Origin of the sequence: Pseudomonas sp. Pseusp3 (assembly GCF_047304225.1) — a bacterium.
Taxonomy (GTDB): Bacteria; Pseudomonadota; Gammaproteobacteria; order Pseudomonadales; family Pseudomonadaceae; genus Aquipseudomonas; species Aquipseudomonas fluorescens_CD.
In genome coordinates this window covers 1-41118 of sequence record NZ_JBGLYV010000058.1, presented here as the reverse complement: position 1 = coordinate 41118, position 41118 = coordinate 1, and the positions used below count along the sequence as shown (strand labels likewise).

At 60.6% G+C, this 41118-nt stretch carries 15 protein-coding genes and 2 pseudogenes; 9 read left to right on the top strand and 8 right to left on the bottom strand.

The genetic code is table 11. The annotated features are described in order from the left end of the window. A partial coding sequence (locus ACCD00_RS19595) for a hypothetical protein (protein ID WP_413427026.1) occupies positions 1-298 on the bottom strand: 298 nt, incomplete at its 3' end. A 144-nt stretch (positions 299-442) separates the two neighbouring features. Here ACCD00_RS19595 and tig point away from each other — a divergent pair. The 7 genes from tig (at position 443) to ACCD00_RS19560 (ending at position 10014) form a co-directional block, all read left to right on the top strand. After that, positions 443-1753 carry a trigger factor gene (tig, locus tag ACCD00_RS19590; protein ID WP_413427024.1) on the top strand — a complete coding sequence of 437 codons (1311 nt, stop codon included), beginning with the start codon at positions 443-445 and terminating at the stop codon, positions 1751-1753. 93 nt (positions 1754-1846) lie between these two features. Beyond that, positions 1847-2482 (top strand): ATP-dependent Clp endopeptidase proteolytic subunit ClpP, encoded by a 636-nt coding sequence (clpP, locus tag ACCD00_RS19585; protein WP_008019823.1) that lies wholly within the window; start codon positions 1847-1849, stop codon positions 2480-2482. Positions 2483-2593: 111 nt separating this feature from the next. Beyond that, entirely contained in the window at positions 2594-3877 is a 1284-nt protein-coding gene (gene clpX / locus ACCD00_RS19580) for an ATP-dependent Clp protease ATP-binding subunit ClpX (protein WP_008019824.1), read from the top strand. A gap of 161 nt (positions 3878-4038) precedes the next feature. After that, positions 4039-6435 (top strand): endopeptidase La, encoded by a 2397-nt coding sequence (lon, locus tag ACCD00_RS19575; RefSeq protein WP_413427021.1) that lies wholly within the window; start codon positions 4039-4041, stop codon positions 6433-6435. A 149-nt stretch (positions 6436-6584) separates the two neighbouring features. Further along, entirely contained in the window at positions 6585-6857 is a 273-nt protein-coding gene (locus tag ACCD00_RS19570) for an HU family DNA-binding protein (RefSeq protein WP_002552737.1), read from the top strand. Positions 6858-7090: 233 nt separating this feature from the next. Next, positions 7091-8962: a SurA N-terminal domain-containing protein gene (locus tag ACCD00_RS19565; RefSeq protein ID WP_413427019.1), complete on the top strand. Its 1872-nt coding sequence runs from the start codon at positions 7091-7093 to the stop codon at positions 8960-8962. Between the two features lie 203 nt (positions 8963-9165). Continuing rightward, the gene (locus tag ACCD00_RS19560; RefSeq protein ID WP_413427017.1) at positions 9166-10014 is read left to right on the top strand and encodes a DUF2242 domain-containing protein; all 849 of its coding nucleotides are present in this window, start codon (positions 9166-9168) and stop codon (positions 10012-10014) included. A 343-nt stretch (positions 10015-10357) separates the two neighbouring features. Here the strand turns inward: ACCD00_RS19560 and ACCD00_RS19555 are convergent, their stop codons facing one another. The 5 genes from ACCD00_RS19555 to ACCD00_RS19535 all read right to left on the bottom strand — a co-directional run bounded on the left by ACCD00_RS19555 (position 10358) and on the right by ACCD00_RS19535 (position 17192). Continuing rightward, positions 10358-11398 carry an AraC family transcriptional regulator gene (locus ACCD00_RS19555; protein WP_413427015.1) on the bottom strand — a complete coding sequence of 347 codons (1041 nt, stop codon included), beginning with the start codon at positions 11396-11398 and terminating at the stop codon, positions 10358-10360. A gap of 3 nt (positions 11399-11401) precedes the next feature. After that, the gene (locus ACCD00_RS19550; RefSeq protein ID WP_413427013.1) at positions 11402-12532 is read right to left on the bottom strand and encodes a nitrilase-related carbon-nitrogen hydrolase; all 1131 of its coding nucleotides are present in this window, start codon (positions 12530-12532) and stop codon (positions 11402-11404) included. Positions 12533-12778: 246 nt separating this feature from the next. Continuing rightward, a complete protein-coding gene (locus ACCD00_RS19545) occupies positions 12779-14107 on the bottom strand; it encodes a TolC family outer membrane protein (RefSeq protein ID WP_413427011.1) in 1329 nt (442 codons plus the stop codon). A 1-nt stretch (position 14108) separates the two neighbouring features. Then, positions 14109-15449, bottom strand: a complete 1341-nt coding sequence (locus tag ACCD00_RS19540; protein ID WP_413427009.1) for an HlyD family type I secretion periplasmic adaptor subunit — start codon at positions 15447-15449, stop codon at positions 14109-14111. A gap of 6 nt (positions 15450-15455) precedes the next feature. After that, the gene (locus tag ACCD00_RS19535) at positions 15456-17192 is read right to left on the bottom strand and encodes a type I secretion system permease/ATPase (protein ID WP_413427007.1); all 1737 of its coding nucleotides are present in this window, start codon (positions 17190-17192) and stop codon (positions 15456-15458) included. Positions 17193-17866: 674 nt separating this feature from the next. On the opposite strand from ACCD00_RS19535, the gene ACCD00_RS19530 reads away from it, so the two are divergent. Then, positions 17867-28417 carry a peroxidase family protein gene (locus tag ACCD00_RS19530; protein ID WP_413427005.1) on the top strand — a complete coding sequence of 3517 codons (10551 nt, stop codon included), beginning with the start codon at positions 17867-17869 and terminating at the stop codon, positions 28415-28417. A 291-nt stretch (positions 28418-28708) separates the two neighbouring features. On the opposite strand, the pseudogene ACCD00_RS19525 reads toward ACCD00_RS19530, so the two are convergent. Both ACCD00_RS19525 and ACCD00_RS19520 read right to left on the bottom strand, forming a co-directional pair. After that, positions 28709-29070: pseudogene (locus ACCD00_RS19525) on the bottom strand (DDE-type integrase/transposase/recombinase); the annotation flags it as partial. Further along, positions 29053-29711, bottom strand: a pseudogene (locus ACCD00_RS19520) (type I secretion system permease/ATPase); the annotation flags it as partial. The pseudogenes ACCD00_RS19520 and ACCD00_RS19525, both read right to left, overlap by 18 nt. Before the next feature lie 674 nt (positions 29712-30385). On the opposite strand from ACCD00_RS19520, the gene ACCD00_RS19515 reads away from it, so the two are divergent. Further along, positions 30386-41074 carry a peroxidase family protein gene (locus ACCD00_RS19515; RefSeq protein ID WP_413427003.1) on the top strand — a complete coding sequence of 3563 codons (10689 nt, stop codon included), beginning with the start codon at positions 30386-30388 and terminating at the stop codon, positions 41072-41074. The last annotated feature ends 44 nt before the right edge of the window (positions 41075-41118 follow it).

Here is a 41118-nt window from a genome sequence, read left to right as displayed (position 1 = left end):
AGAGCACGGGATTGTGACTCCCGTTGTCGTGGGTTCGATCCCCATCGTCCACCCCATATTTCGAAAGGCGCCAGATTGAAAAGTCTGGCGCCTTTTTTGTTTCAGCGGCCGCAGGTTCAGGGTCGCAGGGGCAGGGCGTTTCGTCGTATTTATGTTTCTCGATGATGCTGTCCTGCCCGCCGGCCTTGCTTGCGAGATCGGCTGTCAGGGGGATGACTGGCGACCTCTTCAATATATGAAAAGGTCGGCGCAGAGCCCTGGCGTGATTGGCTGTATTTGCCATCGGGGCGAGGTGCATTCGTGCATTCGCACCTATAAATTGCCTGCTGCTTTTTTACCCGTTTTCAGTAGGGTGACTTCTTGAGTTTGACCCACTAGAATGCATGCCCTTGATTCTGGGGTCGGAAACGGCCGGCTAACGTCTGTGCAACGAGGAATATCCATGCAAGTTTCTGTTGAAAATACTACTGCTCTTGAGCGCCGCATGAGCGTCACCGTGCCGGCTGAGCGCATCGAGAGCCAGGTCAACAAGCGTCTGCAGCAGACCGCCCAAAAGGCCAAGATTGCTGGCTTCCGTCCAGGCAAGGTGCCAATGAGCGAAATCAAGCGCCGTTTCGGTGCCGATGCTCGTCAGGAAGCCGTAGGCGACGTGATCCAGTCTTCCTTCTACGAAGCTGTGGTTGAGCAGAAGCTGAACCCGGCTGGTCAGCCTTCGATCGAGCCAAAGTCCCTGGAAGCTGGCAAGGACCTGGAATACGTAGCTGTATTCGAAGTGTTCCCTGAGTTCACCGTTGCCGGTTTCGAAGGTATCACCGTCGAGCGCCTGAGCGCTGACGTGGCTGATGCCGATCTGGACAAGATGCTGGAAATCCTGCGCAAGCAGAACACCCGTTTCGAAGTGGCCGATCGTGCTGCCCAGAACGAAGACCAGCTGAACATCGATTTCGTCGGCAAGGTCGACGGTGAAGTGTTCGCTGGCGGTTCCGCCAAGGGTACTCAGCTGGTTCTGGGTTCCGGTCGCATGATCCCTGGCTTCGAAGACGGTCTGGTTGGTGCTAAAGCTGGTGAAGAGCGCGTTCTGAACCTGACCTTCCCAGAGGACTATCAGAATCTGGACCTGGCTGGCAAAACCGCCGAGTTCACCGTGACTGTAAACTCCGTTTCCGAGCCAAAACTGCCAGAACTGACCGAAGAGTTCTTCGCTCAATTCGGCATCAAGGAAACCGGTCTGGAAGGTTTCCGTACCGAAGTTCGCAAGAACATGGAGCGTGAACTGCGTCAGGCGATCAAATCCAAGGTCAAGAATCAGGTAATGGACGGTCTGCTGGCCACCAACCCGATTGAAGTGCCAAAGGCTCTGCTGTCCAACGAAGTTGACCGTCTGCGCGTGCAGGCTGTTCAGCAGTTCGGCGGCAACATCAAGCCAGACCAACTGCCGGCCGAGCTGTTCGAAGAGCAAGCCAAGCGTCGCGTAGTGCTGGGCCTGATCGTGGCAGAAGTGGTCAAGCAATTCGGCCTCAAGCCAGATGAAGCCCGCGTTCGCGAGATGATTCAGGAAATGGCTTCGGCCTACCAGGAGCCTGAGCAAGTTGTGTCCTGGTACTACAAAAACGACCAGCAACTGAACGAAGTTCGTTCGGTTGTGCTGGAAGAGCAAGTTGTGGATACTGTTCTGCAGAAAGCTAGCGTGACCGACAAATCGGTCTCTTACGAAGAAGCGGTCAAGCCGGTAGAAGCTCCACAAGCCGACTGATCACTTTTGCGGTAAGAAGCAAACACCATAAGCCAGCCTTCGTGCTGGCTTATGCGTATTCAAGACATAACTATTTGGGAGTGACTGCAGAGCATGTTCCGTAATTCGTATATTCAGCAGAACTCTGATATCCAGGCCGCAGGCGGCCTGGTCCCGATGGTTGTCGAGCAGTCCGCTCGTGGCGAGCGCGCCTACGACATCTACTCGCGCCTCCTCAAGGAGCGAGTGATCTTTCTGGTTGGCCCGGTAGAGGACTACATGGCCAACCTGATCTGTGCGCAACTGCTGTTCCTTGAAGCGGAAAACCCGGACAAGGACATCCATCTCTATATCAACTCCCCGGGCGGTTCGGTGACGGCGGGCATGTCGATCTACGACACCATGCAGTTCATCAAACCCAACGTGTCGACCACCTGCATCGGTCAGGCGTGCAGCATGGGCGCGTTTCTGCTGACGGCCGGTGCCCCTGGCAAGCGTTACTGCTTGCCGAACTCGCGTGTGATGATTCACCAGCCGCTGGGCGGTTTCCAGGGCCAGGCGTCGGATATCGAAATCCATGCCAAGGAAATCCTGTTTATCCGCGAGCGTCTCAACACGCTGATGGCCAAGCATAGCGGGCGCACCCTTGAAGAAATCGAGCGCGATACCAACCGCGATAATTTCATGAGTGCAGATGCTGCACGTGAGTACGGCTTGATCGACGAAGTGATCAGCCAGCGCCCTGTTTAAAATAAGCAGCTCAAAACAGGCTTGGTCGGCGGGTCCGACACCAGCGGGCTTGAAAAAGCCCGCAATAGCCTTCATCTTGTGTTGCAAGCCTATCGGATTTGGATCGAACGAATGACTGACACCCGCAACGGCGAGGACAACGGCAAGCTGCTCTATTGCTCCTTCTGTGGCAAAAGCCAGCATGAAGTACGCAAATTGATTGCCGGCCCCTCGGTCTTTATCTGCGACGAGTGCGTCGACCTGTGCAATGACATCATCCGCGAGGAGGTGCAGGAAGCACAGGCCGAAAGCAGCGCGCATAAATTGCCTTCGCCTAAAGAAATCAGCGGCATCCTCGATCAGTATGTGATTGGTCAGGAGCGAGCGAAAAAGGTTCTGGCCGTAGCGGTGTACAACCACTACAAACGCCTGAATCAGCGTGACAAAAAGAATGACGACGTCGAACTCGGCAAGAGCAACATCCTGCTGATCGGCCCGACAGGCTCGGGTAAAACCCTGCTTGCCGAAACACTGGCCCGCTTGCTGAACGTTCCGTTCACCATCGCTGACGCAACCACTCTCACCGAGGCGGGTTACGTGGGTGAAGATGTCGAGAACATCATTCAGAAGCTGCTGCAGAAATGCGATTACGACGTAGAAAAAGCCCAGATGGGCATTGTCTACATCGATGAAATCGACAAGATTTCGCGCAAGTCTGACAACCCGTCGATCACCCGGGACGTTTCCGGTGAAGGCGTGCAGCAGGCCCTGCTCAAGTTGATCGAAGGCACGGTCGCTTCGGTTCCGCCTCAAGGTGGTCGCAAGCATCCGCAGCAGGAATTCCTGCAGGTCGACACCCGTAACATCCTGTTCATCTGCGGCGGTGCATTTTCCGGTCTGGAAAAGGTTATTCAAAACCGTTCCACCAAGGGCGGCATCGGTTTCAGTGCCGAAGTGCGCAGCAAGGAAGAGGGCAAGAAAGTCGGTGAATCCCTGCGTGAAGTCGAGCCTGACGATCTGGTCAAGTTCGGTCTGATCCCGGAATTCGTCGGTCGTCTGCCGGTACTTGCCACGCTGGACGAGCTTGACGAGGCTGCGTTGATGCAGATCCTCACCGAGCCGAAAAATGCCCTGACCAAGCAGTATGCCAAGCTGTTCGAGATGGAAGGCGTTGATCTGGAGTTCCGTTCCGACGCTCTGAAATCGGTCGCCAAGCGTGCCCTGGAGCGTAAAACCGGTGCCCGTGGCCTGCGTTCGATTCTCGAAGGTGTATTGCTCGACACTATGTATGAAATCCCCTCGCAATCCGAGGTGAGCAAAGTAGTGATCGATGAAAGCGTGATAGAAGGCAAGTCCAAGCCACTGTATATCTATGAAAACAGTGAGCCGACCGCCAAGGCCGCGCCAGACGCTTAAGCGTCACGCAGCTCGAATAAAGAAGGGGCCTTCGGGCCCCTTTGCTTTTTGCGGGTTTTAACACTGTCTTTGTGCTTGTTTTTTTTCAAGGCAGCCCCCATCTTGGTTTCAAGCTTACTTCCATCTGTTTACGGCCTTATGGCCGCCGTAGAGGCGAAATCATGAAGACAACCATCGAATTGCCTCTCCTGCCATTGCGTGATGTCGTGGTTTATCCGCACATGGTTATCCCGCTGTTCGTGGGGCGCGAGAAATCCATCGAAGCCCTCGAGGCTGCGATGACGGGTGACAAGCAGATTCTTCTGCTGGCCCAGAGAAACCCGGCTGACGACGATCCCGGTGAAGATGCCCTGTATCGCGTAGGTACAATTGCTACCGTTCTGCAGCTGCTGAAGCTGCCTGACGGCACGGTCAAGGTTCTGGTCGAAGGTGAGCAGCGGGGCGCCGTTGAGCGCTTCAGCGAAGTGGACGGCCACTGCCGTGCCGAAATCTCCCTGATCGACGAAGTCGACGCGCCAGAGCGCGAGTCGGAAGTGTTCGTGCGCAGCCTGTTGTCGCAGTTCGAGCAATATGTGCAGTTGGGCAAGAAAGTCCCGGCTGAAGTCCTGTCGTCGCTCAACAGCATCGACGAGCCGGGCCGCCTGGTGGACACCATGGCCGCGCACATGGCCCTGAAGATCGAGCAGAAGCAGGAAATCCTCGAAATCATCGATTTGTCGGCCCGTGTCGAGCACGTTCTGGCGTTGCTGGATGCCGAGATCGATCTGCTGCAAGTCGAGAAACGCATTCGCGGCCGCGTCAAAAAACAAATGGAGCGCAGTCAGCGCGAGTACTACCTGAATGAGCAAATGAAGGCCATTCAGAAAGAGCTCGGCGACAGCGACGAAGGTCACAACGAAGTCGAAGAGCTGAAAAAGCGTATCGATGCCGCCGGCCTGCCGAAAGACGCGCTGGCCAAGGCGACGGCCGAGCTGAACAAGCTCAAGCAGATGTCGCCAATGTCCGCGGAAGCGACCGTGGTGCGTTCGTACATCGACTGGCTGGTGCAAGTGCCGTGGAAGGCCCAGAGCAAGGTGCGCCTGGACCTGGCGCGCGCCGAAGACATTCTGGATGCCGACCACTATGGCCTGGAAGAGGTCAAGGAGCGCATCCTCGAATACCTCGCCGTGCAAAAGCGCGTGAAGAAAATTCGTGGTCCGGTGCTGTGCCTGGTCGGTCCTCCAGGGGTGGGTAAAACGTCCCTGGCGGAGTCGATCGCTCACGCCACCAACCGCAAATTCGTACGCATGGCCCTCGGTGGCGTGCGGGACGAAGCGGAAATTCGTGGTCATCGCCGTACTTACATCGGTTCGATGCCAGGAAGATTGATTCAAAAGATGACAAAAGTGGGTGTCCGCAATCCGCTGTTCCTGCTCGATGAAATCGACAAGATGGGCAGCGACATGCGTGGCGATCCGGCATCGGCGTTGCTGGAAGTGCTCGATCCAGAGCAGAACCACAACTTCAACGATCACTATCTGGAAGTCGATTACGACCTGTCCGATGTGATGTTCCTGTGCACCTCGAACTCGATGAACATCCCGCCGGCGTTGCTGGACCGGATGGAAGTGATCCGTCTGCCGGGCTACACCGAAGACGAGAAGATCAACATCGCCGTCAAATACCTTTCGCCAAAGCAGATTGCTGCCAACGGCCTGAAGAAAGGCGAGCTGGAGTTTGACGCAGAAGCGATCCGCGACATTATTCGCTACTACACCCGTGAAGCCGGTGTGCGTGGGCTTGAGCGTCAGATTGCCAAGGTTTGCCGCAAGGCCGTCAAGGAGCATGCGCTGGAAAAACGCTTCTCGGTGAAGGTTACCGCAGACACGCTGGAGCATTTCCTGGGCGTGCGCAAATTCCGCTACGGCCTGGCCGAGCAGCAGGATCAGATCGGCCAGGTGACCGGGCTGGCGTGGACTCAGGTGGGTGGCGAACTGCTGACCATTGAAGCCGCCGTGGTGCCGGGCAAGGGCCAGTTGATCAAGACCGGTTCCCTGGGTGATGTGATGGTCGAGTCGATCACCGCTGCGTTGACCGTTGTTCGCAGCCGGGCGAAAAGCCTGGGCATTCCCCTGGACTTCCACGAGAAGCGCGACACGCACATCCATATGCCGGAGGGGGCGACTCCCAAGGACGGTCCTAGCGCCGGTGTGGGCATGTGTACGGCCCTGGTGTCGGCATTGACCGGCATTCCGGTACGCGCGGATGTCGCCATGACCGGCGAAATCACTTTGCGTGGCCAGGTACTGGCGATTGGCGGTTTGAAAGAAAAACTGCTGGCTGCCCATCGTGGCGGAATCAAGACCGTGATCATTCCTGAAGAGAATGTGCGCGATCTCAAAGAGATTCCGGACAATATCAAGCAGGATCTACAGATTAAACCGGTTAAATGGATTGACGAGGTCCTGCAAATTGCGCTGCAATACGCGCCGGAGCCCTTGCCGGATGTGGCTCCGGAGATAGTCGCGAAGGATGAGAAACGCGACGCAGATTCTAAGGAAAGAATTAGCACGCATTAGTACGTATTTGCCTGGGGGGCTTTCTTGACAGCTTTTTAGAGCCCTTGTTATAAAGCGGCTCTTAAGTGTCTGTAGGCCATTCAGCACTCGTTTTTGCTTTCACCAAAAAAACTTAGAATCATACTCAAATAGATATAAGGGGACTTAGAGTGAACAAGTCGGAACTGATTGATGCTATCGCTGCATCCGCTGATATCCCGAAAGCTGCTGCTGGCCGTGCGCTGGACGCTGTAATCGAATCCGTCACTGGCGCTCTCAAGGCTGGCGACTCTGTTGTTCTGGTTGGCTTCGGTACTTTCTCCGTAACTGATCGTCCAGCTCGCATTGGTCGTAACCCACAGACCGGTAAGACGCTGGAAATCGCAGCAGCCAAAAAACCAGGTTTCAAAGCCGGTAAAGCACTGAAAGAAGCTGTCAACTAAGTTCGATTCAGGTTTTTACCCATCCGGGTCGGGGTCATGCCTGACTTGGCAGCGGAGCGGCAGTCCTGACTGCAGGTCGCCGGTTCAAGATACCGAGGGTCGCCCGTTCGAGCCCTCGATCCGCTCCGCCAGTTACGAGAAGGCGCATCCTCGGATGCGCCTTTCTTCTATCCGGATTCTACCCACGCTCCACGGTTGCCTAATTTTGAAGTTCAACCGTTTCTGGGGGACGCATGCTGCAGAATATCAGGGACAATTCACAAGGCTGGATTGCCAAGACTATTATCGGGGTCATCGTTGTTCTGATGGCCTTGACCGGTTTCGATGCCATTTTCAAGGCCACGTCGCACAGCAATGATGCGGCCAAGGTCAACGGCGATGAAATCAGCCAGAACGAACTGAGCCAGGCGGTCGATATGCAACGCCGCCAGCTCATGCAACAGCTGGGCAAGGATTTCGATGCTTCCTTGCTGGATGAAAAAATGTTGCGCGAATCGGCTCTCAAGGGCCTGATCGATCGCAAGCTGCTGCTGCAAGGCGCAGAAAAATCGAAGTTCGCCTTTTCCGAAGCGGCGCTTGATCAGGTCATCCTGCAAACACCAGAGTTTCAGGTTGATGGCAAGTTCAGCTCCGAGCGTTTCGACCAGGTGATTCGCCAACTCGGCTACAGCCGTATGCAATTCCGCCAGATGCTGGCTCAGGAAATGCTGATCGGCCAGCTGCGTGCCGGCCTGGCAGGTAGCGGTTTCGTGACCGATGCACAGGTGCTGGCGTTTGCTCGTCTGGAAAAACAGACCCGCGACTTCGCCTCGCTGAACATCAAGGCCGACCCGGCGGCTGTGAAGCTGACCGACGAAGAGGTCAAGGCCTATTACGACGAACATGCCAAGGAATTCATGACGCCGGACCAGGTGGTCATCGATTACCTCGAGCTGAAGAAGGCTTCCTTCTTCGATCAGGTCAGCGTCAAGGACGAAGACCTGCAAGCGGCCTATCAGAAAGAAATCGCGAACCTGTCCGAGCAACGCCGGGCTGCGCACATTCTGATTGAAGTGAATGACAAGACCACCGAGGCGCAAGCCAAGGCGAAGATCGAAGAGGTTCAGGCCCGTCTGGCCAAGGGCGAGAAATTCGAGGCGCTGGCCAAGGAGTTCTCCCAGGATCCGGGTTCGGCGAACAACGGCGGTGACCTGGGTTATGCAGGTCCCGGCGTCTACGACCCGGCGTTCGAAAAGGCCCTGTATTCGTTGGCCAAGGACCAGGTCTCGGGGCCGGTTCGCACCGACTTCGGTTTCCACCTGATCAAGCTGTTGGGTGTGGAAGCCCCGGAAGTGCCAACGTTCGCCAGCCTGAAAGACAAGCTGACCCGTGGTCTGAAAACCCAGCAGGTCGAGCAGCGTTTCGTTGAGGCAAGCAAGCAACTGGAAGACGCCTCGTTCGAAGCGTCCGATCTGGCGCAGCCGGCGCAGGACCTGAAGCTGACCGTCCAGACTTCCAAGCCGTTCGGCCGTGAAGGCGGTGAGGGTATTGCGGCCAACCGTGCCGTGATCACTGCCGCGTTCAGCCCGGAAGTCCTGGATGAGGGGGCGAACAGCACTGCTATCGAGCTCGATCCGGAAACCGTGGTCGTGTTGCGTGCCAAGGAGCACTTGAAGCCTTCGCAATTGCCGCTGGAAAGCGTCTCTGCCGCGATCCGTGTGCAATTGGCCAAGGAGCACGCCAGCGCCGATGCCAAGACCAGGGCTGAAGCCCTGATTGCCAGCCTGCGCGATGGCAAGACCCCGCTGAATCAGGCGGTCGACGGTCAGGCCTGGAAAGTCACTGAAGCGGCGACTCGCGCTCAGGAAGGGGTCGACCCTGCTGTGCTGCAAGCGCTCTTCCGCATGGCGAAGCCTGCGACCAAGGACAAGCCGACCTTCACCAGCGTGACGCTGGCGGATGGCAGCCTGATGATCGTGCGTCTCAATGGCGTGAACGAAGCGGCGGCGCCGACCGAAGAAGAGAAAGCACAGTATCGTCGCTACCTTGCTTCGCGCATCGGCCAGCAAGACTTTGCGGCTTATCGCAAGCAGCTGGAAAGCCAGGCGGACATCAAGCGTTACTGATGCCTGAACAGGTTTAGCGCTGTACAGGAGACCCCGGCCGAAAGGCCGGGGTCTTTTTGTTTGGCCGTACGTCACTTGCCGCGGTGACTTTTGCGCAAAACCGGGGTCAATCAGCCTGTAACCGTTTTAAGACACAATCGATGCTCCGCTAAGCATCGATCTGTTGCACAATATGCCCCGAACCGTTTTCCTCAGGATGTTCAATGTTTAAATCACTTCCCATGCGGATTGTCGGGCTGGCAGCCATGCTTGCCGCTGCGGCCGGTTGTTCATCGAACAAAGGCGCCATCTACGAGCATGAGAACTTCGACGATTCCGGCACCTTTTCCCGAAACTATCCGGTCACCGATACCCAGAGCTGTGAAGCCGCCCGTCGTGCCTTGCTCAGCCAGGGCTACATCATCACCAGCAACGATCCGAAGCTGGTCAGCGGTCACAAGAGCTTCCAGCAGACCGGCGAGAACCACATGGAGATCAGCTTCAGTGTGGTGTGTGCCGATGATGGCAGCGAAGGGCATCACGCGACCGTATTCGCCAACGCCCTGCAGGATCGTTATGCGCTGAAGAAAACCAACAACTCCGCCAGTCTTGGTGTGGGTGTGTTGGGCTCGGTGTCGATGCCGATCGGCTCCTCCGATGACTCGATGGTCAAGGTCGCCAGCGAAACCGTATCGTCTGCCAAGTTCTACGAGCGTTTCTTCGCATTGGTCGAACTGTTCCTGCCGCCGGAAGCGAAAAAGGCTGCGCACATCACCGAAAAACCGAAAACAGACCTGGGCATGCCTGAAGCCAAGGCCGCACCGGCACCGCTCGCGCCTGCCCCGGCAGCCGCACCCGCTACGGAGCCTGCTGCAGTTGCTCCTGGACCGGCACCCGTTGAAGCAACGCCAGCGGCCTCCGAGCCGGTTGCACCGCCTCCTGAAGCGGCGCCAATCACACCGGCCAGTGTAGAGCCGGCACTGGCCCCGCAAATCGTCACGCCACCGGCGAACCCGAGCGACTTGCCACCGCCGAGCGAGCCCATTCCGGCGATGCCTGTCTCCGGCCAATGATGGTGGCACCACAGGATCGGGTCAGATGAACCGATCCTGTGGCCGCCTCAATGATTGACCCGCATCAAGCAAGTCCGATGTTCTGCGGGCTCCCGCGAAAAAACCAATGATAAATTCCTGACCAGCTGCTACGTTTTATTCAGTAGCGACAGAGTGTCGTGTCCGCGTCATTTTTCTTTCACGCAGGCACTTTATGCTCAAGGAATGGGTCATTTATTCAGACGTTTTTCAATACGGGTCGGGGGATTCAAAAATGGACGATTATCAAGAAGAGCTGCTCGAGTACCAGGCTTTCGAACTGGACCCACTGGAACCGGCGGAAGACGCTACCGAGTTGTAGGCGTCAGGCGGATTGGCGATGGCTGCGGCGAAATTCGCCGGGGGTCTGCCCGTTCCAGCGTTTGAATGCGCGTTGAAACGCTTCGGCTGAGGAAAAGCCCAGCAGGTAGGCGATTTCACCGAACGCCAGTTCGGTGTCGCGTATGTAGGTCATGGCCAGGTCGCGACGGGTTTCATTGAGGATTGCGCGAAATTGCGTGCCTTCCTCGGCAAGTTTGCGGCGCAAGGTCCATGTAGGCAGATTCAGGCGTGTCGCCACTTCTTCCAGGTCGGGCTCCCGGCCACCATTGAGCAACGGTCCCAGCAGCGCGATGATGCGTTCACGCAGGCTGCGGGTACGTGTCAATTGTTCCAGCTCGCGCTCGCACAGTTGCAGCAAATGCCGCCAGGTGCTCGGGCAATGCTCGGGGTTGCGCTGGGCGAGACTTGCCAGGCTCAGGCGCAGTTGATTGCGTTCGCCGCCAAACTGAATCGGACAGTCACCCAAAACGTCATAGGCCGCGCGGTAAACGGGTTCCTCGAATTCGATCTCGATACGTTCGGCGCGCAGCGGGGCGGGGCTGACGCTGGATAATTGCTGCAACCAGCCGGCGATGATCGAATCCACCACGAAGCGGTTGTAGGCGTTATAGGGGCTGATCGAATAGAAACGCAGCCATGCACCCTGGGCGTCTTCGTGAAAGCTTGATTGACCCCGATAATTGGAACCATACAAGGCTTCGAATCGAATCAGGCAGCGGGCGGCTTCACGTACTGTCGGCGCCTGGGCTGCGGTGACTCCTGCGAGGCCGATCTGGCTCAGGCGACTGAGTTGACCCATGCGCAAGCCAAGGGCCGGGTTGTCGGTCAGTTGAATGGCGCTGTGGCCCAGGCGCATGTAGCGAGGTATCGACAGCCGGGCACCGGCTTCGCTCAGACGCGCTGTATCGAGGCCGTATTGATCGAGCAATGGCTGCGGATCGACGCCATGACTGCGCACGGCATCGGCCAGGCTATGAACAAAGCCCACCGACAGATCGCCGAGGCGCATCGGCGGCGTTTTCATGGCTTACAACCAGAGGTTCAGCAAACGCGCACCATGGGCGTTGCCGTCGGCAAAGTGCTGGCCGTTACTGCTGAGGAAACTGTGGCCGGCGCTGCCCTGATCCCAGAACTGGCCCCGCAGGAACACACTGATGCCGGCGACAGCCTGACTGGCCGGTATCTGGGTCGTGAGGGTCAGGCGCTGCCAGGCCTGGCCTTCACTGACTTCTCCAGGCTTCAGGTTGACCGATGCAGGCGCAGGCGATCCCCTGTAGCCGCGCCACGGCTGGTCCCAGGTGCCACGGCCGGCGACAAAGGCCGGTACCGCAACCAGCTGTACGCTTTGGTCGTTGAGCTTGAGGTAGTTTTCCGGGTACCAGCTGTCGCGGCCGATCAATACGCCCAGCCTTCCTGCGGGGGTATCAACGACGTTGAGCGAGTGCTCGCCATTCGCCTTGATCCCGTTCTGTCCTGCGAAAAACGGGTGCATCTGGCGCTGTGGCTGGCCGATCGGCAGGCCTTCGTTGTTGAACACTACACTGCTGTTGTACAGCGCGCCGCGGCCGATTTTCAAGGTGCCGTCGATGATGCTCGGTTCGGGCAGCACAATGGAGCCCGCTACCAGCGTCACGTGGAATTCCCTGGCCAGCCCTCCGAACAATGCCTGGTAGTCCCTGGCCATCGCCTTGGCTTTCATGCGCAGGTGGGCATCGTCCAGACGGTTGCCACCCTCGGCACTGATCAACGCCTTGGCGAACTTGAGGGGATTGCTCACCGCCAGCCAGTTCATGGCCTCCTTGAGGGTGCTGGCCTGATACAACTCATCCTTCTCGCCGCTGACCATCAGCCAGGTACCGATATGTTCCGGCAACACGACGACAGTCTTGCCGTTCAACAAACCCTGGTCCCGGGCTGCCTGCAGATAGGCTGCGAGCTTGCGGTGCAAACGCTCGGGACTTTGATAATCGGTAGGAAACAGTTCGGGCTGAATGCCCAACAGATTGCCACGGTCCGCAGGCGTACCCCGGTCGACAGCCAGGTTGATCCGCAGGTCCGAAAGGTAATGACCCACCGGCCGGTCAGCGGCCCACATCGCGTAGGACGTGAGGGCAGCGAGCAACGCCATGGAGAATGTCAGGTACAAGAATTTGCGCATGGGGAAACAGTTTACAGCCTGGAGCCGGGCTTGGCTTTTCATTAGGGGCTGGATCGAGCATAAAGGGAATCAAGGGCTTGGTGGGCAAATTTCAACGTTGGCGGTTTTTTCGCTGGCGGCTGCCTTTCTGCGCCGGGATCCAGCAACGAACCAATGGGTCAAACGAGAGGTGCATTGACTGGGGGGAGGCCATAAGAGGGGAGGCCGGTCAGCCATCACTTTGCTTGACCGGCTGGCTGGTAAGCGTCATTTGGTGACCAGCAGTTCCGGGCCGAGGTAGTCGTTGATCTGGTTGATATCGTCGTCGCCCAGGCTGCCCACCGAGGAGGCCAGGCGCAGGCGTGACATCAAATAGCGTATCTTGGCTTCGAACAGATCGTGGCGCGCAACGAAGAGCAGCTCTTCGGCATTGAGGACGTCCGAGTTGGTGCTGGTGCCGCCCTCTTTGAAGCCTTTGCGTGACGATGCCAGTGAGCGTTCGTTGGACTCCACTGCCTTCTCCAGCGCGCGAATGCGTTTGGCGCCGCTCAGAATGCCCTGATACTCACGAGTGGTTTCGGTGATGACTTCCTGTCGCGCGGCGTCGAGTTCGTCCATGGCCTTGTCGCTATTGGCACTGGCCTGGCGTGTCAACGCGCTGACGCCGCCACCGCTGTACAGTGGGATATTGACTTCCAGCCCGATCGAGCCGTAGTGGTTGCGTTGATTCAACTCGGAGAGTGACTGGCTCTCACCCGCGGTGTAGCCGGCAATGAAATCCAGTGTTGGCCAGTGGCCAGCCCTGGCACGATTCACTTCTTCTGCTGCGAGGTCGCTGCTATAACGGCGCGCATGGATCAGCGGGCTATCGGTCTGGGCTTTGACCAACCAGTCCTGCAGGTTGCTCGGTAGCAGCGGTGGTGTATCGAAGCTCGGGCGCAAGGTGGTCAGTGACTCGGGGGGTTCGCCGATATATTCCTCAAGCTTGCGGCGCGCGTTGATCAGGTTGTCTTGTGCTTCGATCAGCTCGGCGTCAGCGAGGTCGCGGCGAGCGGCCGACTCGTCGATGTCGGTGACGGTGCCGGCCCCCAGCTCCATACGCCGCTTCGCCGAAGCGAGTTGCTCTTCGAAGGCGGTCAGCTTGGACTTGGCCAGGACGATGGTTTCGCTGGCCAGGAGCACATCGAAATAGCTTTCGGACAAGCGCACCGCGGCGTCCTGGGTCTTGGCATCGAACACCGCGTTGCTGTAGTCGGCACGCTGCTGACCCTGGCGGTACTCGGCCATCTTCTGTTTGTTGAACAGCGGTTGGCGCAGGCGCACGTTGGCGCCCTTGGAGTCGTAATGGAGATCTCTGTCGATGCCGCTCTGGCTTTGGGAGCCATTGACCTTGTTGTGGTAGCCCGAGGCATTGATCTGCGGTAGCAGGCCGGCCTTGCCGATGGCGCGGTTTTCCTCGCCGGCCTGCTTTTCATGCACGGAGGCTTGGTAGATAGGGCCCTGGAACTGCAACAGATCCCAGGCTTGCTTGAGGTCCATGGCGTTGGCCGGCAGGGCCAACCCCAGCAGGCAGAAGAGCAGGCAACGACGTTCCATCTCATTGTTCCTTGAATGAGCTGTCCACACGATCAAGCATTGGTTTAAGAAGATAGCTGATCATGTTGCGTTCGCCTGTCTTTATGGTGACGCTGGCGGGCATGCCGGGGCGAATGTGATTGCTGCCAAGTAGACCCATGCCATCGGGCGTGACCTCCACCTGAGCCAGATAGAACGGTTGCTTGCTTTCCTCGTCCATCAGGCGGTCGGCGGAGATGGTCTTCACGCGGCCGGGGATGTTTGGCGTCCTGGCATGGTTGAAGGCCGGGAAGGAAATGTCCACGGGCAGGCCGGGGACCATCTTGTCGATGGCCTGCACGGGAATCATCGCGTCGACCTGCAGCGGCTCGTTGACCGGAACGATTTCCATGATCTTGAAGCCCGGTTGAATGATCCCGCCGACAGTGGCAATGCTCAGGGCCTGGACCATGCCATCGATGGGCGAGCGAATCACCGTGTGGGTCACTTCATAGTCGAGCGCGCGCAAGCGGTCGGCCAGGGTGGTGTTTTCCTTGGCGGTTTCAGTCAGCTGTGATTCGACTTCCTTCAGGTAGTCGTGCTGGCGCTGCAGGATGCGCAGCTTGATTTCGGTGGTCTGGCTACGCACGCGGGCGATGTTGTTGAGGTTCTCGGCCTGACCGGCGGAGAGCTCGGCATTGCTGCGTTCCAGCTCAAGCAGGCGGTTGCGCGGCACATAGCCTTCGGCCGTCAGCACGCGGGTGCCTTGCAGTTCCTGGTTGAGGAAGCTGATCTGCGAGGCGCGGGCGCTATAGACCTGCTGCAGGCCCTTGAGCTGCACTGCCGACGCTGCCAGGTTCTCCTGCAGGATGCTGATTTCGCCAGCAAGACCGACGCGCCGGGTGTCCAGCAGGCGCTGTTGCAGGTCCATGGCGGCTTCCAGGCGGTGGTCACCTTTGAAACGCTGGAGCAAATCGGGGTCGAAGTTCACCACGTCGCGGCCGTCACGTTCCGCTTCCAGGCGGTTTTCCACGGTCTTGCTGACGATGTACTGGGCGCTGACTGCCCCCTGTTCAGAAGCGGCACGCAACGAGTCGAGGCGGACCACCTCCTGACCTTTTGTCACCAGATCGCCTTCGCGAACGAGAATGGCCTCCACGGTACCACCGCTGAGGTGCTGTACGGCCTTGCGATTGCTGGTGACTTTGACCGTGCCTGTGGCTACCACGCCGGCATCCAGAGGCGCCAGCCAGGACCACAGGAGGAATCCGCCGAAGCCGGCGAGCACCAGCCACACGCCCCACCGTGCGGGCTTACCGACATCCAGATCTACCACGCTCTTGGTATCGGCTTTGATCATCTCGGTGTGTTGGCTCATTTGCATGATCGGTCACTCCCGTGCTTTGACGGAGGCTAGCGGGGTCGACGCGCCTGCAGGCATCACACTGGCCTTGCGCAGCGCTGCGAATACTTCATCGCGCGTACCGAGCATCTGCACGCCGCCGTCGCGCAGCATCAGCACCTTATCGACGGCGCAGAGTACGTTGGGACGGTGGGAAATCAGAATGACGGTGGCGCCACGGTCCTTCAGTTCGGCCAGCGCATCGACCAGGGCCTTTTCGCCGACGTCGTCAAGGTTGGCGTTCGGCTCATCCAGCACGATCAGATTGGGCTCGCCATACAACGCGCGGGCCAAGGCGATGCGCTGCTTCTGGCCACCGGAAAGCGGGCTGCCATCGGTGCCCAGACGGGTGTCATAACCCTGAGGAAAACGCAGGATCATCTCGTGCACGCCAGTGGTCTTGGCGGCGCGGATGACCGCTTCGCTGTCCACTTCGCCAAAGCGCGCAATATTGTCGGCGATGTTGCCCTCGAACAGCTCCACGTCCTGTGGCAGGTAGCCGAGCCATGGACCAAGTTCGCCCTTGTTCCAGGTGAATATGTCCGCGCCGTCCAGGCGCACTTTGCCGGCCTGCGCTGGCCAGACGCCAACCAGCAGGCGGGCGAGGGTGGATTTGCCCGAGGCGGACGGACCGATGATGCCAAGGCTTTCGCCGGGGACAAGGCTGAAGCCCACCCCACGCAGAATCGTGTTGTTGGTACCGGGGGCACCGGCATACACATTCTCCACCGCCAGCATGCCCTGCGGCCGCTGCAGCGACATGCTCGGTGGCCGGCGCGGATAGTCGTGCAGCATCTCGTTGAGCCGGCCCCAGGCCGAGCGGCAGCCGAGCAGTTGCTTCCACGACGCGATGACCTGTTCCACCGGGCCCAGTGCGCGGCCGGTGAGGATCGAGCAGGCAATCATCATCCCCGGGGTGATCTTGCCTTCGATTGCCAGCAGCGCGCCGGCGCCGAGGATCAGCGACTGCAACGTGATCCGCACGAAGCGTCCGGTGCTGCTGATCAGGGCGGCGCGGTCGGAGGCCATGGTCTGCATTTCCAGAATGCGCAGATGGCTCAGGTACCAACGCTTGCTGATCGACGGCAGCATGCCCATGGCCTCGATGACTTCGGCATTGCGCAGGTTGTTGTTGGCGTATTGGGCGGAGGAGAGGGCGGCCTGGTTGGCTTCGGCCAGCGGCTTCTGCGTCGCCTTCTCGGTGAGCCAGGCCAGGGCCACCAGAATCAGCGAGCCGATCAGTGTGAGCAGTCCGAGCAGTGGGTGGATCAGGTAGGCGACCAACAGGTAGATCGGCGTCCACGGTGCATCGAAGAAAGCGAAGAGGGAATTGCCGGTGACGAACTGACGAACCTGGGCGAGATCTTGCAACGCCTGGGCCGGATTACCTCCGGCGCGGCTCAGGTTGCGCTCGAATGCAGCAGTGAAAATGCGCCGGTTGAGCTCCATGTCCAGGCAGTTGCCGACCCTGATCAGCACGCGGGTGCGGACCATTTCCAGCGTGGACATCAGCAGGAACAGTCCAACCACCAGGACCGTCAACATCGCCAGCGTCGTGACGTTGCGACTGACCAGGGCTCGATCATAGACCTGCAGCATATAAATAGCTGGCGTCAACATCATGACGTTTATGACGCCGCTGAACCCTGCCAGCGAGTAAAAACTGCGGCGCATGCGAAAGAGCGCGTCGGCCAGTTCGGAACGGATGCTCGACTGCTTGGGCATGTTGGTCCTCCCACTTCGAAATGCCGGTCGCCCTTGTGGCGCAACAGCTAACGGTAAATGTAGTTCCTCAAACAGCTTATGCACACGCAGGCTGGTCGCTCTGTGGATGGCGAGTCTTCCGAAATCGCTGCGTTGCTCCCTTATGCAGCAGCGTAGGTGGCGGTGAAACAATTCGAAATAACATTTCGCTCTATACCTGCGCTCAACCGCCTATATGTCGTTTAAAAACAGCTAGTTGTAAGACTAAAGGACCAGTCGTCTGTTTTAGCGACGTAATATTGACAAAGAATTGCCATGGGACTTTAGTCTTAGTTATCGGGGGGGCCACCCGCCTGAAGCTTGCCATCGCTTTGGCAACGCAAGGCGCGGTGATTCTCCTGAGAGGAGCAGAATCATGTCGCTCATTTCGTGCTTTTTCAGAGGGACAGGGCTGTCCAGGACGTTCGCCTTCACTTCCAGATTCCATGGCCCGCCCATGGCTCGTATCCGCTCTGCCTGATCGACCGGCGAGCAATTCTCTACGCGAATTTCATGCGCGTATCCCGGGTCCGGGGTAACGCCAGATCTCTCGCCAAAAAACATGACTTACAAACTGCGTAAGCCAGCACTTGACTGGGCGCGGGAGGATTTTCTCGTCCCGTGCCTTTGTGCAGACAGATCGAGGGCAATCCAAAATGGCCAATTTCAACAAGTCGGACCTGGAGTTCATTCTCCAGCAGATTTTCATCGCGGAAGCGGATACTGCTGGCCAGTCGCTCGCCAGCCTGATACCGAACCCGGAATTTGCTTTCGGTCTGCGTACAGTCGACGGGACGTTTAACAACCTGAGACTCGGTCAGAGCGAGTTCGGCGCAGCCGACAACATTTTCCCGCGCATGACCACTCCAGTCTTCCGCCCGGCTGAGGCGGGCACCTCTTACACCCAGACCAGCGGCCTGGTGATCGACTCGCAGCCACGCACCATCAGCAACCTGATCGTCGACAATACCGCCAATAACCCCGCGGCGGTCGCGGCCACTTTCGATCCCGGTCTGGATGGTATCCTCGGCACGGTTGACGATGTCTTGAAGGCCGGTGCGCAGGTCATTACTGGAACCCGTACCGATGGCACGACTTTCCAGACCTTTTTCATTCCGAACCAGTCGCCGGACGTGGGTCTGTCCGCGCCGTTCAACCCGTGGATGACCTTCTTCGGTCAGTTCTTCGACCATGGCCTCGATCTGGTGACCAAGGGCGGCAGCGGCACGGTGTTCATCCCGCTGCAGCCGGACGATCCGCTGTTCGTTCCGGGCAGCCCGACCAACTTCATGGTGTTGACGCGGGCCACCAACCTGCCCGGGCCCGATGGCATCCTCGGCACCGCCGACGACATCCACGAGGCTTCAAACACCACCACGCCATTCGTCGATCAGAACCAGACCTACAGCTCGCACCCCTCGCACCAGGTGTTCCTGCGCGCCTATGAACTCGATGCCGCCGGCAAGCCGGTGGCGACCGGCAAGCTGATCACCAATCGTGACCTGGGCGCCGATGGCCTGTTCGGCACTGCCGACGACGTCGAAATCGGCGGCATGGCCACCTGGAAAGTGGTGAAGGCGCAGGCGCGCGACATGCTTGGCATCGATCTCGACGATCTCGACGTCCTCGACCTGCCGCTGCTGGCGACCGATGCGTACGGCAACTTCATTCGGGGGGCGAACGGCTTTGCGCAGATCGTGACCGCGACCGGCCTGGTCGAGGGCAATCCGCTGGCGCCGATCGACGCGTCGCTGGCGATCCGCACCGGTCACCAGTTCCTCATCGACATCGCGCACAATGCCAGCCCGGTGGACAGCCAGACCGGTGCGCCACTGACGGCCGATGCCGACCTCGTTGCCGGCGGCCCGGTTGCCGCAGGCTCCTACGACAACGAGCTGCTCGACGCGCACTACATCGCCGGCGATGGCCGGGTCAACGAGAACATCGGCCTGACCACCGTCCACTCCATCTTCCACTCGGAGCACAACCGGCTGGTCCAGCAGACCAAGGACACGGTCCTCGCCTCAGCGGCCGCCGGCGACCTGACGTTCCTGAACCAGTGGCTGCTGACGCCCGTCACGTCTGTTCCTGCTGATCTGTCGACCTTGAACTGGAACGGTGAGCGCCTGTTCCAGGCGGCGAAATTCGGCACCGAGATGCAGTATCAGCACCTGGTGTTCGAAGAGTTCGCGCGCACCATTCAACCGCAGGTCGATGCCTTCCTTGACTTCGATGACACAATCAATCCGTCGATCGTCGCCGAGTTCGCGCACACGGTCTTTCGCTTCGGCCACTCGATGCTGACCGAGACCATTGACCGGCTCGACCCCAACTTCGTCTCCAGCGAGATCGGCCTGATTCAGGCCTTCCTCAACCCGCTGGCGTTTGCGACCAGCGGCCCGACCCCGGAGCAGGCGGCCGGCGCCATCGTCCGCGGCTTGACGCGCCAGGTCGGCAACGAGATCGATGAGTTCGTCACCGAAGCGGTGCGCAACAACTTGCTGGGCCTGCCGCTCGACCTGCCCGCCCTCAACATCGCGCGCGGCCGTGATACCGGCATTCCGTCCTTGAACGCGGCGCGCCGTGAATTCTACGCCGGCACCGGCGACAGCCAGCTGAAGCCCTACACCAGCTGGGTCGATTTGGTGCAACACCTGAAGCACCCGGAATCGCTGATCAACTTCATCGCCGCCTACGGCACGCACGCCTCCATTACCAGCGCCACCACGCTCGACGCGAAACGCGCAGCGGCCACGCTCCTGGTGTTGGGCGGCGTCGGTGAGCCGGCGGATCGCCTGGACTTCCTCAACAGCACCGGCGTCTATGCCAACCTGGCAAATGGGGCAACCATTACCGGCGTTGATGCCATCGACTTCTGGATCGGCGGCCTGGCCGAGGAAAAAATGCCGTTCGGCGGGATGCTTGGCTCGACCTTCAACTTCGTCTTCGAGGACCAGCTCGAGAAGCTGCAAAACGGCGACCGGCTCTACTACCTGCACCGCACCCAGGGACTCAACTTCCTGAGCGAGCTCGAGAACAACTCGTTCGCCAAGATGGTGATGCTCAACACCGACGCGACCCATCTCCCGGCCCTCATGTTCTCGAGCCCGACCTTTACTCTCGAGGTCGACCCCACCAGGCAGTTCAACCGGAGCGTGATTGCCGGTCCGGACGGCATTGTGGGCACTGTCGACGACCTGCCTGGCAACACCGATCCCACTGGCGGCACCATGATCAACGGCGTCGAGATCACGCCGCTGGTCATCCGCGACAACCCCAACACGGTCGGTCCCGATACCAACTACCTGCAGTACACCGGCGAAGACCATGTCGTGCTCGGCGGCACCGCCGGCAATGACATTCTCGTCTCTGGCGACGGCGACGACACGCTCTGGGGCGACGCCGGTAATGATCGCCTCGAAGGCGGCTACGGCAATGACGAGCTCGAGGGTGGCGATGGCGACGACATCATCACCGACATGGGCGGCGACGACGTCATCCACGGCGAGGCCGGCAACGACGTCATCCACAGCGGCAACGGCACCAATATCGTCCTCGGCGGTGACGGCAACGATTTCATCGTCACCGGCGACGACTTTACGGAGGTCTTCGGCGGCGCCGGCAATGACTTCATGCTCGGCAGCCGGCTGAACGCACAAATGATGGGCGGCGATGGCGACGACTGGATCGAGGTCGGGACCCAGGACGGCGCCCCCGGCGACAATTTCGCCGGTAACCTGCCACTGGCTTTGCTGGCAGAGTTGGTCGCCGGCAACGACGTCTTCAGCGGTGACGGCGGCTTCGATGAAATGATCGGTGAAGGCGGCGATGACATCTTCATCGGCAGTGAGGGCCCGGACAAGATGTTGGGCATGTCCGGTTTCGACTGGGCCACCTACAAGGATGATCATTACGGCGTGACTGTGGACATGAGCCGCATCGCCTTCGAACAATCGGCCCTGTCGCCTTCGGTTGCAGGCGTGCATACCAAGTTCGCCCAGGTGGAAGGTCTGTCTGGGTCGGCGTTCAGCGACATGCTGACCGGCGATGATGCCGACGCGCTCACGATCGCCACTGCCGGCGTCCCAGGCAGCGTGCTCACCAATATTGACCTCGTCAACGGTCTGCGGGCGTTTCTTGGCGCGGCTGCAGCCGGCCCGGACGGTATCCTGGGCACGGCAGACGATCAGTTCGGCGCTGGCAACATCCTCCTCGGCGGTGGTGGCAGCGACATCGTCGAAGGCCGCGGCGGTGACGACCTGATCGACGGCGACATGTGGCTGAATGTGCGCATCAGCGTGCGCCAGAACCTTGACGGAACCGGGCCGGAGATTGCCACCTTCGACAGCATGGAGCCCATGATCCCGTTCATGCTCGATGGCACCTTCAACCCCGGTCAGTTGGTCATCGTCCGCGAGGTACTGACGGATGCCCCCGCCTTTGACACGGTCTTGTTCACTGGCAACCGGCTCGACTATACCGTCACCACTGTGGGCGGCGTGACCACCGTGGCCGACAGCGTCGTCGGGCGCGACGGCACCGACCGCCTGACCAATATCGAGCGGCTGCAGTTCAACGATCAGTCGCTCACCCTGCCAGGCGGGGTCGGGCTCAACAACGACCCGCTGGGCTTGCTGGCCATCCTCGACGCTGCCAGCAACACCCCGGACGCTACGCCGACCACGGGGCAGCTGCTGAGGGTGTCGGCTGCCGGCGTGACCGATGCCGACAACGCCGGCGGTGCCATCACCGGACCGATCGCCTTCTACTGGCAGTTCGAAGCAGTCCCGGGTACGGGCGTCTTTCAGGACATCACCCGTATTGCGGACGGGGGCGCAGCATTGGCGCACATAACCGGGCCGACCTTCAGGGTGACCCCGGATCTCGCCGGGCTGGAATTGCGCGTCAGGGCCGTCTACAAGGATCAAAATGGTGTGCTTGAGACTGCGTTCTCTGCTCCAACCGCAGCGGTCGTAGCCGGCGTTGCTCCGCCACCGGCAGCCCCGCTGCCGGCCGAGACTCCGGTCGCCAGCACGGGTGTGCACTATATCCGGGCCGATCTGCAGTTCATTCTCGACCAGATTCTGATCTCGGAAAGGAATGCTGCCGGTGAGGATCTCCTCAGCATGCTGCCGAATGCACGGGTGCCTTTGGGCCTGCGCACGGTCGACGGGTCGTTCAACAACCTGGTGACGGGTCAGAACGAGTTCGGTGCAGCCGACACGGTCTTCCCGCGACTGGTTCCGGCGCAGTTCGATACGGCGGAAGCGGGAACCTCTTACGCTCAGACCAGCGGCCTGGTGACTGACTCGCAGCCACGGACCATCAGCAATCTGATCGCCGACAACACCGCCAACAACCCGGCAGCGGTCGCGGCCACGTTCGATCCCGGTCCGGATGGCATCCTCGGCACGGTTGACGATGTCTTGAAGGACGGTGCGCAGGTCGTTACTGGAACCCGTACCGACGGCACGACCTTCCAGACCTTTTTCATGCCTAACCAGTCGCCGGACGTGGGTCTGTCCGCGCCGTTCAACCCGTGGATGACCTTCTTCGGTCAGTTCTTCGACCATGGCCTCGATCTGGTGACCAAGGGCGGCAGCGGCACGGTTTTCATCCCGCTGCAGCCGGACGATCCGCTGTTCGTTCCGGGCAGCCCGACCAACTTCATGGTGATGACGCGGGCCACCAACCTGCCAGGGCCTGATGGCATCCTCGGCACCGCCGACGACATCCACGAGGCTTCAAACACCACCACGCCGTTCGTCGACCAGAACCAGACCTATACCTCGCACCCTTCGCACCAGGTGTTCCTGCGCGCCTACGAGTTCAATGCCGCCGGCGATCCGGTGGCGACCGGCAGGCTGATCACCAATCGTGACCTGGGCGCCGATGGCCTGTTCGGCACTGCGGACGACGTCGAAATCGGTGGGATGGCCACCTGGAAAGTGGTGAAGGCGCAGGCGCGCGATCTGCTTGGCATTAATCTTACCGATGCCGACTTCGACAACGTGCCGCTGCTCGCCACCGACGCCTACGGCAATTTCATCAAGGGCCCGAACGGCTTCCCGATGGTCATGATGAGGGGCGCGGATGGTATCGCCGATACCGCCGATGATGTTCTCGTCGAGGGTAATCCTGCTGCGCCGATCAGCCTGGTCAATGCCGTGCGCACCGGCCACCAGTTCCTCATCGATATCGCCCACAACGCCGTTCCGGTGGACAGCCAGACCGGTGCGCCACTGACGGCCGATGCCGACCTCGTTGCCGGCGGACCGGTGGCCGCAGGCTTCTACGACAACGAACTGCTCGACGCGCACTACATCGCCGGTGACGGCCGGGTCAACGAGAACATCGGCCTGACCACCGTCCACGCGATTTTCCACTCGGAGCACAACCGTCTGGTCCAGCACACCAAGGATGTGGCCATCGCCTCCAACGATGTCAACTTCCTGAACCAGTGGCTGATGCCTGATGCCCAATTGTTGGTGTTGCCAACAACCCCGGCTGAGATCGCTGCCCTGCACTGGAACGGAGAGCGCCTGTTCCAGGCGGCGAGATTCGGTACCGAGATGCAGTACCAGCACCTGGTGTTCGAAGAGTTCGCGCGTACCATTCAGCCGAACATCGATCCGTTCCTTGGCGAACACCAGAATTATCAAACCGAGATCGACCCGGCGATCGTCGCCGAGTTCGCGCACGCGGTCTACCGCCTCGGCCACTCGATGCTGACCGAGACTATCGACCGGCTGGACCCCAACTTCGCCTCGAGCGAGATCGGCCTGATTCAGGCCTTCCTCAATCCGCTGGCGTTTGCGGCCAGCGGCCCGACCCCGGAACAGGCGGCCGGTGCCATCGTCCGCGGCTTGACGCGCCAGGTCGGTAACGAGATCGATGAGTTCGTCACCGAAGCGGTGCGCAACAACTTGCTGGGCCTGCCGCTCGACCTGCCCGCCATCAACATCGCGCGCGGCCGGGATACCGGGCTTCCGACCCTGAACGAGGCGCGTCGTGAGTTCTACACCGCGACCGGCGACAGCAACCTGAAGCCCTACATCAGCTGGGCCGATCTGGTGCAACACCTGAAGCACCCGGAATCGCTGATCAACTTCATCGCCGCCTATGGCACGCACGCCTCCATTACCAGCGCCACCACGCTCGACGGGAAGCGCGCAGCGGCCACGCTCCTGGTGTTGGGCGGCGCCGGCGAGCCGGCGGACCGGCTGGACTTCCTCAATAGCACCGGCGCCTTTGCCAACGTAACGCTGGCCGGCAGCGATGGAGTACTGGGTACTGCCGACGACCTGAGGGATGTGACGGTCACGGGCGTCGATGCCATCGACCTCTGGATCGGTGGCCTCGCCGAGGAAAAAATGCCGTTTGGCGGCATGCTCGGCTCGACCTTCAACTTCGTGTTCGAGAACCAGATGGAGAAACTGCAGAACGCCGACCGTTTCTACTACCTGGAACGCAACGCGGGGCTTAACTTCGTCACCGAGTTGGAGAACAACTCGTTCGCGAGACTGGTGATGGCCAACACCGATGCGACCCACCTCCCGGCCGTCATGTTCCTGACCCCGGCCTTTACCCTGGAGGTCGACCCGATCAGGCAGTTCAACGCGAGTGTGATTGCCGGTCCGGACGGCATCGTGGGCACCATCGACGACCTGCCCGGTAATGCCGACCCTGTCGGCGGCATTCTCCTCACGCCGCTGGTCATTCGGGACAACCCTGCGACGGTCGGCCCTGATACCAACTACCTGCAGTACACCGGCGAAGACCATGTGGTGCTCGGTGGCTCGGCCGCCAATGACATTCTCGTTTCTGGCGACGGCGACGACACGCTCTATGGCGACGGTGCCAATGACCGCCTCGAAGGTGGCTACGGCAACGACTTCATCATCGGGGGCGACGGCGACGACATCATCACCGACATGGGTGGCGACGACACCATTCATGGCGGCGACGGCAACGACGTCATCCACAGTGGCAACGGCCTGAATCTGAACCTCGGCGGCTCCGGCAAGGACTTCGTCGTCACCGGTGAGGACTCCTCGGAGGTCTTCGGTGGCGCGGGCGACGACTTCATCATGGGCAGTATTGCCGACGAACAACTGATGGGTAACGAAGGTGACGACTGGATCGAGAGGGGAACCGCCGATGGTGCTCCCGGCGACAATTTCGACCCGAACGGGCTCGACTTGATACGCGGTAACGACATCTTCATCGGCACCGGCGCGCCCGACAGATTCATGGCCGAAGGTGGCGACGACATCATGTACGGCAACGGCGGCGCGGGGGACCGCTACCTGGGTGGCTCCGGTTACGACTGGGCCGGCTTTAAGGACGACCCGTTCGGCGTGTCCGTCGACCTGGGCCTCGCCGACATCGCTATCGCGCCGCCACTGCCGGAGTTGGCGGCAACCGTGGCTCGGTTCCAGCTGGTGGAAGGTCTGACGGGATCGCACTTCAGCGACATCCTGCGTGGCGATGATGCCGATGCCACCGTGATCGCGGCTGCCGGTGCTCAGGGCAGCGTGCTCACCAACTTCGACCTGGTCAGCGGCCTGCGCTCGTTCGTCGGCGCCGCCGGCAACGGGGTGGATGGCATCGCCGGCACGGCCGACGATCAGTTCGGCGCCGGCAACATCGTCCTCGGCGGCGGCGGCAGCGACATCATCGAAGGTGGTGGTGGCGATGACCTGGTCGACGGTGACAAGTGGCTCAACGTACGTATCAGCGTGCGGCAGAACATTGATGGCACAGGTCCGGAGATCGCAACGTTCGACAGCATGGTCCAGCTGGAGCCGCTCATGCTCAACGGCACCTTCAACCCCGGCCAACTCGTTGCCGTCCGTGAGATCCTGACGGATGCGCCTGACCCCCTTAACCCTGGCCATTCCTTCGACACGGCCCTGTACACCGGCCTTCTGGCCGACTACACCGTCACCGAGAACGTCGACGGCACGGTCACCGTGGCCGACAGCGTCGTCGGTCGGGACGGCACTGACAGGCTCAGCAGTATCGAGCGGCTGCAGTTCGCCGATCAGTCGCGGGTCCTGGTGGCGGGCTTGAACGCCGAGCCGGTGGGCTTGCTGAGGATCAGTGATGGCACGCCGGCCGTTGGCCAAGTGTTGACGGTGTTGGCCGACACCGTCAGCGATGCGGACAATGTCGCTAGCGCAGGTGCGATCGCCAGTCCCATCGCCTTCGTATGGCAGGTCGAAACAAACCCGGGCACCGGTATCTTCGACGACATCGGTATTGCGCTCGGAGGCGGACTAGGAACCGCGACCGGTCCGACCTTCACGGTGACCGCGGCTGAGGAGGGACTGCTGCTGCGCGTCAGGGCCGTCTATCAGGACGCCCACGGCGTGCTGGAAAGCGTGTTCTCGGCGCCGACCGCGCCAACTGCGCCGCTCGGCGGCAGCCCCTTCAACGTCCTGCCGGTTGGCACTGTGCTGATCAGCGATACGACCCCGACGGAAGGCTCGGCCTTGACCGCCACGGATGCGTTCACCGACGCCAACGGGACCACAACCTCGGTGATTACCCGTCAGTGGCAGGCGGGGAACGGTGCAATCTTTGCCGACATCGCCGGCGCGACGGGCACGACCTTCACGCCCGGCCAGGCGCAGGTCGGTCAGCAACTGCGTATCGTCGCGAGTTACACCGATGACCTCGGCACACTTGAGCGAGTCACCTCTGCCGCAACGACAGTGGTCGGTGATGTGTTTGTCGGTACCGCCGGGGGCGACATATGGACCGGTACCGCAGGCGACGACGTGGCCAGCGGAGGTGATGGCAATGACCTCCTGAACGGCTTGGGCGGCAACGACATCCTCAATGGTGACGCGGGCAATGACGTGCTCATCGGCGGTGGCGGTACCGACACGATGGCCGGCGGTGCGGGCATCGATATCTACGAAGTCACCGACCTTGGGGACGTGGTGAGCGAGCTCGCCGGTGCCGGCGACGACTCGGTCTGGACCTCGCTGGCGAGCTACACCCTGGGGGCCAACGTCGAGAATCTGTATTTCGGCGGCAGCGGCCACTTTGCGGGCACCGGCAACGCGCTCGCCAACACGCTCGTGGGTGGTGCGGGTAACGACGTCCTCATCGGTGGCGCAGGTGCCGACACGATGGCCGGCGGTGTCGGCAGCGACATCTACGAAGTCACCGACCTTGGGGACGTGGTGAACGAGCTCGCCGATGCCGGCAACGACTCGGTGTGGACCTCGCTGGCGAGCTACACCCTGGGTGCCAACGTCGAAAATCTGTATTTCGGCGGCAGCGGCAACTTTGCGGGCAGCGGCAACGCGCTCAACAACACGATCGTGGGCGGTGCGGGTAACGACGTCCTCAACGGCAGTGGCGGTAACGACGTCATCGTCGGTGGCGCAGGTGCCGACGCGATGGCCGGCGGTGTCGGCAGCGACATCTACGAAGTCACCGACCTTGGGGACGTGGTGACCGAGCTCGCCAGCGCAGACATGGATACGGTCTGGAGCTCGCTTGCGAGCTACACCCTGGGTGCCAACGTCGAGAATCTGTATTTCGGCGGCAGCGGCAACTTTGCGGGCAGCGGCAACGAGCTCAACAACACGATCGTGGGCGGTGCGGGTAACGACGTCCTCACCGGCGGCGCAGGTAACGATGTCATCATCGGTCGTGCCGGTGCTGACACGATGGCCGGCGGTGTCGGCAGCGATATCTACGAAGTCACCGACCCTGGGGACGTGGTGAGCGAGCTTGCCGGTGCCGGCAACGACTCGGTCTGGACCTCGCTCGCCAGCTACACCCTGGGTGCCGATGTCGAGAATCTGTTTTTCGGCGGCAGCGGCAATTTCGTGGGCTCCGGCAACGCGCTCTCCAACATGCTCGTGGGTGGTGCGGGTAACGACATTCTCATCGGCGGTGGCAGTAACGACCTGATGAGTGGCGGCGTCGCCGGCAACGATATTTTCGAGTTTGCTGCCGCGGGTTTCGGCAACGATACGATCCTGAACTTCGGCGCCAATCCGGCCGCAGGGCAGGACTTGCTCAATATCGCGGCACTGGGGATCAACAGCGCCACGTTCGCTGCCAACGTGAGCATAACGGCTGACGGGGCGGACACCGTGGTCGGGATCGGGGTGGACACCATCCGCCTTGTGGGTGTCAGCAGCGTGGCCGTTGATCAGACGGACTTCAATCTGGCCACTTGAGGTCCTGGCCAGTACTGTCGCAGAGAGCGTAGACAGCGGAGGGGAGGGCAATGGATGCCCTCCCTTTCTCTTTCCACTCAATTGCCTCATGAATGCATTCGGTGTGGGAATTCAGGGAGGGCTGAATCGACCAGGCTTTCTGTATTTGCTTCAGGCCTTTTTCGACGGCCACCCGTACCTCCGGTTCGGCGCGCGCAATCTCTCCACCCAAGGCTGGAAGGACACAACCTTCTTCTGGATGAAGGACATGAAAGGTACTTAGGTAGTTGCGTAAGCATTGCCCTGTAGCGGTCAACTAATCCCGGACACGACGTTAAGTTTTTTCTCGGCCTGAGCTGGGGCCAACCCACCGTTGAATTGGAGCGGTCGAATCCAGTTATACCGATGCATCAAATAATGGCCGATGTCTCGGTGCGCTTCTTGGGCCGTCATGTAGCCCATGGTCGGTATCCATTCAGTTTCAGGCTGCGAAACACGCGCTCCATCGGCGCATTATCCCAGCAGTTTCCACGACGGCTCATGCTCTGGCGCAGGCGGTAACGCCAGAGCCGTTGGCGAAACTGACGACTGCCATATTGCGATCACTGATCCGAGTGAAGCAGCAGCCCTTGAGGCCTTCCACGCTGTTCGTAAGGCATGTCCAGCGCCTTGATGACCTCGGCATTGCGCAGGTTGTTGTTGTTGTTGTTGTTGTTGTTGTTGTTGTTGTTGTTGTTGGCATATTGGGCGGAGGAGAGGGCGGCCTGATTGGCTTCGGCCAAGGGCTTCTGCGTCGCCTTTTCCGTGAGATAAGCCAGGGCAACCAGAATCAGCGAGCCGATCAGCGTGAGCAGCCCGAGCAGTGGGTGGATCAGGTAGGCGACCAGCAGGTAGATCGGCGTCCACGGCGCTTCGAAGAAAGCGAACAGGGAATTGCCGGTGACGAACTGACGAGCCTGGGCGGCCTGGGCCGGATTACCTCCGGCGCGGCTCAGGTTGCGCTCGAATGCCGCAGTGAAAATGCGCCGGTTGAGGCCCATGTCCAGGCAGTTGCCGGCCCTGGTCAGCACGCGGGTGCGGACCATTTCCAGCGTGGACATCAGCAGGAACAGACCTGCCACCAGGACAGTCAACATCGCCAGCGTCGTGAGTTGCGACTGACCAGGGCTCGGTCATAGACCTGCAGCATAGAAATAGCTGGCGTCAACATCATGACGCTTATGACGCCTCTGAACCCTGCCAGCGAGTAATAACTGCGGCGCAGGCGAAAGAGCGCGTCGGTCAGTTCGGAACGGATGCTCGACTGCTTGGGCATGTTGGTCCTCCCACTTCGAAAAGCCGGTTGCCCTTGTGGCGCAACAGCTAACGGTAAATGTAGTTCCTCAAACAGCTTATGCAGACGCAGGCTGGTCGCTCTGTGGATGGCGAGTCTTCCGAAATCGCTGCGTTGCTCCCTTATGCAGCAGCGTAGGTGGCGGCGAATCAATTCGAAATAACATTTCGCTCTATACCTGCACTCAACAGCCTATATGTCTTTTAAAAACAGCTAGTTGTGAGGCTTAAACGCCGGTCGTCTGTTTTAGCGACGTAATATTGACAAAGATTTGCTATGGAACTTTAGTCTTAGTTATCGGGGGGCCCGCCCGCCTGAAGCTTGCCATCGCTTTGGCAACGCAAGGCGTGGTGATTTCCCGGAGAGGAGCAGAACTATGTCGATCATTTCGTGTTTTTGCAGAGGGAAGGGGCTGTCCAGGACGTTCGCCTTCTCCTCCAGATTCCATGACCCGCCCAGGGCTCGAATCCGCTCTGCCTGATCGACCGGCGAGCAATTCACCACGCGAATTCCAGGCGCGTATCCCGGGTCCCGGGTAACGCCAGATCTCTCGCAAAAAAACATAACCAACAAACTGCGCAAGCCAGCACTTGACTTGGCGCGGGCGGATTCTCTCGTCCCGTGCCTTTACCCAAATAGATCGAGGGCAATCCAAAATGGCCAATTTCAACAAGTCGGATCTGGAGTTCATCCTCAAACAAATCTTTATTGCAGAAGCGAATGCCAATGGCGCAAGCCTCATTGATTTGCTTCCCAACTCTCAGGTCCCATTCGGCCTGCGTACCGTCGATGGCAGCTTCAACAACCTGGTCACCGGCCAGAGCGAGTTTGGCGCCGCGGACAATGCCTTCCCGCGCCTGCTCGATCCTTCCTTTCTATCGCCGGCATACGCCGGCACAGGGTCGGTAACCGATCCGCAACCACGGATTATCAGTAACCTGATCGTCGACCAGACCGCCAACAACCCGGCGGCCTATGCCTCAGCGTTCGACCCGGGCCTGGACGGTGTGCTCAACTTTGGCGTGCCGGGTAATGACGACGTGCTCAAGGATGGCGTACAGATAGTCACCAGCCCCGGGCTGGATGGGGTGTTCGGCACGGCCGATGACAAGGACGTGTTCTTCATGCCCAACGTGTCGCCGGACGTCGGCCTGACCGCCAGCTTCAACTCGTGGATGACCTTCTTCGGCCAGTTCTTCGACCACGGTCTCGACCTGGTCACCAAGAGCGCTACCGACTTCGTGTTTATTCCGCTGCAGGCGGACGATCCGTTGTTCGTACCGGGCAGTCCGACCAACTTCATGGTGTTGCCACGTGCGGTGCGTACCGCCGGCGCGGACGGAATACTCGGCACGACCGATGATGGCCAGCCCAATACCACCTCGCCGTTCGTGGACCAGAGCCAGACCTACAGCTCGCACCCGTCGCATCAGGTGTTCCTGCGTGAGTACACCCTCAACGCGGCAGGCGATCCTGTTGCAACGGGACGCTTGATCACCAACCGCGATCTCGGCGCCGATGGCCTGTTTGGCACTGCCGATGACGGCAGCGGCGAAAATGGTGGCATGGCAACCTGGAAGGTGGTCAAGGCCCAGGCCCGTGACATTCTCGGCATCAATCTGACTGATGCCGATGTACATAACGTGCCATTGCTGGCAACCGATGCCTACGGCAACTTCATCCGTGGGCCGAACGGCATGCCGCAGGTGGTGATTCGCATCAGTAACGGTGCTGACGGCATCGCCGGGACAGCGGATGACGTCACTCAACTGGTCGAAGGCAACCGGGCTGCTCCGATCAGTCTGGCCAACGCCGTGAGCACCGGACATGGTTTCCTCGACGACATCGCCCACAATGCTGCGCCGGTAGTCGTCGGCGGGGTTCTGCAGGCGGATGCCGACATCGCTGTCGGCAATGCACAGCCCGTTGGCCCGGGCGGCAACAACCTGACCTATGACAACGAACTGCTCGACGCCCACTACATTGCCGGCGACGGACGGGTAAACGAGAACATCGGCCTGACCACCGTGCACCATGTGTTCCACTCCGAGCACAACCGCCTGGTCCAACAGTCCAAGGACACCATCCTGGCCTCCGGTGACCTGGCCTTCCTCAATCAGTGGCTGGTTGACGACGTGGCCGCCATACCAACTACCCCCGCCGGGATCGCGGCGCTGGTGTGGGATGGCGAACGCCTGTTCCAGGCTGCCAAGTTCGGCACCGAGATGCAGTACCAGCACCTGGTGTTCGAGGAGTTCGCGCGGACCATTCAGCCGCAGGTCGACGAATTCCTTGCGCCCAATGGGTATGACACCTCGATCAACCCGGCAATCCTCGCCGAGTTCGCCCACGTGGTGTACCGCTTCGGTCACTCGATGTTGACCGAGACCGTCGATCGCTTCGATCCTGCGTTCAATCCGCTCCTCACCAACCCGGCCAACCCGGACTCGCAACTGGGTCTGATCGCGGCCTTCCTCAACCCGCTGGCGTTCGCCGGCAGCGGGGTGACTGCGGACCAGGCGGCAGGGGCGATCGTTCGCGGTGTGACCCGCCAGGTCGGCAACGAGATCGATGAGTTCGTCACCGAAGCGTTGCGCAACAACCTGCTCGGTCTGCCGCTCGATTTGCCGAGCCTGAACCTGGCGCGTGGTCGCGACACGGGCATCCCTACATTGAACGAGGCGCGCCGTGAGTTCTACGCAATGACCGGCGACAGCCAACTCAAGCCATACATCAGTTGGGCTGACCTGGCGGACAGCCTCAAGCACCCCGAGTCGCTGGTCAACTTCATCGCGGCCTTTGGCACGCATAGCTCGATCACGTCGGCGACCACGCTGGCAGACAAGCGCGCCGCTGCCATGGCGCTGGTATTGGGTGGTGTGGGTTCGCCGGCTGATCGCCTGGACTTCCTCAACAGCACCGGTGCCTATGCCAACGTAACGACGGCCGGCAAGGACGGGATACTGGGCACTGCAGATGACCTGACGGGCGTGACGATCACAGGCGTCGACGACATCGACTTCTGGGTCGGTGGCCTCGCCGAACAGAAAATGCCGTTCGGCGGCATGCTCGGCTCGACGTTCAACTTCGTGTTTGAAACCCAGATGGAGGCGTTGCAGAACGGCGACCGCTTCTACTACCTGTCGCGTACCGCGGGCCTGAACTTCGGCACTGAGCTGGAGAACAACTCCTTTGCCAAGCTGATCATGCTCAACACCGATGTCACCCACCTGGCGAACACCGTGTTCCTGACGCCAACGTTCACCCTCGAAGTGAATCAGGCCACTCAGTTCACCGGCCTTGGCCTGGATAGCCGCGCCGATCCGACGGGCGGCATCATGATCAACGGCGTGGAAGTCGTGCCGCTGGTGATTCGCGACAACCCCGACACCCCCGGTGCGGACACCAATTATCTGCGGTACACCGGTGAAGACCATGTCGTCATGGGCGGCACCGCCGGCAATGACATCATCATCTCCGGTGACGGCGATGACACCCTTTACGGCGATGCCGGTGATGACCGCCTCGAAGGCGGTGCCGGGAACGATGCGGTACTGGGCGGCGCGGGCGATGACATCATTTCCGACTCGTTCGGCGACAACCGCCTGGAAGGTAATGCCGGTAACGATGTGATCGTGGTCGGCAGCATGCTTGCTGCAGGCAACCTGATCCTGGGTGGCGACGGCCAGGACTTCATCATCACCACCGAGGACATCAGCACCACCTTCGGCGGTCAGGGTGACGACTTCATCCTCGGTGCCAAGACCAACCTGCCACCTACCGGTAACGAAGGTGATGACTGGATCGAGAAGGGCACCCAGGACGGCGCGCCTGGCGATAACTTCTCGCCGCTGCTCAATGACGATGTGATCGGCAACGACATCTTTGTCGGTGGTGGCGGCTTCGACGAAATGATCGGCGAGGGTGGCGACGACATCTTTGTCGGCAGCGATGCCCAGGACAAGATGGACGGCATGTCCGGTTTCGACTGGGTGACCTACAAGAATGACAAGGTTGGCGTGACCGTTGACCTGAGTCTGGCTGCGCTGGCGCAACCACACGGCAATGCACCAAACCAGAATGCCGGCGTGTTCAATCCGGTCGGCGCCTCGCCCGCCTCGATTCTCGACCGTTTTGCCGAGGTCGAGGGCTTGTCCGGTTCGAATTTCGGCGACGTACTCAAAGGCGATGATGTCGACGCGGTCACTATCATCAACCACGGCGGTACCACGGGCAGTGCGCTGACCAATGTCGCGTTGATCCGCGGACTGGACCAGTTCCTGGCCGATGCCGGATTGCCGACCACCGGCTTTGCCACGGGCAACATCATCCTCGGCGGCAATGGCAGTGACCTGATCGAAGGCCGCGGTGGCGATGATCTGATCGATGGCGACAAATGGATCAACGTCAGAATTGCCGTGTATGCCCCTGGTGACGTCAACCATACCGGTCCCGAGATCGCCAGCTTCGACAGCATGGTCGACATGATCCCGTTCATGCTGGACCGCACCTATAACCCCGGTCAACTCAAGGCCGTGCGGGAAATCATGCCCGGCACTTCGGTGGGCGGGGCGGCCTTCGACACCGCCATTTTCTCCGGGATTGCGTCCGAGTATACGGTTACCGTTGACGACCGCGGCACAGCCAGCGTGGCGGACGATGTCTGGACAGTGGCAGATAGCGTAGCGGGTCGCGACGGCACCGATACCCTGCTGCATATAGAACGCCTGCAATTCGCCGATACCCAGCAAGTGCTGGTGCCGGGGCAGAATGCTCAACCGGTTGGCCGTCCTACCCTTACGGATGGAAACGGCGGGGCGATCACGGTGGGCGACACGCTGACTGTCAGCGTGGCCGGGGTACGTGATGGCAACAACGTCGCGCCTGGTAATCCGCAGGGATTAATCACCAACTCTTCGGTGTCCTACGTCTGGCAGTTCGAGGCCACTCCCGGCAGCGGCGTATTCGAGGACATCATCCTGTTGCCGGCGGGCGACCTGGCGTTCCAAAGCGCCGATGGTACCGCGTTCAAGGTCTCTCCTGACCTCGCCGGGTTGTCGTTGCGGGTCAAGGCGATCTATCAGGACGGTCACGGCACCACGGAGATCCTGTTCTCCACGCCAACGACTGCCGTAGCCCCCGGTGCACCGGTCACGCCAACGGCGGCGGTACCTGTAGTCGATGCCACCGCGGGTGGCCCGGGCCTTCACATGGTCCGCTCCGACCTCAACTTCATTCTTGACCAGATCAAGATTGCCGAAGCGGAAGCGTCCGGTCAGGACATCCTCTCGCTGATCCCGAATATCCGCGCGCCGTTGGGCTTGCGTGCGGTCGACGGGTCGAACAACAACCTGATGAACCTCAATGGCAACAACCACACCGAGTTTGGTGCCGCCGATAACGTCTTCCCGCGCTTGACCGATCCGGTCTTCAATCCGGCGGAAGGGGGAACGTCGTATACGCAGAACAGCGGCCTTGTGATCGACTCGCAGCCGCGCACCATCAGTAACCTGATCGTCGATCAGACGGCGAACAACCCGGCGGCCTATGCCGCGGCTTTCGATCCGGGCCTGGATGGTGTGCTCAACTTCGGCGCGGTGGGTAACGACGACGTGCTCAAGGATGGCGTACATATCGTCGCCAGCCCCGGCATGGATGGTCAGTTCGGTACTGCCGACGATCACGATGTGTATCTGTTCGAGAACACCACGGCGGACGCAGGGTTGTCTGCGCCGTTCAACGCCTGGATGACCTTCTTCGGGCAGTTCTTCGATCATGGTCTGGACCTGGTCACCAAAGGTGGTTCGGGCACCGTCTTCATCCCGCTGCAACCGGATGATCCGTTGTTCGTGCCTGGCAGCCCGACCAACTTCATGGTGCTGACCCGCGCGACCAACCTGCCAGGGCCGGATGGCGTTCTCGGCACGGCCGACGACATCCATGAGCAAACCAACACCACCACGCCGTTCGTGGACCAGAACCAGACCTATAGCTCGCACCCGTCGCACCAGGTGTTCCTGCGTGCTTATCAAATGACCGACAACGGCCCCGTAGCGACCGGCCGGTTGATCACCAACCGGGACCTGGGGGTGGATGGCCAGTTTGGAACCGCTGACGACGTCGAAATTGGTGGCATGGCGACCTGGAAAGTGGTCAAGGCGCAGGCCCGCGACATCCTGGGTATCAACCTTACCGATGCCGATGTCGATAATGCCCCGCTATTGGCGACGGACGCCTATGGCAATTTCATCAAGGGGCCGAACGGCTTCCCGATGGTGGTGATGAAGGGGGTTGACGGTCTGGGTGGCACGCCTGATGACGTCCTTGTCGAAGGCAATCCGCTTGCTCCCCTTGACCTGACCAATGCTGTGCGCACCGGTCACCAGTTCCTCGTCGACATTAACCACAATGCGGCGCCGGTAATCGTCGGTGGGGTTCTGCAGGCGGATGGCGATACCCTTGTTGGCAATGCGCAGCCTGTTGACGGGGCCGGCAACAACCTGACCTATGACAACGAACTGCTCGACGCTCACTACATCGCTGGCGACGGCCGGGTCAACGAGAACATCGGCCTGACCGCAGTGCATGCGATCTTCCACTCCGAGCACAACCGCCTGGTCCAGCAGACCAAGGACACCGTGCTCGATTCGGGTGACGTGGCCTTCCTCAACGAGTGGCTGCTCAATCCGGTGGCTGCATTGCCAACCACCCAGGCTGAGTTCGATGCGCTGCTGTGGAATGGCGAGCGCTTGTTCCAGGCTGCCAAGTTCGGCACCGAGATGCAGTATCAGCACCTGGTGTTCGAGGAGTTTGCGCGGACCATCCAGCCCAACGTCGACCTGTTCTTCGCACCGACCCAGGTCTACGACGTCGACCTCGATGCCTCGATCGTCGCCGAGTTCGCCCACACCGTGTACCGGTTTGGCCACTCGATGCTGACCGAGACCGTCGATCGCTACGATATCGACTTCAATGTGGTAGGTGATCCGAACAGTGCTAATCCCGATCAGCAACTGGGCTTGATCGCGGCGTTCCTCAACCCGCTGGCGTACGCCGCCAGTGGCGTTTCGCCAGAGGATGCGACCAGTGCGATCGTGCGAGGGGTGACCCGGCAAACCGGTAACGAAATCGACGAGTTCGTGACCGAGGCGCTGCGCAACAACCTGCTCGGCCTGCCGCTCGACCTGCCGGCGCTTAACATCGCCCGTGGTCGCGACGTGGGAATTCCCTCACTCAATGCGATCCGCCGCGACATCTACAGTCAAACCGGTGATACCCAACTCAAGCCGTACACCAGCTGGGTCGACCTGGTGCAGCACCTCAAACATCCTGAGTCGTTGATCAACTTCATCGCGGCCTATGGCACGCATGACACGATCACCGCGGCAACCACGCTGGAAGGCAAACGCGCTGCAGCCCTGGCGCTGGTCCTGGGTGGTGTGGGTGCGCCAGCTGACCGCCTGGACTTCCTCAACAGTACGGGGGCCTATGCCAACGTGACACTGCCCGGCAAGGATGGGGTATTGGGTACTGCCGACGACCTGAAGGGCGTGACAATCACGGGTGTCGATGCCATCGACCTCTGGATCGGCGGCCTGGCCGAAGAGAAAACCCCGTTCGGCGGCATGCTCGGCACGACCTTCAACTTCGTGTTCGAGAACCAGCTGGAAAAACTGCAGGACGGCGACCGCTTCTACTACCTGGAGCGTACCTCTGGCCTGTCGATGAATGCCGAACTTGAAAGCAACTCCTTCGCCAAGTTGATCATGGCCAACACCTCGGCCACGCACTTGCCGGGCCTGGTGTTCTCGGACCCAGGGTTCTACCTGGAAGTGGACCAGGGCAGGCAATTCAACGAAGGCCTGGTCACCGTCGATCCGCTCGGCCCGAACGGCGAGCAGGTGGTGTTCCGCGACAACCCGCTGACCGTGGGGCCGGACACCAACTACATTCGCTACGCTGGCGAAGAGCATATCGTGCTCGGTGGTACTGACGGCGCAGACATTCTCATCTCCAGCGATGGCGATGACACCGTCTGGGGGGATGCCGGCAACGATCGCATCGACGGCGGTAACGGCAACGACCAGCTGCGCGGTGGCGACGGCGACGACATCATCACCGACACCGGTGGCGACGATAACATTCAGGGTGGCGACGGCAACGACGTGCTGCACGGAGGCAACGGCATCAACCTGATCATTGGCGGGTTCGGCAACGACTTCATCGTGACCGGTGAGGACGCCTCCGAGGCCATTGGTGGTCAGGGCAACGACTTCATCCTGGGCAGCAAAGCCAACGAACAGGACATGGGTAACGAAGGCGACGACTGGATCGAGAAGGGCACCTCGGACGGTGCACCTGGCGATAACTTCGATCCGCTCGGCAACGACCCGGTCATTGGCAATGATGTATTCGTCGGCGGCAACGAGAACGATAAGTTCAACGGCGAAGGCGGCGACGACATCATGGTCGGCAGTCTCGGCATGGGTGACCGCTATATCGGCGGCTCCGGCTATGACTGGGCGACCTTCAAGGATCTCGCCCAGGGCGTGACCGTCGATTACAGCGACCGCTTCTTCGATGTGCCAGTGCAGCCGGGTTCGGGTGCTTCGGCACTGGTGCGTTTCGACATCATGGAAGGTCTGTCGGGTTCGTCCCACGGTGACTTCCTGCGCGGTGATAACGAAGATGCGACATCGCTGCCTACCGCAGGTGCAACCGGCAGTGTGCTGACCAACATCAGCCTGATCAACGGCCTGGCGGGTCTGCTGCCTGTCGGAGCGACATTCTTCGACGGTGGCAACATCATCCTCGGTGGCAGCGGCAGCGACCTCATCGAAGGGCGCGGTGGTGACGACATCATCGATGGCGACAAGTGGCTGAACGTACGCATCAGCGTACGGACAAACGCTGATGGCACCGGCGCGGAAATCGCCAGTTTCAACAGCATGGAGCCAATGGTCCAGGCGATGCTCAACGGTACTTACAACCCGGGTCAGTTGGTCATCGTGCGGGAGATTCTGACCGGCACTGACAACTTCGACACCGCGGTGTTCTCCGGTAATGCATCGGAGTACACCGTCACAGTCGATGGCAACGCTGTCATCGTGACCGACCTGGTGGCGGCGCGTGATGGTGTCGATCGCCTGACGGGCATCGAGCGTCTGCAGTTCTCCGACCAGGCGCAGGCGTCCGGTGTTGGCACCGCGTTGAACAGCGGTCCAGTGGGGCGTCTGGCGATCCTCGATGATGCCACCGGTGTGCGTACCGGCGCGTCTGTCGCCGGCCAACTGCTGCGCGTCAGCGACCAGTCGGTCCGCGACGCGGACAACGTGAGTGCGGCCAATCCGACCGGTGCGGTTACCGGTCCCGTGGCTTACTACTGGCAGGTCGAAAACGCTGCGGGCTCGGGTGTCTTTGAAGACATCACCTTTTTCGCCGCCGGCGAGGTGTCGCGGGCAACCGGCGCCACCTATCGGGTGGCGGATGATGTCGCCGGTCTGAACATCCGCGTTCGAGCGGTGTATCAGGATGCCAAGGGGACGCTGGAGATCGTCGACTCGTCGGGGAACAATGCACCGACTGCGGGGCCGACCATCCTCGGGGTCGCGTTTCCGAACCAGGTGTTGACCGCCGACACGTCGACCATCATCGACGTCGATGGCCTCAGCAATCCGCAGTTCACCTTCCAGTGGCAGGAGACCAATGGGGTCACCTTCGTCGACATCGTCGGAGCCACCGCCAGCACGTTCACGCTTGGCCAGGCTCAGGTCGGCGATCAGGTACGCGTGGTGGTCAGTTACGTGGATGACTTCGGTGCGGTCGAAAGCGTTGCGTCCGACGCTACGGCCCCGGTGGCCTCCGGTGATGTGTTTGTCGGTACCGCCGGTCCTGACACATGGACCGGCACGGCAGGCGACGACATTGCCAGCGGAGGTGCTGGCAACGACTTCCTGAACGGCTTGGGCGGCAACGACCTCCTCAATGGTGACGCGGGTGCTGACGTGCTCATCGGGGGTACGGGTGCCGATACCATGGCTGGCGGTCTTGGCGACGATATCTACGAAGTCACCGACCTTGGGGACGTGGTGACCGAGCTCGCCGGTGCCGGCAACGACTCGGTCTGGACCTCGCTGGCGAGCTACACCCTGGGTGCCAACGTCGACAATCTGTATTTCGGCGGCAGCGGCAACTTTGCGGGCAGCGGCAACGCGCTCAACAACACGATCGTGGGCGGTGCGGGTAACGACGTCCTCATCGGTGGCGCAGGTGCCGACACGATGGCCGGCGGTGTCGGCAGCGACATCTACGAAGTCACCGACCTTGGAGATGTGGTGACCGAGCTCGTCGGTGCCGGCAGCGACTCGGTGTGGACCTCGCTCGCGAGCTACACCCTGGGTGCCAACGTCGAGAATCTGTACTTCGGCGGCAGCGGCAACTTTGCGGGCAGCGGCAACGCGCTCAACAACACGATCGTGGGCGGTGCAGGAAACGACGCTCTCACCGGTGGCGCAGGTAACGACGTCATCATCGGTGGCGCAGGTGCCGACACGATGGCCGGCGGTGTCGACAACGATGTCTACGAAGTCACCGACCTTGGGGACGTGGTGAACGAGCTCGCCGATGGCGGCAGCGACGCGGTCTGGAGCTCGCTCGCGAGCTACACCCTGGGTGCCAACGTCGAGAGTCTGTATTTCGGCGGCAGCGGAAACTTTGCGGGCAGCGGCAACGAGCTCAACAACACGATCGTGGGCGGCGCGGGTAACGACACCCTCACCGGCGGCGCAGGTAACGACGTCATCATCGGTGGCGCAGGTGCCGACACGATGGCCGGCGGTGTCGGCAGCGATATCTACGAAGTCACCGACTTTGGGGACGTGGTGAACGAGCTTGCCGGTGCCGGCAACGACTCGGTGTGGACCTCGCTCGCCAGCTACACCCTGGGTGCTGACGTCGAAAATCTGTTTTTCGGCGGCGGCGGCAATTTCGTGGGCTCCGGCAACGCGCTCTCCAACATGCTCGTGGGGGGGGCGGGTGACGACGTTCTCATCGGCGGTGGCGGTAACGACCTGATGAGTGGCGGCGTCGCCGGCAACGATATTTTCGAGTTTGCTGCCGCAGGTTTTGGCAACGATACGATCCTGAACTTCGGCGCCAATCCGGCCGCAGGGCAGGACTTGCTCAATGTCACGGGGCTGGGGATCACCAGCGCGACGTTCGCTGCCAGCGTGAGCATAGCGGCTGACGGGGCGGACACGTTGGTCGGGTTCGGGGCGGACTCCATCCGTCTTGTTGGTGTCAGCAGTGCGGCCGTTGATCAGACGGACTTCATTCTGGCCACTTGAGGTCCTGGTCAGTACCGTCGCAGGAGGGCGGGACAGTAGAGGGA

Coding starts and splice junctions, on each gene's coding strand:
- tig (WP_413427024.1), top strand. CDS start 443: ATGCAAGTTTCTGTTGAAAATACTACTGCTCTTGAGCGCCGCATGAGC.
- clpP (WP_008019823.1), top strand. CDS start 1,847: ATGTTCCGTAATTCGTATATTCAGCAGAACTCTGATATCCAGGCCGCA.
- clpX (WP_008019824.1), top strand. CDS start 2,594: ATGACTGACACCCGCAACGGCGAGGACAACGGCAAGCTGCTCTATTGC.
- lon (WP_413427021.1), top strand. CDS start 4,039: ATGAAGACAACCATCGAATTGCCTCTCCTGCCATTGCGTGATGTCGTG.
- ACCD00_RS19565 (WP_413427019.1), top strand. CDS start 7,091: ATGCTGCAGAATATCAGGGACAATTCACAAGGCTGGATTGCCAAGACT.
- ACCD00_RS19560 (WP_413427017.1), top strand. CDS start 9,166: ATGTTTAAATCACTTCCCATGCGGATTGTCGGGCTGGCAGCCATGCTT.
- ACCD00_RS19555 (WP_413427015.1), bottom strand. CDS start 11,398: ATGAAAACGCCGCCGATGCGCCTCGGCGATCTGTCGGTGGGCTTTGTT.
- ACCD00_RS19550 (WP_413427013.1), bottom strand. CDS start 12,532: ATGCGCAAATTCTTGTACCTGACATTCTCCATGGCGTTGCTCGCTGCC.
- ACCD00_RS19545 (WP_413427011.1), bottom strand. CDS start 14,107: ATGGAACGTCGTTGCCTGCTCTTCTGCCTGCTGGGGTTGGCCCTGCCG.
- ACCD00_RS19540 (WP_413427009.1), bottom strand. CDS start 15,449: ATGCAAATGAGCCAACACACCGAGATGATCAAAGCCGATACCAAGAGC.
- ACCD00_RS19535 (WP_413427007.1), bottom strand. CDS start 17,192: ATGCCCAAGCAGTCGAGCATCCGTTCCGAACTGGCCGACGCGCTCTTT.
- ACCD00_RS19530 (WP_413427005.1), top strand. CDS start 17,867: ATGGCCAATTTCAACAAGTCGGACCTGGAGTTCATTCTCCAGCAGATT.
- ACCD00_RS19515 (WP_413427003.1), top strand. CDS start 30,386: ATGGCCAATTTCAACAAGTCGGATCTGGAGTTCATCCTCAAACAAATC.